The sequence below is a fragment of the Mucilaginibacter myungsuensis genome, from assembly GCF_015222005.1.
GTDB classification, from domain to species: domain Bacteria; phylum Bacteroidota; class Bacteroidia; order Sphingobacteriales; family Sphingobacteriaceae; genus Mucilaginibacter; species Mucilaginibacter myungsuensis.
Genome location: NZ_JADFFL010000002.1, coordinates 115203 through 172873 on the forward strand (window position 1 = coordinate 115203; position 57671 = coordinate 172873).

The window sequence follows — 57671 nt, forward strand, 5'->3', positions numbered from 1 at the left end:
ATAGTTGTTGCAGGTGTGCAACGCTTTGTAATGGGGCAGATAGGGATGGGTATCCTTTATTTACTGACCGGCGGCTTTTGCCTGATTGGTACTATAGTTGACCTGGTGAACCACAAAGACCTGGCCTTTGACTACAATAAAAAAATGGCTTACGAGAGCTTCCAGATCATTAAAGGCGGCGGCGCTTTTTATTAAGCCCGGCCTGACATCATATAAAAAAGCGACCCCAATGGGGTCGCCTTTTTTATTTCCACATACTCCTATTCGGGTTAATTTTTACCCCAATAATTTTATTAACTGTGGGGAAAATTACCCAACCAAAGATGCGTCTGGGGCTATTTTAAGCGGAAAATGGCCATGGCATAGTGCTTGCCTAAGCATTATCGTAACTGTTGGTAAATGTTATCATTCCGGTTGCCGATAAAACTAACACGACACTAAACACTAATAAAACTATTGAAAATGAAAAAATTTATACTCGCTGCAATTGTTTCATTAACAGCTGTCACCGTATCGGCTCAAGAATTCCCAATGGGCGAAAAACAAGCACACCCGCAAACGATCAGCTTTAGCACCGGTACTCAAGGGATAGGATTAGAATATAAATACAGCGTAACTAACGCATGGGGTCTGCGCGTTGGCGGTAACGTTTTGCCAATAAACGCAAAAAACATCATGCAGTTAAGTGGTTTTCACGCCAATTCATCAATGTCGGGCAAATTTGCCAATGCACACCTGATGGCAGATATCACCCCGATCAAAAGCATCAGTTTTTTACGTGTTGTTGCAGGCGGAGGTTATTTTATCCAGGGCGATAGTCACATCACCGTTAACCCTACCGATACCTACAAATACGGCGATATCGTATTGACAGGCGACCAGGTGGGTAACCTAAAATTGAACATGGACTGGAAAGGTTTTGCCCCCTACATGGGCTTTGGTTTGGCGCATGCTTTCCCTAAAAATAAGTTCAACATCAACTTGGATCTGGGTACTTACTACTTATCGCGCCCCGAAGCTAATATCGATGCGACCGGAATGCTTTCGGGCAATGCAACCCAATCTGGTCAGTTCCAAAAAAATGTATCAAGCTACCGCTGGTACCCACAAGTTGCCTTAAACTTCAACTTTAAATTGTAATTGCACCGACTACAAAAATACGACACTAAAACTATACTGATCCCCTAATAGACAAACGATATTGACATGAAAAAGCTATCCCTGATAAAAGTACTATTTGCTGCCCTGATCACCGTAAGCTTTGCTGCCTGCAAAAATGCCGGCGAGGATATTAAAGTAGTGGTTGACATGAACATTATGAAATACTCGGCCTTGTTGCATATTGCCGATGCTACCGGCGTTGCTCCACAAAACATCACCTTAGCTATGGGTGGCGCAGCAGGCGAGGACATTTATGAGATATCGGGCAAAAAAGTATTTACCGTTAAGGATGGCATCATCACTTTAGGCCTTAACCCAAAAGTTACTCCAACAACAGATCATGAGGTAACTTATAATGTGATCATAGCATCTGCCGGCTACAAAAGCATGACGGTTGCCATGTCTTTCAAAAAAGGCGAGTTGCAACAAATGGTTAACGTTACTTTAGAAAAAATAACTCCGGCCAATGCCAGCACTCCTACCACAACCCCGGTAGTGCCTGTAGAGACCGCTCCTGTTACCACAACTCCTACCGTGACCACCCCGGTAACTACTACCCCTGTTACAATAGCTCCGGTTACCACCGCACCGGTAACTGTTACTCCGGTGGTAACTGCACCGGTAACCGTTACTCCTATCGTGACTGCACCGGTGACAACTACTCCGGTCGTAACTACCCCGATAACCACTACGCCTGTGGTGACCACTCCGGTAACTACCGCACCTGTGGTGACTGCACCAGCAACTACCACACCAGTTGTAACTACTCCGGTAGCCACCACACCGGTTGTGACTATTCCGGTTACTACCACACCGGTTGTGACTACTCCTGTTGTGACCAAACCGGTAACCACCACACCGGTTGTAACTACTCCGGTTACTACTACACCTGTTGTGACTACCCCTGTTGTGACCACTCCGGTAGTAACTGCACCTGTTGAGCCTACCCCTGTAAGAGTGGCACTTGACTTTACTGGTTATTGCACCAACAAACCAAATTTAAAAGTACGCCCAAGCTTATATGTTTTCTATCGTAAAAAAGGCGCGGCTGCATTCCAATTTTTAGGCTTTATGAAAGATGGTCACCTGGATGCTAACCTGGCCTTAGATGTTACTTACGATTTCCAGATCACCTACGCTGGCCAGTCTTATACCATCAGCGGCAGGATGGCCGATACTTCTTACTCCGATTCATTTAACATGGGTACTGCCCTTTGCAGCACCTTTTAACAAGGCATAAGTACCTGCCCATACACAATACGTTTGCGAAAGGCGGCCCCCGAAAGGCCGCCTTTTTGTTCGTGCAAAATACGATGAAGCCGTTAGCTGATCAGTTTAGCAATTATTTCATCGGTAGTACCAACCTCGCCAATGCGGGGGAATATGTGCATAATACTATTATTGTGGGCTTCGGCCACATTGTCGGTCATGGCATCCAGCGCGAAGCTTACGTTGTAGCCATATTCCATGGCTTGGCGGGCAGTGCCTTCAATACCTATACTGGTAGATACGCCGCCTAATACGATACCGGTAACGCCGCGTTCCTGCAATTGCTCGCGTAGGGTAGTCTCAAAAAAAGCCCCCCAGGTATGTTTGGTGATAATAATATCGCCGGGTTCGGTCTTGATCTCATGGGTGATATCTAAAAAATCGTCCTTGTACGCGCCTACAGGCATGCGCTGATCCTTACGCGACCGTGTCCACGCCGCCCCGGCGGCATTAACATTGGTGACCACAATAGGTAAGTTAGCGTTCCTGAAAGCTTCGGTCAGTTTAGCGGCATTTTCTAATATTCCTGCCACGGGGTGCGCTTTCGGGGTATTAACAATGCCGCGTTGCAGGTCTATCAAAATAAGGGCGGTGTTTTTATCGAGCGAGGTGATCATGACTGAACTAAGGGTTTGAGCGTGTTTAACTTATAACCAACGTGCGGGCTAATTGTTGATGCCTGCAACTATTATGGCTAAACCGTAGTAAATGTCCCTCAAAATTAAGACAGGATATTGCCCTCTTTATAGTTTATTAACGGCTGCAAAATGGCCTCAAGAATTTTTCTGACTGAAAATCAACGCCATAAAAATTATTTGAAAGTTTTTTTTGAAGAATTAATAAAAGTGCCTATGTTTGCAGTCCCAAAACGAACGGAGCACTTCTCCAAAAGTTTGAAAGAAAAGGGAGCTTAGCTCAGCTGGTTCAGAGCATCTGCCTTACAAGCAGAGGGTCACTGGTTCGAACCCAGTAGCTCCCACATCGAAAGCCTCACAGAAATGTGAGGCTTTTTTGTTTAAAACCTCATATCAATATCGCCACCACGGCATGCGATCTATCGGCGTAACGCCACGATGATCATCTATCCTTTAATTTAATTCTAATTAATTATTTTTGACCCTGTAATGTATTTAGCATAAGATCCAAATCCTGCGCGGGCTATAGTGATGAGACGATATTTACCGGCAATAAGCCTACTTATTTTATGCTGCTCGCTCTGCATTGCCGGTTTTGCACAAACTATAACAGGCGGCCCAATATTGGGTGATATCCGCGCTTGCGTAGGTACCGCTTCCGTTGCACCGCATATCCAACAATTTACCATATCAGGCACCGACCTAACAGGAGATATGGCTGCATCAGCCCCCGATAATTTCGAGATATCGTTAGATCCGGCGGGCAACTACAGCAAAGGGTTCATCATCCCCCGCACAGGCAATACTGCCAATGCTATCATATATGTCAGGTCGGCAGCGACAGCACCGGCGCGTTACATTTTTGGGAATGTCACGATCATATCACCCGGGGCGCTTAACCGGAACGCCTTAGTTACTGGCCTCATTAGCCCCATCCCTACCGTTAACAAACCACCAGACCAAAGCCTTGCCCACGGCGCTATGACCCAGCCTGTATTTTTTACCGGCACCGGGCAGGACTATCAGTGGACCAACAACAACCCATCTATCGGTTTGCCGGCAAATGGCAGAGGGAATATCCCGGCGTTTCGTGCTGTAAATAATACCGGCGTGGTGCAAACAGCAACCATTACCGTTACCCCCGTCCCACCATCGATAGCCTATGTGGCTAATGGCGGCGGCAATACCGTGTCGGTAGTGAATACCGTTACGGGAGATGTGTTACAGGACATCGTTGTGGGTCAAAACCCATTACGCACCATTGTTAGTCCGGATGGCAGCAGGGTTTACGTCGTCAATTTTAGGGGGAACAGCATTTCTACGATAGATGCGCTCACTAACAAGGTTCTAAGGACAGATGCTGTTCCTCAAAGCCCTGTAGATATTGAAATATCACCCGACGGAAAATTTATATATGTGGCCAGCAGCGGATCTAACCGGATGACCGTTTTTAACACCGAAACATTTACGCCTATCCCTAATTTTTCCATCGCGGCTAACCCTTTTGTAATTATTAAAAGTCCGGACGGGAGCCGCATCTATTCCGCATCTGACGCGCCTCTTGGTGGTGTTACCGTTGTTAATACAGCAAACAACAGCACACAGACCATCCCACTGCCGCAAGCGCCGGGAGATATCGCCATAACACCCAACGGGGCTTTCCTGTATATATCAGATAAAGCAGCCAACCGGGTGAATGTTATCCGTACGGCAAGCAACACCGTGCTCCCCGCCATCGCGGTTGGCGGGTTCCCAACTTCCGTGGCCATGCATCCCGACGGCAGCAAATTATATGTTGCCAATACCACGTCCAACAGTGTCTCGGTAATTAGCACGGCTACCAATACAGTAATGAATACGATCCCGGTAAATGCAGCCGTCGGCATAACCATCAGCCCTGATGGTTCAACGCTTTACGCGGTTGGCCGCCCGCAGGATATTTCGGTGATCAGTACCGCATCAAACACCGTCGCAACCACCATCCCGCTTATGGGCAATCTGGACCTGCCGGTGCTTAGCCCCGATGGCAGCCGCCTTTTTGTGACGGATCGCACTACGCAATCGGCTTATATTATCAATACGCTCACTAACAGGATAGACGATGTTAAACCCGTTGGCTCCAACCCTTTTTTATATAGTAACTCGGTAAGCTCGGGCACGGGTTGCAGCGGTGCGCCGATCACCTTTACCATTATGGTGCAGCCGGTGCCCCCGCCCATTATCACCTTTACGGGCACCCCGGCCATGCAGATCACTACTTACGGGGCAGCGTCGGCCGGTACCAGCATTCAGGTTTCAGGGCAGCGGCTAAGCTCGGGGATTTTAGTGACACCACCGGCCGGGTATGAGGTAAGCCCCGACAACACCACTTTCGGCCCAAGTTTAACGGTTGGCTCATCGGGCACATTGGCCGCTACTACGCTTTACATCCGTTTAGCGGCTACCAATAATGCCTCGGCAAACTATGGCGGCAATTTGGTATTAAGCTCCGGCCCTACTACCGTCAGCATTGCTTTGCCTACTGGGCGGGTAGATCCCGCGCCGTATGAACTTACGGTCGATGATATCTCCAAAACATATGGCGAAACCATCACCAACTTTACCGGGAACAGTAGGCACACCCTCACCGGCGGCAGCCTGAAGAATGGGAATACCATCACTTCGGTCACCGTTACCTACGGCACAGGAAGCGCGCGCACCGCGGATGTGAATATTTACAGCGGCAGCGCCGATATTAAATTGGCCGATATTGTTGGCGGCAACGGTTATCTGGCCTCTAATTACGTGCCTGTCATAAGGCCGGGCAAGATCACGGTAACACCTGCCGAACTGATCATTAAGGCAGACGATATCCCCAAAAACTACGGCAGCAGATTGACCGTACACACCAACGTTAAAAACTTCAAAGCAACAGGCTTACAAAATGGCGAGACCATTGACGGGATTACCATCACATATACTGGCCCGGGCAAAGAAGCTAACGCCCCTGTGGGCCAATATAAAGACGGGGCAGTGCCGTCGTCGCCAACCGGCGGTACTTACAAACCGAGCAACTACGCCTTAAAAACACCGCTCATCCCGGGAGATATCATTGTTAACCCGGCCCCGCTTACCATAACGGCCGATAACAAGATCCGCGAATTTGGAGACCAGAACCCTGTATTCACTTACAGCTTCAATGGCTTTGTGAACGCAGAGGACGAAGCCGTATTGGCAAAGCAACCAACACTTACCACCACCGCCGGACCAAATTCGCCGGGGGGCACCTACCCTATTAAACCCGACGGCGCTATCGGCACCAATTATGCCATCACTTACCGCGATGGCGTGCTGACCGTAAAACCCGCGCTGACCCCACCGGGAGCGGTATTGAAAATAGCTAACACCTTTACCCCCAACGACGACGGCATTAACGATACCTGGAACTTGCCGGTGCTGGCATCTTACCCCAAATGTTCGGTAAAGATATTCGACAGGCGGGGGACGCTTCTTTTTGATTCTATCGGCTACCCTACGCCGTGGGATGGCACCTATCGCGGGGCCAACCTGCCAACGGGCGTTTATTATTACATCATCGACCCGAAACTGGATGCCAAAGTGCTTTCGGGAACGATCACCATCATCCGTTAATAAACCAGCTTATATCCCTGCCCGCGTATATTGATGATCTGCACCGACGGGTCTGCCGAAAGGTATTTGCGCAGCTTGGTGATGAAGACGTCCAGGCTGCGGGCATTAAAAAAACTGTCGCTACCCCAAAGCTTGTTCAGGATATCATCGCGCCCGGTTATTTGCTGCTGATTGCGGTAAAGCAGTTCCAGTATCTCGCTCTCGCGCGAGGTGAGCAGTTTAAGATTGGCGCCGCGTTGCAGGGCATTTTTATGCGGGGTGAAAGTGAACTCCCCAAAACGGAAGCTCTCTTTTTCCTTAGAGGGCTTCACGTCCAAGGTGCCTGTGCGACTTAACTGCACTTTTATCCGTACGATCAGTTCTTCTACGCTGAACGGTTTTTTGAGATAGTCGTTAGCGCCCAGCTCGAAACCGGCCACCACATCCTTAGCCTGCGAGCGGGCGGTGAGGAAAATGATAGGCGTTTGTTTATCCTTAATGCGTATCTGGCGAGCCACTTCAAAGCCGTCCATCAGGGGCATCATTACATCAAGCACCAAAATATCAGGCTTTTTGTCCTGATATTTTTCCAGTGCAGCTTTTCCGTTGGGGCAGAGGGTAACTTTGTACCCCCGCTCCTCCAGGCTTTCCCTGACGATGTGCGACAGGGAAAGTTCGTCTTCGGCCAATAGAACGGTCGCGTTATCCATTGTTTAAAGGTAAGGTTATATAAAATTCGGTGCCCGCATTTATTTCACTTTTGACGGTGACAGTGCCGCCATGCGCCTCAATGATCGAGCGGACGTAGTTCAATCCAAGGCCATTGCCTTTGGTATTGTATAAGTTGCCATCGGTAACGCGGTAGAATTTATCGAAGATAAATTTCAGGTCCTTAGCGGCTATACCGATGCCATTATCTTTGATCTTGATGGTGGCCATGTGCTTATCCCGATAGGCGGTAATGCTGATATCGACGCTGTCTTTAGAATACTTCGCGGCATTATCTATCAAATTGCCCAGTACATTCTTGATATGCAGCGGATCGGCAATTATCTTCCGTACATCCGGCGCGATATTGACCGAGAAACGCACCGGCTTCACGCCTTTCAGTTGCTCCATCTGGGTCACTTGCGTTACTACGTCTTCCAGATCTACACTTTCTTTATCCAGCTTCAGGTCTTTCCGTTCGTACGATGATATATTGAGCACCTTGGTCACCATGTCGTTCAGGCGGTTCAGTTCGGCGCGGGAGATATCGAGGTAGCGCTCGGTCTTTTCCTTATCGTTAATAGCGTTGAATTTTTGCAGGCCCTCTATCGCTGCGGATACTGTTGCAATAGGTGTTTTGAACTCGTGCGTGAGGTTATTGATAAAGTCGTCCTTCATTTCGGCCAGTTGTTTTTGTTGCAGGATGAGTTTGATGAGGTAGACGATAGAGAAGATGAGACAAAACATTAGAAAGCCGTTCAGCATTAAAAAAAACAAGAGCTTTGAAGCAATTAGTCCTTGCATATTTGGACTCGACACAGCCACTAATTTCAATTTGCCACTAACGGGATCCACTGCATGTGCAGGGTATTCAACAAATCGTGTACCGTAGGGCTCTACTGAAACAGCTGGTTTCTCCTGATCCGAAGCAAATACTATCCGTACGTTCTCAGCCATAGTAGCCTCACCCATTCCGATCAATTCACGCTTTACATATTGCGTTAATTTAGCCGTTTCAGCTTTGTAGTAGCTTGGTAGATCTCGCAGGGCTTTCGCTTTAGCAATAGAATCTTTAATGTGATATGATCTATGGTCTTTTGACCGTTCGTCATATTGCCGTGCAAAGATCGCCAAAAACGAGCGCCCCAAGGCCATTTCTAATTTACTGACCCGTTTCGCTTTTTCTGTTTCAGCTGTCTTGATGATCCAATCGGCTTGCAATGCGAAAAGCCCGATAACCGCCACCACAATGGTGATAGAGGTGTATAATAATTTTTTTTTCATATTGTAATAATTTATGTCACGAATGTAGTGCGATGGCCCGGGGCGAAGCCGTTCTGTTAACATTCGTTAACACAGTTTAAGTGTTGTTAAAGATGGGCTTAGTTCCGTATGGCAAATTACCCTTTATCAAAGCACCTGCAAATAGCACTGACACTGCTTTCCCCTAAATTAGGTAAAGATCACAGTCCCTGCCTTAGCACTTCCGTTAATAAGGGGTAGTTCGCTCGCAAGGGTCGAACGCATATCGTTTACCCTTTATCAAAGCACCTGCAAATTGCACTGACACTGCTTTCCCCTAAATTAGGGGAAGACCACGGACTCTGCTTTAGCACTTCCGTTGATAAGGGGTAGATCATACCGATAAATAAATTAGTACAAAAGTTTTACTATGCGTGCATAATAACTATTTTTGAAATTAGATAAACCCTGCAACCATGCATTTTGAATTTACCGAAGAGCAACTGATGATACGCCAGGCCGCGCGCGATTTTGCGCAGAATGAGCTTAAACCCGGCGTGATAGAACGTGATGAGCACCAAAAATTCCCGGCCGAGCAGATCAAAAAACTGGGCGAACTGGGCTTTTTAGGTCTGATGGTATCGCCCGAATACGGCGGCAGCGGTATGGACGCGATCAGTTATGTACTGGCGATGGAAGAGCTGTCCAAGATAGACTCATCGGCATCGGTAGTGGTATCGGTAAATAACTCGCTGGTGTGCTACGGTCTGGAAAAATTTGGCACCGAGGAGCAAAAGCAAAAATATCTGGTCCCTTTAGCAAGCGGACAAGTACATGGCGCATTCTGTCTGTCAGAACCCGAGGCGGGTAGTGATGCCACCTCGCAACGTACCACAGCTATCGACATGGGCGACCACTATCTGCTTAACGGAACCAAAAATTGGATCACCAATGGCGGCACCGCGTCAACCTATCTGGTGATCGCACAAACCGATGTTGCCAAGGGGCACAAAGGCATTAACGCGCTCATTGTAGAAAAAGGTATGCCTGGTTTCACCGTCGGCCCAAAAGAAAATAAGATGGGGATCCGCGGATCTGATACACATTCGCTGATGTTCACAGATGTGAAAGTGCCCAAAGAGAACCGCATTGGTGAGGACGGCTTCGGATTTAAATTCGCTATGCAAACGTTGGAAGGTGGGCGCATTGGTATCGCCGCACAGGCTTTGGGTATCGCATCAGGGGCGTTCGAGCTGGCTACCGCCTATGCTAAAGAACGCAAAACTTTCGGCAAGCCAATTGCCGACCATCAAGCTATTCAATTTAAACTGGCCGATATGGCTACCGAGATAGAGGCCGCACGACTGCTTTGTCTGAAGGCGGCCTGGTTAAAAGACAATCACAAACCTTACGGCCCGGCCAGCGCTATGGCCAAACTCTTCGCATCTGAAGTGGCCATGAAAACCACCGTTGAGGCCGTGCAGATCCACGGTGGTTATGGCTTTGTAAAGGAATACCATGTAGAGCGCCTGATGCGTGATGCCAAGATCACGCAGATCTATGAGGGCACGTCCGAAATTCAGAAGATCGTCATATCCCGCGATGTGTTGAAATAGTTACACCATTTAGATGCCCTGCTTAATTAAGAATACTAATTTAGTAGGGTATTTTATTTTTATGCGTAACAGACTATTCTTATTGCTGATCGGTATCATTACCATCAGCGCTTGCCATACCACACCCACCGAATTGCAGACCGGCATTTGGCGCGGTGTACTGACCATGAAGACCGGCGACGAACTGCCCTTTAACTTTGAGGTTAAAGGCAAAGGCCCCAAACAACAGCTCACCATATTTAACGGAGCAGAAGAATTCCCGGTAGATGATGTGCGTTTGGTGGATGATTCAGTATTTATCAAAATGCCTTTGTTCGATTCAGAGTTCAAATTGAAGCAAGCCGACGGTAAACTCGTAGGCAAGTGGGTAAAACACCTTGCCCAAAAAGACAGCGAACTCGACTTTGTGGCCACTCCCGGGCAAGATTGGCGCTTTTTTGAAAAGCCAGAAACCGCTAAAGCTAATGTGGGTGGCCGCTGGTCGGCCGTGTTTACCAGCGATGGCGTGCGCGATACTACCGTTGGCGAGTTTAAGCAAGACGGCAACAAGGTTACCGGCACCTTCCTCACCACCACCGGCGATTACCGCTTTTTAGAGGGGACAATTAACGGCGATAAGCTTTATCTCTCTTGCTTTGAAGGCGGCCACGCTTTTTTGTTCAGTGCCGATGTTAAAGATAGTGTTACCCTCGTGAACGGAAAATTCGGTACCGATACCTGGGAAGCCGTTAAAAAATCTGATGCCAAACTGCCCGATGCCTACTCCCTCACCGCTTTAAAACCCGGCTTTAAAAAACTCGACTTTACCTTTAAAGACATCGACGGCAAACCCGTATCCCTTACCGACGACCGCTTTAAAGGCAAAGTGGTGATCGTACAATTTATGGGATCATGGTGCCCCAACTGCATGGACGAGACGGCTTACCTGGTCAACTATTACAAAAAGTATCAACCTAAGGGCGTGGAGATAGTCGGCCTGGCTTATGAGCGTACTACAGACTTTGAGCGGTCTAAAAAAACACTTACACAACTAAAAGACCGTTTTGATATCCCTTACCCGCTGCTGATCACCGGCTTTACTAACGATAAAAAAGAGACAGCTAAAAGTTTACCTATGCTGGCCAATTTTTTGGCCTTCCCTACCACCATCATTATCGACAAAAAAGGCGATGTCCGCAAGATCCACACCGGCTTTAGCGGTCCGGGTACAGGCGAACATTATGTGGAATTTGTGAACGAGTTTGAGAAATTGACGGATGATCTGCTGGCGGAAAAGTGAACCGGCGGTTTCTTTATTAGTGATCTGTTTCAAGTTCCCTACTTGGGGACTACCGTGTACCCACATTTTTAAAATTGGTTTATCTGCCCCTGGAGGGGGCTACCTGTTTATAGCAATGATCGTGAAAAATGAAATTCTTCCGGCGGAAGCACCCTTAAGCTAAGCATATCCACGAAGGGCAGCTTCTCTGAGGCATTATCATATCGGCTTGTTTTAATTATAAACAGGTAGTACCTCCGGCACATAGAAAGATGTGGGTCTGCGGTAGTCCCCAAGGAGGGAATTAAAAGCAACTCTACCATCAGCAACCATGACATAAAAAAACGCCCCGAGGAAACCCCAGGGCGTTCGATATTTTAACAAGGCCAATCAAGATCGACCGGTCACCGAATTAGTCGATAACCGAAACTTTCAGCATGTTGGTCTTACCTTTTTCGTAAATTGGTACTGATGCTGTATTGATCACCAGGTCGCCTTCAATTACGTGGCCTTCGGCTTTCAGCATGGCGTTGATGTCGGCGATAGATTTATCGGTGCTTTCAAAACCATCGTAGTAGAACGCTTTAACACCCCACAGTAAGCTTAACGAGTTAAGTAATTGCGTGTTGGCAGTAAAGATAAAAGTACCCGCTTTAGGGCGGTAACTTGATATCTCGAACGCGGTGTAACCCGATGTGGTCATAGATACGATACCTGTTGCGTTTACTTGTTTAGCTAAGTGAACAGCTGTTTCGCAAACGGCGTTGCTGGTCTTGGCAGCCTCAGGTACTTTATCATAAGATTCTTTAGGAGAGTTGAAAGGATAACCCAACTCTTCTACGTTACGTACGATCTTAGCCATGGTCTCGATAACGATCAGCGGGAATTCACCAACCGACGTCTCGCCGCTTAGCATCACCGCGTCGGCGCCATCTAATACGGAGTTAGCAACGTCATTCACCTCGGCACGTGTAGGGCGCGGGGTAGTGATCATCGACTCTAACATCTGCGTAGCAACGATAACCGGTTTAGAAGCTGCGCGACATTTGCGTGCGATCATTTTTTGCAGCAATGGTACTTCCTCTAAAGGCATTTCCACACCAAGGTCACCACGGGCCACCATCACACCGTCGGTAGCCTCTATAATAGCGTCGATGTTATCGATCGCCTCTGGTTTTTCAATCTTAGCGATGACGCGAGAGGCTTTACCGGCCCGGGCGATCACACGTTTCAGGTCAACAATGTCTTCAGCATTACGAACAAATGAAAGACCGATCCACTCTACGTCATTCTCTAAAGCCTGATCCAGATTGATCAGATCCTCTGGTGTTAAACTTGGGATAGATACTTTAGTGTTTGGCAGGTTAACACCTTTACGTGAAGTTAAGATACCACCGTGAACAACTTCGCAAACAACAAGGTCAACGCGGTTGGTCTCAATAACTTTCATTTGCAGTTTACCGTCGTCTAACAAGATGATCTCGTTAGGTTTTACGTCCTGCGGGAAAGTGTCATAAGTAATGTAGATCTGGTTCTCGTCGCCAATGCACTCTTTGGTGGTCATGTTGATGCGAGCACCGTTAGCAAGGTGGATACCACCGTCTTTTACCAATCCGATACGGATCTTTGGTCCTTGCAGGTCGGCCAGGATGCTGACATTGGTCTTGTACTCCTGGTTGATCTCGCGGATCAGGTCGATGGTTTTCTGGTGAACCTCGGGTTTACCGTGCGAAAAGTTCAAGCGGCAAACATTCACACCGGCTTGTATCATAGCTACCAATACGTCCTTTTGTGCCGAAGCAGGGCCCATAGTGGCAACTATTTTAGTTTTGTTGTTAGATAGTTTCATATTTTGAGGTTAATGAAAGAAGGCTCTTGTCCCAAGCATTGATGGTGTATTTATAACACCTTCGTAAAAATCTGCGCTAAAATAGGAGATTTTCTCTGGATTTCACTTTTTTTGGATCGATCTTTATTGCAGCCACCACTTCGGGTATCTTATTAAGGCCATTCACGATATTAACAAGGTCCTGATCATCTATATAATTTTTGATCAGCATAAAATAATCGGCCTCGCGCATTTCGGGGATTAGCAGGCCATCGGGGCTGCGGTTAGCTATAATATAGAACATCGTTTCGCTGGCTTCCCAAAAATCTTCGAACATAGCGAACTGCACAGGCTCGGGCGAATTGGGGTAGATATTTACCTCATGATCATCAACACGCTTAAAATTAAAGTGTAAAAACTTATTGATAAGATAACACATGCGGTAATCCTTTTGCGCTGATGTGATGGCAATTAGCACAAAATCAAGGTCGAATTCTAATTTTAAAACCTTTTTGTTCAAAACAATATTATTAAGTTCGTAAACTTACAAACAGAAACATCAGGGCTAAAATTTTGTTATCAATGATGGCAAAGATTTTAGGTTTGATATTTGATTTAATTTATTTTTCTTTGCACAGAATTTATTAATCATTAAAAACAAAAGACTATGTCTGATATCGCTTCAAGAGTAAAAGCTATTATCGTAGAAAAATTAGGTGTTGACGAATCTGAAGTTACACCTGAGGCAAGTTTCACGAATGACCTGGGTGCTGACTCTTTAGACACCGTAGAGCTGATCATGGAATTTGAAAAAGAATTTAACGTGGCTATCCCTGACGATCAGGCAGAAACTATCGGTACTGTTGGTCAAGCTGTAGCTTACCTTGAAAAAAACGTTAAATAATCTTTTCCATCTAAGAGATCTTGAATGGAGTTTAAAAGAGTTGTAGTAACCGGGCTTGGTGCGCTTACTCCGATCGGTAACACGGTTTCAGAATACTGGAACGGTCTGATCAGCGGAGTAAGCGGCGCAGCCATGATCAAGAGTTTTGATACTACCAAGTTCAAAACCCAATTCGCTTGCGAAGTAAAGAATTTTGATGCCGATGGCTTTTTAGGCCGTAAGGATGCCCGTAAACTGGACCCATTTGTTCAGTATGCGCTCTTTTCGACCGAAGAGGCTGTGAACGATGCCGGCTTAGATTTTTCTAAGTTGGATACCAGCCGCATAGGTGTGATCTGGGGTTCGGGCATAGGCGGTCTGAAGACTTTCCTTGACGAGGTTACCGCTTTCGCTAAAGGCGATGGTACACCACGTTTTAATCCATTCTTTATCCCTAAGATGATAGCTGATATCGCTCCCGGGCATATCTCTATAAAATACGGCTTACGCGGGCCAAACTTTACCACAGTTTCTGCTTGTGCATCATCTAACAACTCGTTAATTGATGCCTTTAATTACATCCGTTTAGGAAAAGCCAATATGTTTATCAGCGGCGGCTCCGAAGCGATCATTAATGAAGCAGGTATCGGTGGTTTTAATGCCATGCACGCCCTGTCTACCCGTAATGATGACCCTGCAACGGCCTCGCGCCCGTTCGACCTTGACCGCGACGGTTTTGTTGCCGGCGAAGGTGCAGGTACTATCATACTGGAAGAACTGGAGCATGCTAAAGCACGCGGAGCAAAGATCTATGCTGAAATGATGGGTGGCGGCATGAGTGCCGACGCTTACCACATGACAGCACCGCATCCTGAAGGCATGGGCGCAGCCCTTGTAATGAAGGCCGCGTTAGAAGATGCAGGCATGACACCGGCTGACATCGACTACGTGAACGTTCATGGTACATCGACCCCGATCGGTGACCCGCAGGAAGTTAAAGCGATTACAGAAGCTTACGGCGAGGATATCTATCGCATCAATATCAGCTCTACCAAATCAATGACCGGTCACCTGTTGGGTGCTGCCGGCGCTGTTGAGGCTATCGCTGCTATTATGTCCGTTAAGCACAATATCATTCCACCGACCATCAACCACTTTACTGATGATCCGGCTTTTGACCCTAAGATCAACTTCACCTTTAACAAGTCGCAAGAGCGTATTGTTAGGGCTGCGCAAAGCAACGGATTTGGTTTTGGCGGACACAATGCTTCCGTGATATTCAAAAAGTTCGAAGAATAATAGCCTGTAGAATGCCAATAACCGGGTTTTATAAGCTGTATTTTTCTAAGAACAAGACTTACGTTAAGCAATTAAAGAATTTGCTCGGCTTCGTGCCGGGCAATTTGTCGTTATACCGTAATGCATTTCGGCACAAATCAGCAGCCACCAACGTACGTAAAGGCGTAAAGAACAGTAACGAGCGTTTAGAATTTTTAGGCGATGCCGTGTTAGGCAGCGTGGTGGCCGAAGTTTTGTTTAAACTTTACCCTTACGAGGACGAGGGCTTTTTGACCGAGCTACGTTCTAAGATCGTTAACCGAGCTAACCTTAACCAGTTGGCCCGGAAAATGGGTTTTGAGCAATTGGTAGAATACGATGCCCGCATGGTAGGCAGCACCCGCCAGGGTTCGCTGTTAGGCGATGCTTTTGAAGCGTTGATCGGCGCCGTTTATCTGGACAAGGGTTACGAGTTCACTAAGAGTTTCCTAATCAACCACATCATTAAATCCCACATCGATATCCACACTCTGGAGCAGACCGAGACCAACTTCAAGAGCAAGTTGATCGAATGGTGCCAGCGCCACGGCAAGGATATCAGCTTTGATCTGGTAGAGAACAAAGAGGGCGAAAGCAACAAGCTATTCAGCATCCACGCTATTATTGATGGCGAAGTGATGGGCTTGGGTAAGGAGTTCTCTAAAAAGAATGCGGAGAAACTTGCGGCAGAGAAAGCATGCGAGGTGTTGGGGATCTGAGGTTAGTTAATTAGTGATCAGTTAATTAGAGATTAGGTGGAATTAGCTACCTTTCTTTCGCAAGAACTCGATATAGCCATTTATCATTTTCATACATTCCTCGCACTCCGCTCTCAATTCGATCAATACATCTTTCGTTATGTAGTCCTCGTCGAAAGCTATTATTAAATGATCGATAGTTTCAGCAGCTGAACCCCTTGCGTTAATAAAAAATTTTGCGGCATCAGCGTAGTGATAGCGACCGTGGCCTTCGGCAATATTATTACCGATAGATCTGGAGGAACGAACGATCTGGTCTGTCAATCTATATTTCTCTTCAGAAGGAAAAGACGTTTTGTTAATTGAGATATAGTTTTTCTAAATGCTCTGGATCTTTTCCAAACGTTTAGGTCATAAAGGCACTCATGCCATTAAGATAAGAAAAAACAGACGAATATCGACCAATCCCACCTAATCTCTAATTAACTAATCTCTCTACCTAAGGAATGATCGTATCCTTACTCACCAGTTTCGGCAGATCCCTTATCGGCCCCTTCTTATAATCCTCTAACGACTTTTTGATATGCTTCATCACGTCGTACTCGTTCATCTTCATCAGATCGGCGTGGTGCGGTTTGTAAGCATCGTAAAAGATCTGCACTTCTTCATCCGGCAGGCCGGTTATTTTTTTGATCAGACCTTTGTTATATCTGCGGCTGTCCTGGGCGGCTTCCTCTTCGCGCTTAGCGTATTCTGCAAAGCGGCGGGCATTCTTAGGTTCGCGACCGAATAATGAATACAATCCATTCAACGGCGAACTGATCACCGAACCGACCGAAGGCTTACCACCGTAGTAGACGCCCTTTTTGTTATAGTCGCTCATGATGCTGTTCATCTCCTGTTGCTTGGTCTGCCCTTTAACGGTCACAGTTTTCAACATGGTAGCCTCATTTAAAAACACTACCATATCGGCAATACCGGTAACGGGGATACGGTTGGTGGTGTAGTCGTACTTACTGAAGGCAAGGGTATCGCCAATGGCGGCCTTGATCATAAAAGTACCCTGATCATCGGTGATCTTGATCTCTTTGGTCCGCAGGTTCACTACCTGTACCTCGGCTACCCGTACAGATGTACCACGTGTACACACAAAGCCGGCAATACTGCGGTCGCCTTTGATCTGGGCCGAAGTACCAAGACAGGCCAAAACCAATATCAAAAAAAGTTGTATTCTTTTAAAACCCATTATATAAGTGGGGGTAAATTTAACAATAGTTAACGGACTAAAATGCTAAAAAGTGTTAAAGTATAGACTTTGAGCCCTTTCTGCCATTTAGTCGGGATAAATTTAATTTCCTATCTTTGCGCATGATAAAATCCATGACAGGGTATGGTACGGCAAGCACCAACGCCGGCACTACAAAATATACTGTAGAGATCAAATCCCTGAACAGTAAATTCCTGGAGCTTTCGCTCCGCATCCCAAAAAACTTTTCTGATAAGGAGTTTCAGCTACGCACCGAGTGCAATAAGCAGATCGAGCGCGGTAAAGTGAACCTCTCTATTATGGTTGAAAAGACCGACGCTACCGTTAAGGCAGCCGGTATAAATACGGTATTGCTTAAACAATACTTTGAGCAACTTAAAGCTGTAAGCTTAGAATTGAACGAACCATCAGGCAATTTATTACAGTTAGCCTTGGGCCTGCCGGATGTGGTGAGGTTTGACGAGGATAGCGTGTCTGAAGAAGAATGGAAGACCGTGGAGAAGACCTTTCAGGAGGCACTGAAGAATTTCCAACAGTTCCGTGCCGACGAAGGCGCTGTGTTAGAGAACGACGCCCGTTACCGCATCGGTCTGATCCAACAGAACCTAAAACTGATCGAGGTTGAGGAGCCAAAACGTGTACCGGTCATTCGCGAACGTTTAGATACTTTCCTGTCAGATGCTGTTGGCCGCGACTTAGTAGACAAGAACCGCTTTGAACAAGAACTGATCTATTTTATTGATAAGCTGGACATCACCGAAGAAAAGACCCGCCTGACCACCCATTGCGAGTACTTTTTACAAACGCTGAAAAGTGCGGATGCCAATGGTAAAAAGCTGGGCTTCATTTCGCAAGAGATAGGCAGAGAGATCAACACCATCGGATCCAAAGCTAACGACGCCAACATCCAAAAACTGGTTGTAGGCATGAAAGAAGAACTGGAAAAGATAAAGGAGCAACTTTTAAATGTGTTGTAATGTTGGAAGGTTGTAAGGTTTGAATGTTAGCCTTACAACTTTTCAATCTTCAAACTTTGAAACACAATGACAGAAGAACCAGAAGGTAAACTCATCATATTCTCGGCACCATCGGGGGCGGGAAAAACCACCATTGTAAGGCACTTGCTTACCAAGTTCCCTAATTTGGAGTTCTCGATATCGGCCACCACCCGCGAGGCGCGTGGCGAGGAGGTGAACGGCAAAGATTATTACTTCATCAGTAAAGAAGAATTTTTGCACCGCATTGCCAAAAAGCAATTTGTGGAATTTGAAGAAGTTTACTCGGGCACTTTCTATGGCACTTTGCGAGAGGAGATCGAGCGCATATGGTCGACCGGTAAAACGGTGATCTTTGACATTGACGTAGAAGGCGGCCTTCACCTAAAACGCAAGTATGATGGGCAAGCTATGGCGATCTTTGTCCAGCCGCCATCATTAGACGTGCTGAAACAACGTTTATCCGGTCGCGGTACAGATAGCCCTCAAAAGCTGTTAGAACGCTTTGATAAAGCCGAAAAAGAGCTGAACTACGCGCCAAAGTTTGATATTATCCTAAAAAATCACGATCTTGAGACAGCTTGCAACGAAGCGGAGGCTTTAGTGCGAAGTTTTTTAACCCCCTAACCCCTGAAGGGGAAATGATGGTTAAACGCTCCCCTTTAGGGGCGGGGGGCTTAACTATAAATTATGAAGATCGGTCTATTTTTCGGTTCATTCAACCCAATTCACATCGGTCACCTCATCATCGCCAATTACATGGCTAACCATACCACGCTGGATAAAGTGTGGCTGGTGGTGTCCCCGCAAAATCCTTTTAAGAAATATGGCGACCTGGTGAACACCTACGATCGCCTGGAGATGGCCAAACTGGCTACCGAAAACGCTGATAATATCAGCGTAAGCGATGTAGAACTAAAACTGCCGCAACCATCGTACACCATCGATACGCTTGCTCACCTCAAGGAGCAATACCCACAACACGAATTCGCCATTATTATGGGGTCGGACAATTTGGCCAGCCTGCACAAATGGAAGAATTACAAGCTGATCCTGCGCGACTACCAAATTTACGTTTACCCCCGACCGGGTTACGAAAACGCCGAATTAGCCTCGCACCCGTCCGTCACCATCACTATGACACCTCAGATGGAGTTATCGGCCACCTTTATCCGTAAGTCTATCACCGAAGGTAAAAACATCCAATATTTTGTTCCAGACCCCGTTCTGAAGTTTATAGACAGCAAGAGTTTGTATAAGCATTAAAGCATTATGACCATCTCCAGAGCATTCGTAATAGCGATTATCGAATGCCCTATGTGATCAATGTTGACGAACTGGTCAATAAGGTTATTTTGCATGCTAAGATAGCATTGGCCAGCAGCAGATAGCCAATGGCGACTTTCTGACCGAACAAGAGTTAGATAAAGAAGTATACTTTTGGAGTTAACCCTTACCTCAAACCATAAAATATCCTAAATCCCTGGTTAACTTTCTTGTTAGCATCAATAGCTACGCCGTAATCAAAGCGTAAGAATAGCCTTTTGATGCCAAAATAAGCCTCGTAGTAATTGGTGGTATTATGGGCGGCCAGGTAGTTCACGCCGATCATCTCTTCTAACTTTAGCTTACGCAGCCCGGGCACCTTGTTAAAGAAGTATCCGGTAAAATTATGCTCTACGTGTCCTTCAAAAAAGCGGCCATCGGTACTGTGATCGTAGAAACCTAAATAGCGGAAACTACCAATAGTTGGATCGAACACGCTACCCTGGTTACCCTGAAAGTGGTTAAAATCCATAAAGTACACCTGTTTGGCATTGAAGAAGTGGCCTGCCGAAAATTTGTAAGCGGTGTAACCTAATAGCCCTACTGATACCTTATCGTCATATAGTTCGGCTGAACCAAAGTCGTAGTCAGCGCCTTTCATACCTTTGCGGTAATTCACTTTAAGGCGTGGCCATTCAGGGGCTTCGTAAACGCGTCCGGTCGGCCTGGTAACATACTCCTGGTTAAAGGTGAATAACACCGACGCTTTAAAAGTCAACGCATCGTGTGACGGAAAGAGCGGGCTTTCGGCCAATGGGGTGAGCGGGTTATTTGACGTATACTCTTTATCCTTATTATCAAAAATATGATTGCCCGATGTGTTATACAGTTGATCGCGCCTTGCGTATGATAATTCCGTATTCAACAATACACCATTCTTAACCTCGCGCTGAAAACCCAACTTAGCATAACGGGAACGGTAGTATTTAACAAAGTTATTCTCGCTGATAAGCGAGCTGATGGTGTTGAACGTTAAGGAACGGGTACCTACATCGCTCAGATCCAATATATCGCCACCAAACGCAGCAAAGAAGGCACCCTGGTTTGGCACATCGTAATTATACGCAAAGTTTACGTTAGCATTGAACATCTTATTACCAAAGCCATAGCGCAAAGCCGGGGTAATAGCATATGACGAACCATCCTTAAGCGTTTTACTGAATTTCACTCTTGGCATCACTCCCCAACCCTCTACCGTGTTATAATAAATGCTGGTGTAGAATGGATAAACATATACCACCTTACCGCTTTTGCGGTTACTGTACTGGTATCCAGTGACCGTAAAATTGAACGGACTAAGCTGATTATCGGCTCGTTCTAAAGAGTCGAGGTAAGGCAACGACTGCCTTATCTTCATGGTGCTGTCTTTCTTAATATAGTCGCGGTTCTCCTGAGTTGTTAGCGGTACGGGGCGGGTGAGTGCCCAATAGGCATCGTCTTTTTTATTAGCGGCCGTATCTATCCGCATGATCTCGCCGTTGAAATGGCCCTCAGGGAAATTGGGTTGTAAATTATAGTTGTTGTACACAGCGGCATAGTAGCCATCAAATTTAAAGCCCAAAACATCGCCTTTAAAAGCATATTGGGTTGATGCCGGCATCCAAATACTATCGCTTACAGGTACATATTGCTGGCTGATCTCTAACGTATCTACCAGGTTTATCATCGCATCCTTGGTGATCAGCAGGTCGGTGCCGTAAATTCGCCAATCGCCTTCCATGATGTAAATTACCCCACGGAACACGGGATCGTGCTTACGTTTAGGTAGCAACTGTATCTTATGGATAGTCTTGCCGCTCTCGCTGGTAGATCCTAACAGCTTGTAATTATAAAAGGACATGGCGTTAGATGCCACCGGCGATACAAATCCCCGCGCGCTCAGTCCGGTCACCTCAAAAAGGTTCTTGTAAAAATTAACCTCCAGATCTGATGCTTTATTAAAGCTGAAAGCCGTATTCTGCCCCGCTACTTTAGAAGCGATCATCCGCTCCTTTACCTTGCCATCTTTATAATTGTATTCGGATAACGACTCTGACTGATATAGGATACCTTTGCCTGAACTATCCAGATCCAGCACTTTAGCTACATCCCTGCCTAAAAGTTTTTTAGGCGACTCTACCAATTTCTGTACCCCTTTGATATAAACGGCGGCGCTATATTCTTTCACCTGTTTTTCATACACTTCGCGCTTATCTATCGCCTGTTGCATAATGTCCTTGGCCACATCGCCACGGCGCGACTTTACATTTACTGTCTTTAACAGAAAACTATCGGCCACCATTTTAATATCGCGGCGTTCTTCGGCTTGGTTAACCGTCACTTTTTCGGTACGCTCTTTATAGCCAACAAAACGGTAAACCACATTATAGGTGCCCGGTTTTAAGTTAAAGGCGTAAAAGCCGGCCTCGTTAGCTGAAGTGCCGTAGGTAGTATTTTTAATATATACTGATGCGAACCCAATGGGATGGTCTTGCGGATCGGTAATACGGCCGCTCAGGCGATAGGTTTGCCCAAATGCCTTGATGCTCAATAGCGTTATAAATATTAGGAGTAGTTGTTTTTTCATGACCGTATCCAAATCACATAATGATAGTTAGGCCCGAAATGTTTTAATACAATATATATCAATGAAAATTTTTGCCCTCATCCCCTTCCATAAGTCATTCTTGTGTTAACAAGCGCTTTACATTTGCAACAAACTCATATTCTGCTATATTTGAATTAATTAAAAGTTGAAACAATGAAAAAGTATTTCTTTATAGCTCTGATAACTGCCTTTGCTATTTGCGCAAAAGCACAGACGGCTACAACTGTAGCCCCGGCCGCAACGGTAAATCCGGCTGTGACGGCCGCTAAAGCGCGACTTGCCGAGGCAAAAACTAATCCTTTATATCACCCGGAGGCCGATGCCAAAGCCGAGATAGCCGCTGCCATTAAAAAGGCCGCTGCCGAAAATAAGAACGTGTTATTGCAATGGGGTGGCAACTGGTGTATCTGGTGCCTGCGTTTCCATGATCTGGTAAAAAGCGATGCGGACCTGACCAAATACATGAACGATAACTTTGTGGTACTGCATGTAAACTATAGCCCCGAGAATAAGAACGAGGATATTTTGGCCAGCCAGGGATACCCGCAACGTTTCGGTTTCCCGGTGTTTGTGATCTTGGATAGCAAAGGCAACCGTCTGCACACCCAAGACTCGGCCTTTTTAGAGGAAGGCGATGGCCACAGCAAAAAGAAAGTGATGGAGTTTTTCAGGGCTTGGACAACGACGGCTATCGACCCTAAAACTTACGCCCCTAAACCAAAACCGGCTACAGCTAATTAAACCATTGCCAAGGGCAATAGGTCAGATATAAATAATTGTTGAACCTAAAATTGTAAAGCCATGAGGATAGCGAGATTGTGCTGGGACTATTGCTTTGTAAGCAACCGCAAACTGCAAAGCAAAGTTTGTAAAGCACAGGTATTTTAACGTTCCGGGTGATCGGTACGTGGCCTGACGGTTACCGAGGTATAGGCATTAGCATCATGATAGGTGGTAATGCCTGCCTCGTATTTAGCATCCTGATAAATGGCAATGGTGCGTTTAGGTTCGTTAATGGTACGCTTAAGGGCAAAGCCGGTACGTTTCATATCACCTATCAAACCGTTTGTGTAGCTCTTTTTGTTGTATGTAAAAGTGATGCCGGCCGGTATCTTCCGTGCGGTATCTCCGGCGAAGATGGCCACATTCTCTATCCCATCCCCCAACTTTTTCTGAAACCTGATGGTAGCTGCGTTGTTCAGCTGGCCACTACCCGATATATTGAAGCCCCTGGCCTGCAGGTGCGCGGTCACGGTATTAAAAGGCGCACCAAGCTCCTTAACCAATTGGCCCACAGTGATGCTTTGCGCCAGGGCACCAAAGCCGCCGAAGGCAATTATGCACGTTGTCAGCAGGTACTTAAACATTTATACTCCCAAATATCCGATAAAGTTAATATATGATCAGGGGGTTGTCAACTTGCGCTTATCAACCCAGGTAACCTGCATGGAGGTGTGCTTGGTAATATCATTATAAGCGCAAATGATCACTTCATATTTGGGGCTGATATAGTCCCAGGTGGTTTTTTCCTCGTCACTATACTTACGCCATAGTTTTAACGAGAGCGGTTTCATCTGCTCCAAAAAGTTTTCGGTGAACGACCACTTATTGTACATATAGTTTATGCCGGGCGCTATGTTCTTAGCACTGTCTTTAAGCGATTTCCCTATCGACTCGTGCACGCTGCCCGCCTGTTTTGAATACATCACTGTCCGGATACCTCCAAAGTCCCCCGTGCTTGCCTTTTTAAACTGCTTAGGTCTTAAAAAAGCTTCGGTCTGATCGAATGGTTTTTCTAACTGGCTGATCAATTCTGTAAGCGTCAAGCTTTGGGCCTGCACGCCAATTGTCAGCAACAAGGCCGAGGCTAATGCGATAACATGTTTGGTCATGGATATGTAGGTTATATTTTGATAAATATAGGGCTAAAAATAACAAACGCAAATGCCGTTTATTGGCAGCCTTTCGTTATTATTGTCTACAAGGCTTTCTGCTGCGGCTACCAAACTAAAAAGAAATTTACGCGTGTTCCTGCTACTGTCCGTTATCTTCTTTTTTATCATTCTGCGGTTCGTGGTAAGCCTGTTCAATTTTTTATCGGACCCTAAGCTGCGCCGTGTAGGCAAGCAGCATTATGATAAAATATCGATACTGATCCCCGCCCGTAACGAGGCCGATAATATCCTCACCCTGCTCAACTCTATTTTAGACCAGGACCATCCTGAGTACGAGGTGATCATTTTGGACGATAATTCTACCGACGATACTTACCGCATTTGCCAACGATTTGCCAATGCGCATCCCCGCTTCTCGGTCATCAAAGGCGAACCATTGCCCGACGGCTGGCTCGGCAAAAACTTTGCCTGCCATCAGCTGGCCCAACAAGCTACGGGAGAATATCTGCTGTTTATTGATGCCGACACCCGCATTGCCCCCGGATTGCTCAATAGCGCCCTGCACCGTATGCAGCTGCGCAAACTAAATCTGCTGAGTGTTTTTGCCGATGCCGAAATGCGTACCCTGGCCGAGCTGACTGTTACCCCGCTGACACATTACCTATTGCTGAACCTGCTGCCCTTGCAACTGATCTACCTCGTTAAAAACAAGATCATTGCCGAAGCCAGTGGACAATTCATGCTTTTCGATGCCGCTCATTATCGCACCAATCAATGGCATACCGCCGTGAAACATAAAGTAGTGGAGGATGTGGACATTATGCGTCTTGTTAAACAACGTAAACTGAACGGCGAGGCTTTGTTAGCCAATGGCCTTTTTAGTAGCCGCAATTTTAAAACTTATGGCGATGCGGTGAATGGCTTGAGCCGGGGTGTCCTATCAGCGTTTAACTATAATGTACTGTCGCTGTTGTTCTACCTTATCATCCTGTTAGGCGGTCCGTTAATGGTGGTAGCCACGTTGGATCTTAGTCTGATCATGTTCATGTGCGGGTTGATCATCTTGGGGCGCATCATGATATCTCTGTCTGCCCGGCAAAGTGCCTGGAGGAACATGTTGCTGCACCCTATACAAATGCTCAACCTGATGCTGATCGCCTTTTTAGCTATTCAGCGCTATTTGACCAAGACTACGGTGTGGAAAGGGAGACGGGTGTAATCTTGACTTGGGATTTCCGGACTTTATTTCCTTTCACTGGCTTCAGTTTATAACTGAAGCTTTAGAGATGGTTGGAAGTCTGTGACTTCCTTAACAAGTCCCAGACTTGTTTTTATTCGTTAAGCTTCAGTCACAGACTGAAGCCAGCGAGGGGTAACCCCAACGGGGTTTATTGTTCAGTCCCTACTACTCTTTACTAAACACCACCTTCTGGGTAATAGTAGTCACCTTCCCGCTAACGTCACCCAACCAGGCGGGGCCGCTCTTAATAAGCTCGATCGCTTTTTTGTCGACGGTTTCATTAATGCCTTTAACGACCTTAAGGTCGCCGAGCCGGCCTTTGGCATCTACGGTGAATGATACGCGCACCGTGCCGCTTGTTGTGCCGGTGGCTTTTGCTTTCAGGTATTTGTCGTAAGCATCCCAGCCCATTTTAGGGTGAGCGGTTTTAATAACTTCGGTATTCATTTTATCAAAACCGCCAACTTTAGCCTGGGCCGCCTTTTCGCTAACCGTTTTTTCGCGATCGCTTAAGCCGGCATGGCTGCTTACCGGCGCGTTGAATTTACCTAAAGAGTTATCCTTAGCTTCTTTCTTTACCGCGGCCTCTAAGTTAGGGCTCACCGGCGCGCCGAGTTCTTTCATCAGGATGCTGCTTGGTTTAGGGGGGGTGGTCAGGTTCACGTCTTTTACTTTGCCATCAAGCGCCTGTGGCTGCGCGGCTTTATTGGCAGCAATGCTACTCTCGGTCACCTTGGGTACGCCGGGCAGACTGATCTCGGTTACTTTAGTAGTGTCCTTTTGATCTTTCGAAACGTAACCCCTAACAACCATATTCGCATCAGCACGACCGATGTTTCCAACGCTGTTGTTCTTATTACTAACTAAACTTGCCGCCAAAATACTATCTGTCGACTTCTTGCCGGCTACGTTGCCATTCTTGTCGACAACATATCCGTTTATGTTTTTCAATATCGAGTCCAGCTTTCCTTTAGGATATCTTTTATCTGCCGGCACTTGTCTTACATCGGTAATGTAAACCTGTGTATCGGCCTTCCCAACAGCGCCATATGCTTTAGCTTGCGCCATACGCGCCTTAGCCACTACAGCCGCTATCATCTGCTCTTGCTGAACCTCTGCTGCAAAAGCTTCTGCAACGGCCGGGCTTTGCTGCGCCTCTTTATTAGGTGCTACCTTATTAGCTAATACCGGTGTGTGTGTTACCTGCTTTTCGGCAGCAATTGCAGCCTCTTTAGCTAAGGTTTTAGATGTGGTGTCTATCGGCGCAGCCGTACGGTCTTCAGTTGCTGGTGGGGTGATCAGATCCGCCACTTGTTGCTTTTCTACTTCGGCACCTTTTGGCCAAAGGATGTAGCCTATGCTGAAGAACAGCAACACTGCAGCCGCCGCGGCATAATATCTCCACGGGGTAATGCTACGCACCTTGGCCGGGGCTATGCGCTGCGCCAAACGGGCATCAAGCTCATCGAAATTAAAAGCATCAGGACCACCGGCCGACTCAAAGCCTTCCAGTGCGTCCATCAAGAAAGGATCATCCTGTGCCTCACGCTCCAGTTTGTGCATGGCGCGGGCATCAAGCTCCCCTTCAAGGTACTTTTTAATTTGCGATATGTCTTTCTTACTATCGTCCACCGTTCTTTTCCAGGCAAATTTTTAAGTTACGTTTGCCGTTCTGTATATAGCTTTTCACTTCGTTAAGGGAGTAGCCTGTCTCGTCGGCTATTTCCTTGTAACACTTATCGTTATAGTAGAACATGTCCACACTTTGCTTTTGCGCGGCGGGCAGTTTATCCATACAACGCTCAAGCGCCGTTAACGTTTCTTCTTTGTCTTCGGTATCAGGATGCATAATGATGTTATTTTCCATAACGTCATCCAAATTAATTACATCCATTTTTTTGCCCGACCGTAACTGCATCAAACAATGGTTCCTTGCCAGCACATACAACCACGGGCGAAACTGCTTGATATCGTGCTTGCCCGCCTTGGTCACCAGTTCCTCAAATATCTGCATTACAGCGTCTTTACACAACTCCTCGTCCTTTAAATATTTAAGGCACACACCATAAACCAGGCCCATGTAGGGTTTGTAAAGTTTCCCCAACACGGCCAGATCGCCGCTTTGGCGGTACTGATCAAGCAGGGCAAGGTCGCCCGCTTCGTCGTGCCGTTTTGTGGATGGGAATACGCTCATTTAACAGGGCTCAAAATAAAAGTTTAAAATGGTTTATGGAAATGGCGTTTTGGCTGCATCATGAGGGTATAGAATCTGAAAAATAAATTTTTCACCGCCGTATGGAAACCGGATCCCCACGGCATCCTAACCACATAAAACCAATAAGCGTTATGAAAAAGATCTTATTACTACTGATGACCATACTTGCCTCAGTTGCAAGTTTCGGCCAATCGACCGGCAATAAAAAACCCGCCGAACAATATACCCTGACCGGAACAGTGACCGATGCCATCGCAAAATTTCCGCTGCCCGGAGCTACTGTCTCATTGCATGGCAGAGCCATTACCGCTACCAACATGGATGGTAAATACAGTATTATGGTTAAACCCGGCGATACATTGTCCTTTATGTCATTAGGCTACGCACAGCGGTTTTATAAGCTTAAACCCGGCCAAAAGATATTAGATGTTACTTTGATGGAGGGCAACAACGCCGCCTTGAAAGATGTGGTGATCCGCGGCTATGTCCGCCGCACCCGCGAACAAACTACGGGCGCATCTACCATTATCACCGCCCCCGAGGTGAGCAACAACAAGGTTGCCAACGTTGAGCAGTTGTTGCAAGGAAAAGTAGCCGGGCTTAACATACAGAACGCTAATAGCGCGAAGGCGGCGCCAGTAAACTACGGCAATGCGGACAGAAATACTTTAACGCCGTTGCCTGATAGGCGGGAAACTAATGAGGCTTACGGCAAGGTTACCGACAATAAATTTTTACAACCCACCGATCAGCCGCTATCTACCTTCTCGGTAGATGTGGACAAGGCATCGTACACCAATATTCGCCGCTATATTAACGCGGGGCAACTCCCTCCTAAAGATGCCGTGCGCATTGAGGAGATGATCAATTATTTTAAATATCAACTACCTGAACCGAAAGGCAACGAGCCGGTGGCCATAGCCACCGCGCTTGCAGCCGCCCCCTGGGCGCCAACGCACCGACTGCTACGCATTGGTCTGAAAGCGCGCGAGATCCCGACCGACAAATTACCCGCAAGTAACCTGGTATTCCTGATCGATGTATCGGGATCGATGGAGGACAGTAATAAACTGCCGCTGGTAAAAGAATCGATGAAGATGCTGGTAGAGCAACTGCGCGAGCAGGACCGCGTAGCCATTGTGGTGTACGCCGGCAGCGCCGGACTGGTTCTGCCATCAACCCCGGGCGATCAAAAGCAGACCATTATTGATGCCCTTGATAAACTGAGCGCGGGCGGATCCACAGCCGGTGGCGCGGGTATTAAACTTGCCTACAAAGTAGCCCGCGATAATTTTAAGAAAGGCGGCAACAACCGCGTAGTAATGGCAACCGACGGCGACTTTAACGTTGGCGCCAGCAGCGACAAAAGCATGGAAGAGCTGATCACCATAGAGCGCGCCAGCGGCGTGGCCCTATCGGTTTTAGGTTACGGCATGGGTAATTACAAGGACAAAAAGATGGAGATACTGGCCGATAAAGGCGACGGTAACTATGCCTACATCGACAATATGGACGAGGCCCGCCGTGCCTTGGTGAGCGAGTTCGGCGGCACTATGTTTACGGTAGCCAAGGATGTGAAATTGCAGATCGAGTTCAACCCGGCCAAGGTGCAGGCATACCGGTTGATCGGTTACGAGAACCGCCTGCTGGCCAAGGAGGATTTTAATAATGATAAAAAAGATGCCGGCGATATGGGATCAGGCCATACGGTGACGGCTTTGTACGAGATCATCCCGGCGGGTATTAAAGACGACTATGCGGGCAGTGTAGATCCGTTGAAATATCAAAAGGTAGAAGAAAAAGCCCCGGCTAAGTCAACGTCTGACGAAATGCTGACCATCAAATTCCGCTACAAGCAACCGGAGAGTTTGAGCAGCAAACTGCAACAGGTAACCGTTAACGATGACCCTAAAGACTTTGATAAACAATCGGCCGATTTCCGTTTCGCCGCCGCCGTGGCCGAGGTTGGTATGCTGCTCCGCGACTCGGAGTTTAAAGGACAGGCCACCTATGATCAGGCCATAAAGATAGCCGAAAAAGCTAAGGCTAACGACGAGGAAGGCTACCGCTCGGAGTTTATCCGTATGGTAAAAACAGCCCGCTCATTAAGCAAAAGCGAACTGGCACAGAAATAAGTTTTTTGAGGTGTTTTGATGTAGAGTGGGCCCGGTACGCGAAAACTGCCGGGCTTTTTGTAGTATTTACTCTCACTTCCGCGTCGTTCGTGTTCACGGTGAACACGAGGCACCCGAGAGGCTTAACTTACTGACCATCAGTACCAATTTTTTTTGTCGTGAACAAGTCGCCATGAACAACTTTTATAAACTCCTACAAAACAACACCTTAGCTCGCCAAAACGAAAAATTTGCCGTGAACGATCATGAACAAGGTCGTCTGCATGAATATTTTGTCGCCCGATATCGCTATTCACGGTTGATCTTGAAGGTGAAATGACAAGCTCAGGACTCCCCGCTTGAGCGGGGAAGCACTGAACGAACCTGAAGCAGCACCTCTCATAGGGGTGTGTCCTTTCACCGCCCTCAATTTGCAAACGGAGGACACACCCCTGCCCCCGCTCGAGCGGGGAAGCGAGACTTTAAGGTATTTCCGGCAACCTTGTTATCCGACCCTTGCCGCAGAAACACACCCCTATCAATGCTCCTGCAAATTGCGTTGTTTGTGGTTACCCTCTCGAGAGGGGAGACCACAGACCGTAGTTTTACCACGGACAAAAACAGGGGTGTGTTGTGAGGCCAACGCCTACCTCCTCCTCTGTCAACTCCAAACTCTCAAACTCGTGAAAGCCGTGATCCAACTCCTCATCCCAGGGGTGGGTATGCAGATCCGGCACCTGCCACTCCCCGGCGTAGAACCATTGGCCATCGATCAGTTTGGAGCGGATGCGGGCCTCCAACTCTTGCAGACTTAAATGATCCGGATCAGCAAACATTACCGAGCCGAAAGTTTTATAATTGCCGGCATCGCGGTAGAGGTAGTTGAATTTGATGTTGGGCATGGCGTTAGGTTAGAAGAATGTTGAAGCTTTCGCTTTCCGACCAACGAACGGACGTATTAAAGAATAAGTACTCCGCAAATGGCTCAGGCCAAAAGAAGTCTGGGTTAAGTCCGTCGCTTGTCTGCTTGAAAATGGCGTGATGCTCTATCCCATTAAACGTACCGGTCCAAACCTCGCTCTCACAAAAGCCGCTCCCTAAAGCCAAGAGGAAGCGCTTCCACTTATAGTTATAAATGAAGTGTTCATAGTCACGTCCAAGACCGAGTGGATCCTCCTCTTTTAATAGCCTGCACAATTCTACTGAGGTTAACTCGTAACGAGGTTGGATCATACTTATCGCGGCTTCAAATAGCTCCGGAAACTTAGAGTCGACCATCATTAGGTTAAGACGCAGTTTGGAAGAGATCTCTGCCCCTACAGTCGAAAATAATACGGCGGAGCTTTTACCTGATACTATCCGCTCTTTTACCCCTTCAATGTACCGCGCATCATTTTCTGAAAGGTGGAGCACGCCAAAACGTTTGATGTTTTGGGCATCGATGTAGATGTAATTCAGCTTGTAGTTGCGCATAATGCAAAGCTACCTTGGGCGGGAAGTTTTGTCAATCGGATATAAGTGAACTTTTATTAAATGACACTTATAGTCCGTTGACTTATAGTCGACATTAAGCCAACTTGCTCACATGAGTATCAAGGTCAAAGTTGGCCAACGAATAAGGGAACTACGTAACGAGTTAGGTATTTCTCAAGAGGCTTTGGCTAACAAGGCCGAAATTGATAGAACCTACGTAACTGATGTCGAAAACGGCCGACGAAATATCTCTATTGAGAACCTGGAAAAGCTTATAGACGCTTTACAGGTACAGTTAAAGGATTTTTTTGACGCTCCTAATTTTATAAAATAATGGGAGCCTATTATTCAAATTCCTTGGCAGGTTTTCTTAAAGACGATACGCTCAAGATATCGGGCACACTCACGCATGGAGCCGGTCTTTCTGGCTTCTATCAGCAAAAGCATACTCAGACCCTTTCCTGGGGAGACGCTATCAATACGTTAAAAACAGCATTTGATCAGATCATTGCCGAAGTCGATGGTGCAGAGCAATGGGGCATAATGCTTGAGTATCCAATCGCAAGGCGGCAGAAAAGGGTCGATGCGGTGATACTCGCTGGCGATTTAGTTATCGTATTAGAATTCAAAGTCGGCAAAGCTGACTATACAAATGCTGACAAAGAACAAGTGCTCGACTACTGTTTGGATCTTAGAGATTTCCATTTCGAATCAAAAGACAAGATCCTTGTTCCCGTTCTGTTAGCCACAGAAGGTAAAAACATCAGCAACGAATTTTCAAGAACAGAAGACCAAGTTCAGAATATCATATTTAGCAACGCAGCCGACCTTGCTTTTAATTTATTCAAGATCTTTGCGGTGTACCAAACAGGTAATGCGCAGATCGATACGAAAAGATGGGACGATAGCGACTACTCGCCAACACCAACTATTGTAGAGGCAGCAAGGTCGCTATATGCAGGCAAAGAAGTAGTAGAGATATCTCGCTCACATGCTCGTGGCAAAAACCTCACCAAGACCTCTAACGCTGTCGTGACAGCGATCAAGCAAGCAAAAGCCGACGGTCAAAAGATAATTTGCTTTATTACTGGAGTGCCTGGTGCTGGTAAAACTTTAGCAGGTTTGAATATCGCACATGACGCAAGTGTTCAACAGGACGGCCGCTCTTTAGCAACATTTATTTCTGGTAATGCTCCTCTGATCAAGGTGCTCAAAAAAGCGCTGTCAAATGATGCCCATAAGCGTAGGTTTGATAAAACGGCCAAACAGAAAGAGTCCGATAGGATAATTTCATTTGTAGAAAATGCGCACGGATTTTTGGAGTTATACTTTGCCAACAAAGCCAAGGTGCCAAATAACAAAATTGTGATCTTTGACGAAGCGCAAAGGGCTTGGGATGCAAAACACTCTGAACAAAAATTCAAGCGTCCTCATTCAGAAGCTGAAATGATGTTCGAGATCATGGATCGCCATAAAGATTGGGCTGTTATCGTCGCATTGATAGGCGGAGGGCAAGAGATCAATAAGGGCGAGGCCGGCTTACCTGAATGGGGTAAGGTCATCCAAGAAAAATACAGTGATTGGAAAGTTTATATATCTCCGCAATTAAAAGTTGGCCATCATAGTACTGGCGATCTGACCTTGTTTACCGAAGAGCCAGAAAACCTATCTATCGTTGAGGACAGCAATTTACACCTGGATGTCTCGATAAGATCTTATAAAGCTGAGAAGCTATCTCAATGGGTGAGCTTTGTATTAAATAATGAGGCCGAACAGGCAAAGTCATTGTTTAAAGAACACCTATCAAAATATCAAATTCGGCTAACAAGAGACTTGGATCAAGCAAAAGATTGGCTGAGGTCTAAATGTAAAGGCACTCGGCGCATGGGCTTGGTCGCTACTTCCGGAGCGAGACGATTATTGCCCTACGGCTTTGACATCCGTCAGCCATTAGAAGAAGCAGAATGGTTTTTGAATGACCGCAACGACGTTCGGTCGTCCTACTTCTTAGAACTTGCCGCCACTGAATATCGGATACAAGGTTTGGAATTAGATTGGGTAGGTGTTTGTTGGGATCTCGACCTAAGAAGAAAAGCAGGCCGTTGGAGTTTCAATTCTTTTAGTGGGACAAAATGGCAAGATGTTAAGAGTGCCGAGAAGCAGCAATTCTACATCAATAAATATAGAGTGTTACTCACTCGAGCCAGAGAAGGTATGGTCATATTTATTCCACCGGGAGACATAAATGATCAAACTCGTCCACCCGCAGTTTACGATGCTGTTGCGAACTATCTTATTTCTTGCGGAGTGCAGCCACTTTAAGCTACCCTCTCCCCTTTGTTCCAAAAAAAATGCCCGACTCATCGCCGGGCATTTCTATAAATATCATGTAATTCTTATCGCTCCAGTTTAGGGATCCTTGTTGGGGTGTCCTTGCCTGATACGATGGTGCGCGATGCCAGGGCAATGGCGCGGATGGTGGAGATGATGTTCTTCACGTTCAGGGTACTGTAATCGTCGCTGGCGTGATGGTAGTGCGGGTCCACGTCTATCATGTCGGTAGATATGGTGTGCGCCGGTACGCCCAGGGCGGCAAGGGTAGCGTTATCGCTGCGGTAGAATAGGTTCTCTTTAATGTACGGATCGGGGTGGAACTTAAAGGCCGTGCCTTCCAGGTTCTTTTGCAAGATTGGGCCAAAGTCAGATCGCTCGTAGCCGGTAATAAAGGCCGTGTTAGGGCCAAATTTCGAGTCCTTACCGATCATCTCGATATTGAACATCGCCGCCACCTTATCCGGGTTAACGGTGGTGGTGAAATGGCGCGCGCCGTAACCGCCTATCTCTTCGGCACAAAAGGCCACAAAGATCAGCGTACGCTCGTTGTTCTTCACCTTGTTAAAGTATTTGGCTAAAGATATCATGGCCGTAGTGCCCGATGCATCGTCGTCGGCACCGTTAAAGATGCTGTCTTGCGATCCGGCTGCCGGTTTTTGGATACCCAGGTGATCATAATGACCCGAGAATACCACAAACTCGTCGGCTTTGCTTTTGCCCGGGATCATACCTGCAACGTTAAACAAAGGAGCAGCTTCGGTCTTCACCTCGGCAGTAAGGCTTATACTTTTAATATCACCATAGCTGCCTACCACAGTAACGATCTGGTCGGGACTTGGCTTGGCAGATACACTTCCGCCTGCCGCGCGAGCCTTCGCAGCCGGAAACATCTGCACCGCGGCAGAATCAAGCAGTATCAAAAGCTTACGCGGAGCTGCCGCGCCATTAGCGCCGCCGCGACCGCCCATACGGATGCCACGGGCGGTGGTCTGTTTCACGATCTCGACACCGGTCATATCAGCCCAGCTGAAAGACGCGCCCGAAGAAGCATAAAATTTATCGGCAGGGACAGTCACCCCGTTAATGGTCAGCTTAGCGCCCACTACCCTGGTCTTCACCATCGGCGGGATGTTCTGGCGGAAGCCGGTCTCGCCTTTCAACGGCTGCAAGCCTGCGGCTTTAAATTCACCCTCAATAAAGGTCGCGGCTTTGTCTATCCCTTTGGTAAAGGTAGCGCGGCCTTCCATCTCGTCGGACGCTAAGGTTTTGATGATGCGGTCAACGTCTTTCTCGTCTATCAGTTTATTTACGTCCTGCGCGTAGCCGCTGCCAAATGTCAGGGCCAGCGCGCCCGCTAAAATGTATCTCTTCATGTTCGTTTGTTATTTTACTTTGCTTGATAACCATGCCGTGCGGAAGGCCGACTGGTCTTTGGTTAATTCTTTACCTGCTTTCTCGTAAGTGATCACCTCGTAAGCCGGGCTTTCTTCCAGCGTCAGGGTGGTCTCGTGTTCACCTGCGCGGTTCTTGTACGTAATGCTGATCTTATCGCCCGGTTTTTTACCGCTGATGATCTCTTGCAAGCTGCCGGCGTCGGCCAGTTCTTTGCCGTCGGCTTTCAGCATGGTATCGCCTGCATCTAACCCGGCTTTATACAATGGCGAGTTTTGCGCGGTGCTGCCCGTAAGCGGTATGCCCGATGTGGTGGCCACGGTACGTGCGGCACCAGAGCGACCGCGTTGTGCCAGCCCGCCAATGTTGCCTGCCCAGGCTTTGCCGGGCGCGGCTTTGCGCAAGATCATGCCGGCCTTATCCAGCAGCGGGGCATAGTCTATCTTTTTAATGCCGTTAACGTAGTTATCAAAAAAGTCGGCAGCGTAAGTCGGGGTGGTCACTTTGGCTAATACGGCCTGCAGATCGGCAGTGGTGTAAGGCTTCATGTTCTTGCCAAGGGTCTTCCAAACGGCGGTCATGTAATCATCCAGCGTAATGCCGCGATCGGCACGCAGTTTCAGATCCAGACCTAAGGCGATAGCGCCGCCATAGGTATAATAGCTGGTGAATACGTTGGCGTTATTGTTCGGGTCGATAGATACACCCGCGTCGGCAAATACCGAGTAGCGGCTCATTTGCGTAGGCGTGTATTTCAGGGCCGCAGGCGATGTCAGCACGGTATTGATCAAACCATTAGCGGTGAACACATAATCCTCGGGCTTACCAAAACCCGCGCGGGTAAGCGTTAAGCCGCCGTAGTATTGGGTGAAGCCCTCGGCAAACCAAAGGTCGCTGCTCATATCCGCGTGCGAATAATCAAATGGCTCTAACGACTTCGGCCTGATCCGCTTTACATTCCAGGCATGGAAAAACTCGTGCGCGTAAGTGCTCAACAAGCGTGTTTCGTTACCTTCTATCTTTTCGGCGGGATGGACGATGCAGGTAGAGTTGCGGTGCTCCATACCATCGCCCGATACGGTTGGGTGTACATCATCTAAAAAGATGTAATCGCCATAATCATAAGCCGGCAACTCGCCAAAAATAGCTTGCTCTTCCAGCACGATCTTTTTAATGTGTTCGGCAAATTTATCTATCGTAGCCTGGGTATCATCCGAGTGGATGGCCAGGCGGATGCTCTGCTCCTTGCCGTCGGCATTCTTCACTTTCCAGCTGGCGATGTTGAAGTTAGATAGCTCGGTCGGGCTATCCATCATGTACTGAAAGTTGGGGGCAAAGTAAGCTCCCGGTGCGCCTTCGGGTTTGAGTTGGGTGGCAAATTTCCAGCCGTATTTTTCGTAGTCGGTAAATTTCAGGTGGATAGGGCGCGCGTCCATCCCAACGGCCCACATCATGGTAGGCGGCATATTCAGGTGGGCATGGCTTGGGTCTATGCTGGCGTAGGTGCCGTCGGTCCAGTTGGCAAAAAGTGTGTAGGTCACCTTAACCACCGGGCCGTGCTTGGCCACTACCCAAACGTCGCCTTCTAATTGTTCAATGGCTAAGGGCTTGCCCGCGCCGTCCCAGGCTTTCACGTTATACACATTCTTACCGAACTCGTGCGTGGCATACCTGCCGGCAGATGAACGGCTCATGCGCACTTTCAGCGGGGCCGCGGTGAGGGCGTTAGCCGTCAGGCTGATCTCGGCCTCGTGATGGGCCGCGTTGGCGAACGACAGGGTGTATTTAATATCGGCCTGCGCCAGGGCCGACATAGCCGCGCCCAGGGCGACGGCAGTAGTAAGTAAAAGTTTTTTCATATAAACCGAATGCTGCTTTAAAACAGCGGTTAAATTACTATTAAATTGCCGGAAAATTAAATGGGCCGCCCCGTGGCCGCCAAGTGTAACAGCTATTTTGTACAATGGACCAACCCGCTTTCGCTAAAACACGCATTGCGCCAACGCCAAGTGGTTACCTGCATTTAGGTAACGTGCTGTCGTTCGCCATCACGGCCGGCATTGCCCAGCGGACGGGCGCCAGGATCCTGCTCCGTATTGACGACCTTGACCGTGCCCGGGTATATCACGCTTATGTGCAGGACGTGTTCGATACCCTTGAGTTTTTGCAAATACCCTATCACCAAGGGCCTGGAGATTTTAAAGAGTTCGAGACCCAATGGTCGCAACTGCAGCGGATGGGTATGTACAATGCCACCCTAAAAAAACTGGCGGATGACGGTGCCGTTTTCGCTTGCGATTGCTCGCGCGCCCAGATCAAAAGCATCACCGGGGGTGAAAGTTACCCGGGCACTTGTCTGCATAAAAATTTACCGTTAGATGCCCCCAACGTAAGCTGGCGTTTAAAGACCGACGCTGCACCCGTAATTATCAAAGATCTTTTTGGCGATGCCGTTGCTACCTCGTTACCAGCCACTATGCAGCACTTTGTGGTCCGTAAAAAGGATGGCTATCCGGCTTATCAATTGACCTCGGTTTTGGATGATATACATTACCGGGTCGACCTCATCGTCCGCGGATCTGACCTTTGGGACTCTACGCTGGCGCAATTGTATTTAGCGCCACTGATCGGGGCGGATGCTATTTTGCAGACTACCTTTTATCACCACACCCTGCTGATGGCGACCAACGGCGAAAAGCTATCCAAATCAGCCGGATCAACATCCATAAAATATTTAAGGGAAACTGGGAAATCGGCGACAGATATTTTTACGATGATCGCCCAACTGATCGGCTCGAATGAACCAATAAACAATTGGGACGACCTGTCAAGGCTAATATTACCGCCATTAAGCCCACCGACTAAATAGTCTACGCCTATATCCCGAACCTTTCGCGCAGCATATCGCCATTGCTGCGGCTGGATGTAAGGCGGGCATCGCTGTGGTTCATCAAAAATATCAATGCGCCATTAAAGCCCTTGCGGATCTCTTTGATATGATCGGCATTAATGATCGTCCCCCGGTGGATGCGGATAAATTGCTCGGGGAGTTTGTCTTCTAAAGATGATATGGTAAAGTCCGTTAGGTGTTTTTTTCCATCGGCCGTGTGCAGGAAAACGTATTTCTCCTCGGCATCAATAAACAGGATATCATTCAGTTTGATGAGCAGGATACGGTCGCCTATTTTAACGGTAAGGGTCTTGATATCCTTCTTCACCATCAGCTGTTTCATCAGCGCCTCTAAAGGCAAAGGCGGGGCCGTTTGTAGCTGACCGAGTTTTTTGATGGTCTTCTCCAACCGTTCGGCCTCGACAGGTTTAAGCAAATAATCGATAGAATCTTCCTCGAAAGCTTTGATCGCATACTGATCATAAGCCGTGGTGAAAACAACTTTTGGCTGTTTATCCAGTTTGGCCAGCATCTCAAAACCGTTCAACAGCGGCATTTCGATATCCAGGAAGATCAGATCGGGGTTCAAAGTTTGTATCTGCTCCAAACCATCTTGCCCGTTAGCTGCCTCGCCAATGATGTCCAGTTCATCAAATGGTTTCAGCAAGCGTTTCAGGCGCTGGCGGGCCAGTTGTTCATCGTCTATAATGAGGGTCTTCCAAACTTTGCTCATGATGCTTTTACAGGTATGGTGATCTTAATGTGTTTTTGCGGCAGGTTACTGATGTGCAGGCGATAGTCCTCGCCGTACAGCAGAGCCAATTTATCGTAAGTACTTTGCAGACCGTAACCCATGTTAATATCATCCGGGAACGGCTGACCATTATCGGCAATGGTGATGAAAATCTCGGTCCCGTCGGTATCGATCAGTATCTCTAAACGGCCGTCGCTGGCTTTGTTATTCAGGCCATGTTTAAGACTGTTCTCTACCAGTGGCTGGATCAAGAAGCGGGGTATCGGCAGAGCCATGGCATCCGGCGCAATGGTCGATAGAAAATTGATGCGTTCTCCGAAGCGGACCTTCTCAATATCGAGGTAAGTATTTACGATCTCCATTTCCTCCCTCACCGATGCCATATTTTCCTGCTGCGAGTTAATGCTGTAGCGGAACAGTTTGGATAGTTTCAGCGTCATGTCCTCGGCTTTGTCGGCATCCTCGTGGATCAAACTGGCGATGGAGTTAAGCGAATTATACAAAAAATGTGGGTTGATCTTGGATTGCAGGGTCTGCAACTCGGCTTGGGTCTTCAGTTGCATCAGCTTGGCCAGGTCCAGCTCTTTCTCTTTCAGGCGGGCCTCCATGCGGGCCTTTTGTACGTGGTAAAAATAAATGAAAGTCCCCACAATGAGCACCAGCATGCCGCTGAACTGGTACTCACGGTAATGCCTCAAAAAGTTGAACGGATCGCCAAAGATCAGCGATACGATGGCATATGATATCTCTATACCGATCAGCATCCCCAGCGCGTTGCAAACGTAATAAACGGTTATCAGCAGCCAGGGCCTGCTATTGTCCTTGAACAAAAAATACTCGAAAATGAACAAGCTGTTGGTGATGCTCAGCGTGATCACGACCGAGAACATGATATTGATCAACGCCGTAGGCAAGGACATTACTTTTCCCGTAAACGCGAATTTCAACGCCACGATCACAATACCCACCAGCACCCCTATCGCCCCATAGCGAATATTGGTTTGCAGGTAAGATCGTTTGCCGGTACGGAAAATGCTTTTATCCATAGGGTTCAAAAATGCGTTGGCGGGGTTTAATATCGTAATAAAAACGGATGAATGGTTGCGGGGAGTGGATGGATGGTGGAGACTATGTCCGAAGGATCGGTTATTGGTCTGTATGGCTTCGTTCTTAGAGAGCACAGCCGTCAACTTAAGCTTTTCTACGGCCAAGGCGGTACATCATATCTTCCTGAAAAGTTTGCACTTTTACCTGCGAATATCAACAGTGATCATTACACCATTATGGCCTATACAGCACCTATCAAACCCTTGCATCCCCCGTCGTAAATCCCTAAACTTGCGGGAATATGAAACAAGCTTATCAGATCGGCTTAGGAGTGTTGTTAATGGCGATGTTTGCGGCATGTTCGCCTAAGGTTGTGCCGAAGGTGTCAGAAGCGGCATCATCGGTGGTGCCACCAGTGGCCCTTGCAGTTACCAACAAGGTTTATAGCGGCCAAAAGGATTCGTTACTGAGCCTGGCCGCGGCCGAGGACGCTCCGATGATCATCGACAGTGCCGGCAACCAGCTACCTGCCGAGTGGGTAGCTACTGTGAACTTTGGTATCCGCAAACCGAACTATGTGGTGCTGCACTATACCGCTCAGGATAGTCTTGGGCAAACCATCCGCACGTTCACACTTAAACACACCCAGGTGAGCGCCCATTACGTGATCGGTAAGACCGGTCGCATCGTTCGTATGGCTAATGATTACCTGCGCGCCAACCACGCCGGCGTTGGCAAATGGGGTAGCATTACGGATATGAATAGCTGTTCCATCGGTATCGAGATAGACAATAATGGTAAAGAACCCTATGCCGAGCCTCAGATCAAGGCGCTCATCTATCTGCTAAAACAATTAAAGACCAATTACAGCATACCGCAGGCCAACTTCATCGGTCACCAGGATTGGGCGCCTAAGCGCAAGCCAGATCCGGGTCCGCTATTCCCGTGGCAACTGATGGCCGCCAACGGCATCGGCTTTTGGCCTGATGAACTGCTGGTCCCGGCCCCGTTCAACTACGACTACCTGACGGCACTACGCCTTATCGGTTACGATATCAGTTCGCCCAAGGACGCCGTAGTAGCCTTTAAGCGCCACTTTATACAAACCGACGTTACTCCAGTGATGACCCAGCTGGATCTGAATGTGTTGTATAATTTGAGTAAGAAGTATTAGAGCCCCCTAAAGGGGAGTTCCTGAGCGCATAGGTAATGCTCCGGTGCATGGTTTTGACCCCTTTTTAAAGCAACAGCAAATTGCACTGGCATTGCTTTCCCCTAAATTAGGGGATGGGCACTGACGCTGCGTTAGCAGTTACGGTAATAAGGGGTAGCTACTCCACCAGCCCACTGCCCACTCAAAACACTGATCAAGGCTACGCCTTGAACGCATTCCACCCTTGCGCCGTCAATTTATGCACATTGCCCGACTTGCTCACCAGATTACAACCGGCAGATGCTTCGGTCATGTAGCCAATGATGCTGATATCAGGGTGATGTTTGATCTTGTCGTGGTCGGCTTGTTTAACAGTGAAAAGCAGTTCGTAATCCTCGCCACCGCTTAGGGCGCATATGGTCGGGTCCAGTCCAAATTCGCGGGCGGTCTCGTAGGTCATCGGGTCGATCGGGATCTTCTCTTCGTAAAGCTGCACACCTTTGTCGCTTTGCTTGCAGATGTGCAATACTTCGGATGCCAGGCCGTCAGATACGTCTATCATCGATGTAGGGGTCACACCCCATGCTTTCAAAAGCTCTACCACATCTTTACGGGCATCGGGTTTAAGCTGGCGTTCTACAATGTAATCCTTGCCTTCCAAATCGGGTTGGATCTTTGGATTTTCCAGGTACACCAGTTTCTCGCGCTCTAATAACTGCAGGCCAACGTAAGCGCCGCCCAGATCGCCCGATACGCAAAGCAGGTCACCCTCTTGCGCACCGTTACGGTAAACGATGTCTTTTTCATCAGCCTCGCCTAAAACCGTTACGCTGATCACCAGGCCTTGTTTTGATGCCGACGTATCGCCACCGATCAGGTCGACATTGTATTTTTCGCAAGCGATATGGATGCCTTGGTAAAGCTCTTCGATAGCCTCTAACGGGAATTTGCTCGATACACCTATCGATACTGTCACCTGGGTAGGCGTGCCGTTCATGGCGTAAACATCGCTCAGGTTAACCTGGATGGCTTTATAGCCTAAATGTTTAAAGGGCGTATAAGCCAGATCGAAGTGGATGCCTTCCAGCAGCATATCGGTAGATACCAGTACCTTTTTGTTGGCAAAGTCCAGCACGGCGGCATCATCGCCAATGCCTTTCAGGGATCCGGCTTGTTTTAGTTCTATATTTTTGGTCAGGTGGTCTATCAGGCCAAACTCGCCTAAATGGCTTAATCCTGTGGTCTCGCTGTTGTCGAACATATCCATGGCGCAAAGGTACAAAAACTACCGCTTATGGCAGTGAACCAAAACCTTAGCCTACCCATCGCCGTAAAAAGAGATACTATTGTTTAATAAAAATTCTACGTTGTTTAAAAAATTAACAGCAGGTTAATATCAAAAACACATCTTTGCCCCGATAAACAAACAGACATGAAGAAAACATTACTCATCACCTTTGCCGCGATGGCATTTTTAGTCACCGGCTGTAAAAAGAATACAGACGAAATGATAACACCGGTCACTCCGCCGGTAGTCAATCCTCCTGCGGTCCCTAAGGACTATGCCCTTAACGAAAACTTCGAGAGCGGTGTTAAGCAAGGCTACGATGCCGGTAATTTGGTTTTGGCCACCGGATCCTGGAACATCGACGGCGGTTTGTTAGGATCGGATCCTAACGATACAAAAAACGGCAGCAAGTCGATACGCTTGCAAGGCACCCCAGCCAATCCTTTACGTGTTGGTACATTGACCATGAATTTCGACATCAAGCACCTGACCTCGTTTTCGGTTAAAGCGGCATTGACAAATTTCTCTGATAAAGCACGCGGCGCGAATGCGACCTTGAAAGGTTATTTTGAGGTCCAAATATCTACCGACGCCGGAAAAACCTTTAAAAAGATCGGCCAGACTGTGAATTGCGACACCGTACTTAAAGCAACTAAATATACGATCACAGATAGCGTTGTACGTTTCCGCATCATAAACACATCCGATATGAACGGATCAAACAAGGTCCGCATCAATATTGATGACATTGAATTTGCAGGTAAAGGTGACCCAGGTATCACCGTTGGTACGCCTGAAGCACCGACCGATCCGGACCCGGGTACAGGAGCGCCCGCTGCTACGCCGCGTCCTGCAGTTACTACAGGCACCGATGTGCCGCCAACTACAGGTGATAACAGCAACTTGCTGATGGGTAATCCATCTAACGCCCAAGCGTCAATCGCCACAAGTGATAACTACCTGATCGATATGGGTTACTATACCGAATCGTACAATGCAACAAAAGGTACACCAAACTGGGTAAGCTGGCATTTGGATAATTCCAATACCACTAATGCGACCGGCCGTCTGGATAACTTTGCTGCCTGGAGTGGTTTACCTTCGACGTTTTTTGCGGTGCAGAGCAATAGCTATTCAGGTTCAGGCTTTGACAGGGGACACAACTGCCCGTCGGCCGACAGGACAAGTTCTACCGCGGCTAACGGTGCTACTTTCCTGATGACCAATATGATCCCGCAGGCACCAAATAACAATCAGCAAATTTGGAATGAGTTTGAGCAATACCTTCGTCTGCAAACACTACAAGGTAACGAGGTTTACATCATTATGGGCAGTTACGGGATAGGCGGCGTAGGGTCTTTAAGTACTACTACTGTCACCACCATCGCAAGTGGAAAGATCACCGTACCGGCTAATGTATGGAAAGTAGCAGTGATCATCCCGGCAGGAAATGGCGATATCATCCGCACCGGCGCCGGCACTCGCGTAATTGCTATCAACACACCAAATCTTAATTCTGTTACCGGCAAAGATTGGGCAAAATATATTGTTACCGTTCGCTCTATCGAGCAGGCTACCGGTTACAACCTGTTATCATCATTGCCGCAGAGCGTTCAGGATGCGATCGAGACCGGCAAAGATTCGGGCATTTAATTGATCTCCGATCATCATATTTATCGAAAGGCTCCTTAATGGGGCCTTTCGTGTTTTCAGGTCGCTATGCAAAAATATCGGTAGGCGATAGCTCTAAAACCCCCATCTTTGCCCCATCACGATCCGATAATAAGATGAGAAAGCCCCTGCTGATAACCTTTACGCTACTTACCCTGTTTACTGCAAGCTGTACTTTAGATACCAGGCAACCTATACAGACCGCCGTAGCCCCCGCAGGATTCTCCCTTGCCGAGGATATGGAAAAAGGCGTTAAAGCCGGTTACGCCACAGGCAATGTCACGCTAACTGACGGAAGCTGGACCTTTGTTGATGCCCTCATCGGCACACAAGATGCCGACGCTAAGAATGGAACAAGGTCGGCAAGGCTGCGCAACGGCTACATCAGCATGAATTTCGATATCGCTAATGTGAGCAGTATCAAGATCAGCCACGCTAAATATGGCAACGATGCCGACGCTAAATGGCAACTGATGATATCGACCGATGGCGGCGCTACTTATACCCAATTGGGCGATACCATTAATGAGACATCGACCGATCTAACGACCGATATCTTTGCGGTGACCGATACCGGTAACATCCGTTTTAAGTTACAGAAGAAGGGTAACGCACGCATCAATATTGATGATATTGTGATCAGCGGAAAAGGGACATTGGCTATCACAGCAGATGCACCTCGAGTGCCGGTAAACACAGGTGGCGGCATAGCCGCCGAGCCGCGACCGATAGATAAGTCGGGCGATGATGTGCAGCCCGTTAGCGGCGATAACAGCAATATGCTGATGGGCAATCCCTCGGGCGCTAAGACCTCATTAATATCAAAAGATAACTACCTAATAGACATGGGCTATTACGTCGAGTCGTACAATGCTACCCGCGGTACACCAAATTGGGTAAGCTGGCACCTGGATAATAGCAATACTACCGGCACCGCCGACAGAATGAATGATTTTGCCGCCTGGAGCGATCTGCCCAAAAGTTTCTTCGCTGTGCAGAGCAACAGTTACATGGGCTCGGGTTTTGACAGGGGGCATAACTGCCCGTCGGCCGATAGGACCAGTTCGACAGCGGCCAACAGCGCGACGTTCCTGATGACGAACATGATCCCGCAAGCGCCTAAAAACAATCAGGATACCTGGAGCGAATTTGAACAACATCTGCGCCGATTGGCCCGGCAAGGTAACGAGGTCTACATTATTATGGGCTGCTACGGCGAAGGAGGCATCGGTTCAGCAAGTTCAGCTACGGTCAAAACCCTTGCTAAAGGCAAGATCACCGTGCCATCTAACATTTGGAAAGTGGCCGTGATACTCCCTGCTGGTAACGGCGATATCATCCGCACAGGCAGCAACGCGCGGGTGATCGCTATCAATACGCCTAACGTAAATACGGTGGTTAAAGATTGGCGCAAATACATAGTGACCGTAAGATCGATAGAGCAGGCTACCGGGTATGATCTGCTATCGGCCTTGCCTCAGCGCGTGCAGGATGAGTTGGAGGTTGGTAAGGATAGGGGGATATAAAAAGTTCATTTAATTATTCTACAAGCAAATTGATCCGTAACTAAGAGCGTCGTAAGCAAATATTCATATTGTTGCAAATTGTTGATTGTCAAATGATTATGAAAATAGAATTTTGAAAATGTTAACCTTTGTAAACTTTCACCCCGTCGTTTGTGTCCCTACAAATGACCGACCGCGAGGGCAGCTATAGTCGCCTGTGCCCCACGGGCGACGGAGCGGATCATATCAGATGGCAAATTGCTAACTGCCAACCGCTACCTGCCCGCTCTCCACTACCTCCATCGAGTCGTCATCTTCCGTTCCATACAGCGTATGTACCTCGTGTGCATCAAAACCTATCTCGTTAAGGTAACGGGTAAAGCTGGCGGTGTAACCGTGGGTGAGATAGACCTTTTCGCAACCGGTGGCATCTATGGCGCTGATGAGGCCGTCCCAGTCGGCATGATCGGACATAATAAACCCACGGTCGGCGGCGCGGCGGCGTTTGGCCCCGCGGATGGCCATCCATCCCGAGCAATAGCCAAAACTATACGGCCCGAACTTGCGCATCCAGGGCGTACCAACGGACGATGGCGGGGCTATGATGATGCCTTTACGTACATCTTCTTTAGGTGTTTCTTGCGTTATGCGTGTTGTAGGGTTAAGGATGATACCATTACGACGGAGTGCGTCGTTGGTATTCTCGATCACACCATGGGTGTAAACCTGCCCGATAGAAAGATCCAGATTTTGCAGGATTCGTTGGGCTTTGCCCAACGAATAACCGACAATAACCGTAGCGACGTTATTCTCTACATTCTGCCGCCACCAGCTGTTCACCTCGTTAAATATATCTAACTGTGGTTTCCATTTGTAAACCGGCATGCCAAACGTACACTCGGATATAAAATGGTGGCAATTGACCGGTTCGAAGGGTGCGCAAACGCCGTCGTCATCAACTTTATAGTCGCCGGAAACGACCCATATCTCACCTTTGTACACCACCCGTATTTGCGCCGACCCTATCACATGCCCGGCAGGGAACAAGGTGATCTCGACACCGTTCTTGGTCACCGTTTCGCCGTATTCAATGGTTTGCAGGTTGATATCGCCCAATCGGTACAACATTACCTCACGCGACAGGTGGTGTGCCAGGTAACGCTTATGCCCCACGTAGGCATGGTCGGCATGGGCATGGGTGATCACCGCATCATCCACAGGTTTCCATGGGTCGATGTAGAATTTGCCTTTGGCACAATAGATACCGCGGTCGGTGAATTCGAGTAAAGCCATGTTTTGTTGACCAGTGATCGGTTAACCGGTGACCGGTTGATCAGTGATCAGTTTTAAGATAACCATCGGCCCGCCAATTAGTTTAAACCAAAAACGTCCCGCTAAAAGCGGGACGTTCGTATTACTTCTTGTCTTGTCTCTTGAATCTATATTCTTGACTCTAACCCTACTGCATGATCTGCTGTTTCACCGTAGCGGCATAGTTAGGGTCAAGGGCAATATAGTCGGTCAGGATCTGGCCTGCTTCTATCTTTAAGAAATCAAGGTCGCTTGGTTTTTTGCCGGCTTTTTTATCAACCTCTTTAGCAATATCGCCTTTCTTTAAAGCCGGGAAGCCTGAGGCTACACGTTTTAAGTTCACGCGCTCAAAAGCGGTCTTTTCGTCCTCGTCGCGTTGTTTTTTAAGGGTCGCTTCGTTCAGGCTTACCGTAGTTTCGGCATCACGCTTTTTGTATTCCTGAATATCGGCCAACATGTATTTGTAATTGTCGTTCTTAGCCATGCGGTCGTTGTGTAACTTGGCAAGCTTAGGCAACACGGTGGCTACACTGCCCACAGGGGTGTAGTTACTCTTGGCGATCATATCGAATGGCAATGCCGAAGGCTCGGTATCCTCGCCGTATTTATCCATCGGGATAATAGACGGGAACTTGATATCAGGCATTACACCTTTATGTTGTGTAGAACTGCCGCTCACACGGTAGAATTTAGCCACAGTAAGGTTCAACTGACCGAACATGTTCTGGCTGCCCGGCGCATTGGCAACTATTTTAGTATCGTTCTTTTTTAAAGCTGCCAACTGGTTCTTGATCTCTTGCGGGATCTGTTTGTCCAGGTCGATAGCATTTTGCACCGTACCTTTACCATAGGTTTGTGAACCAACAATGATACCGCGACCGTAGTCCTGTATCGCACCCGAGAATATCTCTGAAGCCGACGCACTAAAGCGATCTACCATAACGGCTAAAGGACCGTTCCAGGCGATGTTAGGGTCTTCATCCTCTTCCACGTCAGTTTTACGGGTATCGCGTACTTGTACAACCGGGCCGGTCTTAATGAATAAGCCGGTCAGCTCTACAGCCTCGATCAGCGAGCCGCCACCATTTTGACGAAGGTCCATTACCACACCGTCTACACCTTCTTTTTTAAGGGTATCTAAGATCAGCCTAACGTCGCGGGTTGTGCTCTTATAGTTAGGATTACCGGCACGGTAATCAGCAAAGTCCAGATAGAATGCAGGTACCGATATGATACCGATCTTTACCTGCTTGCCATTGTTATTATAAGTACGGATCTCTTTTTGAGCCGATTGATCTTTCAGGATGATCTTCTCCCGCACTAAAGCCAGCTCGCGTGGTTTGTCTGTAGTCCCTTTACCTTTTGGCAGAATCATTAACCGCACCATGGTACCCTTGCTACCGCGGATCAGCGCGATAGCGTTCTCTATCCTCCAGCCGATCACTTCAGAGAATTTGCCATCTTTACCTTGCGCTACCGCAACAATACGGTCACCTATCTCTAACTGCTTGCTTTTATCGGCAGGGCCGCCGGCAACAACGCTCTTAATGGTCACGTACTCGTTCTCTGATTGTAGCGTGGCACCAATACCCTCTAACGAGCGCGACATATCAATATTAAAATTGGCCGCGTTTGATGGGTTAAAGTAATTGGTATGCGGATCTATGGTCTCGGTAAAAGCATCCATATAGATCTGGAACACGTCCTGATTGTTCAACTTGTTAGAGTTGCTCAGCAGGTCTTTATAACGTTTTTTCAAACTTTCGCGATTGGCGGCCATATCTGCTTTAGCCAATTTTAGGTTCAGCAGATCGTATTTAACACGCTTGTTCCATAGCTCGTCCATATCGGTAACTGTGGCTACCCATGGCATTTTAGAACGGTCGTAAGTGAAATTCTCGGTCTTGTTAAAGTCAAATACTTTATCAACCTGAGCCAAAGAGTAGTTCACACGTTCGTTGTAGCGTTTTTGATAAACGTTGAAGATGTAGAACACATCGTTCAGGTTGCCTTCGCGCATATCATCGTCTAACACGGTACGGAATTTCTCGAATTCCTTCACGTCCGATGCCAGCAGGTAATTGTGGTTTTCGTCCAAGCGTTTCAAGTATTTATCAAATACCAGCGCCGATATCGAATCATTCAGCGGTACCTTTTTATAGTTCAGGTTGGTGATGAACTGGGTAACGGCACGTACGGCAACGCTTTGCTGCTCATCAGGCTCAATATCATTTGATCCTTTTACTTTAACAATTGGTTTTTTCTCCGGCAGTTTTTCTGATGCTGCGGTGCAGGCAAAGGCCGAGCCAAGGAGAAGCGCTATATATAATCTCTTGAACATATCTTTAGTTGATTTTAGATCGGTTTTGATATTAAACATCAATAGTTGTGCCTTATTGTATTTTGCTAATGTAATAAAAAAGAGACTCGCTGTACCGGAGTCTCTTTTATGAATAACAATATTACAAATTATGTTTTACGGAAAGTGCGAGGGCAAAATTTATTTACCGTTGGATCACAATGCTTATGTACATTTTATAGGATGTGTTGTACAGGATGTGCTATCACTCCTGGAAAGCCATATCAAAGGTCACCCCTGCGGCGTAGCGGGTGTTGCGCGTGGCGGCATAGCGGGTGTGTTGGATATAATTCAACTTTTTCTCTATCTCTATCAGATCGATCAGCCATCCTTTGGACGATGCCATATTGCGGGCATCTAAAAGATCCTGATTGGCCAGCGCAAAGTCGCCTATCTCATACTTAAGCATCGCCAGCTTTATCAGGTTAGCCAGTATCAGTTTATGGTCGCTTTGGCGGCGAGCCAAATTAGTGCTTTGCAAAAAATACCACTTAGCCTCGGAATAACGGCTTTGCCTCACATAAAGATCTGCCAGCAGACCAAATTGATAACTGGCCTGACCGTAAATGCGGTAGCGCATACTGTGCTGGGCGGCCTTCATGGTGTATGATTGGGCAACTTCTAATTCGCGGTCGCTCATAGGTAAGGGTTGGAGCGCCAGATGCGGGGTGCGGAGCTTTAGTTTTAACAGACTGGTGGTCTTGTAAGCCGGACCGAGCAGGTCCATCGGTTCAAATTGACGTAGCGGCGGCTTTTTAAATTTTAGCTTCCACCATTGGGCCGAGGCCGTAAAGCTAATAACAGTGCAACAAATTAAAAGTAGGAATTTCCTCACGCTTTAACTTTAAGTATTGGAGCTTAATTGAATAACCGGCAAGCAAATATAGCTCTAAATAAACCACTTGTACTTGTTTGCAATAAAATATGCGAATGGAGCAAGGCGACGAACAGGAAATTAACGCTCACAGCACCGATTTATTTCCTCGGTGTCGATAAATAATAATGCCAAAGGATCATGGTTGCGACTGAGCGGTTAGGCCGCCATTGTTCGGCCAATGCGATGAGTTCTTCGCGGGTAATAGCCGCGGGCAAACCTTTCAATCGTTTAAAAGCATTCACCGCAGCAAGATCGCCAGCAGGGAAGATATCCGCCCGTTGCAGTACGAACATCAGGTAAACATCCACCGTCCAATTACCGATCCCTTTTAATGAAACGAGCTTGGCGCGGACATCGTCGTCAGCCATGGTCTCAAATGCTTTCAGGTCGATATTAACATTGATAATAGCCTCGGCCAGATACCTTACATAAGCCGTTTTTTGGCGACTGAAATAGCAGGCTTTTAGTTCCTCGTCGCTTAATTCTAATACGCCTTTGGGTGTAATTTTGGTCAACCGTTCCCGCAATTTATTTAAGACTGATAGCGCAGAAGCCAATGACACCTGCTGCTCTAAAATGATATGCACCAGCGACTCAAAGGTATTAGGCCGGCTCCACATGGGCGGGTAGCCATACCGTCGGATCACGCTTGCCAGGTGAAGGTCACGTTCAGCCAGTTGATGGCAAATAGTGTGGAATGTGGATATGGTGACCTGGTTGAGCATACGTTTGTTAATTTCAAATTTACTAAATATTTTAGGATAGCTCGTTTCAAATCCCCAACTTTACTTTTATGAATAATTTGCCTCCATTGGCCGAGCGGATGCGGCCGGCCACGCTTGATGATTATGCCGGGCAACAGCACCTGGTAGGGAAGGGTGCGGTGTTGCGCAAAGCTATCGAGTCGGGCACGCTTCCGTCTATGATATTTTGGGGGCCGCCGGGTGTGGGTAAAACTACGCTGGCTTATATTATTTCACAGTCGTTGTACAGGCCGTTCTTTTCGTTAAGCGCCATCAACTCGGGCGTGAAGGATGTGCGCGAGGTGATCGAGAAAGCATCTATCCTAAAACAACAGGGCGAGGTGTTGCCGATCTTGTTTATCGACGAGATACACCGCTTCTCTAAATCGCAACAGGATTCCTTACTGGGCGCCGTCGAGCGCGGCATTGTCACGCTGATCGGCGCGACTACTGAAAATCCATCCTTCGAAGTTATCTCGGCTTTGCTATCCCGGTGCCAGGTCTACATCCTGAAACATCTGGAAGAAAGCGATCTGATGGGCCTGCTCGACAAAGCATCTAAAGAAGACCCCATCCTAAAGGAGAAGAAGATAGAGATCGTAGAGAACGAAGCCATCCTTCGCCTCTCCGGTGGGGATGCCCGCAAGTTGCTCAACGTTTTTGAGCTGCTGGTCAATTCCACCGATAAAAAGCAGATCAAGCTGACCAACAAATACGTGCTTGACCATGTGCAGCAGAACATGGCCCTGTACGATAAGACCGGAGAGCAACACTACGATATTATTTCGGCCTTCATCAAATCAATGCGGGGCAGCGACCCTAATGGTGCAGTTTATTGGCTGGCGCGAATGATCGTAGGGGGCGAGGACCCGGTATTTATATCGCGCCGTATGCTAATATTAGCTTCCGAGGATATCGGTAATGCTAACCCTAACGCCTTGTTACTGGCACAGGCCTGTTTTGACTCGGTACGGGCGATCGGCATGCCCGAGTCACAATTGATCATGTCACAAACGGCTATATATTTGGCTACATCGCCTAAAAGTAACGCGGCTACTACGGCCATCAGCGCGGCCATTGCTTTAGTGAAAGCTACAGGCGATCTGCCTGTCCCGCTACATTTGCGCAACGCACCTACCAAGCTGATGAAGAACATTGGGTACGGAAAGGATTACAAATACGCCCACAGTTACGAGGGTAACTTTACCGACCAGGATTTCCTTCCAGATGCCGTCAGCGGTACGCAGATCTTTCAACCGGGAAATAATGCTAAGGAGAACGAGATACGTGAAAAAATGCGGAAGCTTTGGGGGAACAGGTATAAATACTAAATGTTAATCTATCTCTACGGTCTTGCCCTTGCGCGGGTCTTCGGGCAGGATCTCCATATTGGGATAGTCTACATATTCGGCATACCATTGTATAGCGTCTATTACGTCGAGCGCATCGTCGGGCGTTACATTGATGGTTTCGAAAGCGTAAAGTTTGCCGTAAGCAGATCCATAAAGTTGAATTTCGTTAGGATCGGGTTCAAAGCGGTTTTCGTCAACGCATATAACGCTGACTTTAAGACCTGTGTCGCGGGAGTGTATCACGTCTCGGCAAGGATCCCTGGGGTCGGTAGCTAATAAATATATATTGTGATCCATCTTACAACCATAACATCGGTCATTAAAATTTGATTTAATTTTTTTTTGGAATGACCGTGGTAAAGTCTTTTTAACGGCAGCCACGTGGTAAAGGTTATGCTGTATCAGTTAACCTCGCCAATATTAATAATTAATTCCTCACCACACGAGTTAAAAAATACCCAATTTGAGTAACGGATTTCCCGGCGATATTCTCTACATCACTCAAAAACACTGTTTTTACCCATAATAGCCCCTTTTATGCCCTTGGCATAGCAATTGAATTAAATTAAATGCCCTTCCAAAGGGCTGTTTTTCATAGGTAGATGTAGAGGCCGAAGTACTGCGAGAGTGTTTCGGTCTTTTTTGTGTCTTGATTTCACAGATTTGACGATGATTTCACAGATTTTCTTTTCTTGAACTTCACAGATCTAAGCAGAACATCTCCGATCATCTTTAAATCGTAACAAGACTATTCGGCGATGAGATCCTTAAAGATCTGTGGAATCCTCCGCCAATCGGTGGAATCAAGAAAAATAAGATCTGTGGAATCCTCCTACCATCTGTGAGATCAAGAAAATGGACTCGTCACATTTTTTGCACCCTTCGTCACATTTTATTTATCAAGCCCTTTGCATGCTGTAACCTTGTGGCATGGAAAAGAAACCTTCATTTATTTCTTATCGCCGAGTAGAATTCGCTATTGCTACCTTTATTACCATATACATTCTATTTCTGGCCTTAACCGACGCACCCCGGGAAAGAATGTGGGCTGCCTGCTTGATAACAGTATCGACCTATTGCAGTTTTTTGATCTTGAATTATTGGGTATGGCCACAATACGTGCAAAAAAAGCGCTATTGGGAAGCCGTGGGGCTAACAGTGATCTTAGCGTTTTTAGCCAGCCTGACCTACATGGTCTATTTCAGTTATAAATACAACTGGATACGTAAAATCGAAGATGACCCCAACCGTTTCTTTCTGCAACAGGGATGCAGCATGGCCTTGGCTTTCCTTATGTTTTACATTGTCTATGTGATCGTTCGCGAAATAGTTGCTTATCAGCATCGATCGGCATTGAACACATCCGATCTGAGTTCACGCATTACCCGCGAAATTATGTTGGTGTTTGGCCTTTGGTTCGGTGGCATGATGCTCTTGTTGGTCTTTCAACATACCGGCCTCTTCAGGGTGATATTAGGGTTCTACTTTTTCTTTCTGCCCTACGCGTTCATCGTCTATTTCGTGAATTTGTATTGGCTTATCCCGGCTTATAAGCAAGGGCGTATTCAAAGCAGTTTGCTGTACTTCTTCGCTGTTTTAGCAGTTTGTGTGTCGTTCGGTATCATCGAGGTAGCGTTTCTACTGCAAACCTACCGACTACCTTTTATGGGATACGTATTGTTTTATTGGGTGATACCTACTCCGCTGATCATTGGGTTAACATGGCGGGTTTACTTAAATAACGAGGCAACCTATCAACAACTCCAAAAACTTAAGACCGCTCTCGGCACCAGCGATGCTAACCTGCAATACCTGCGGGCGCAGATCAACCCGCACTTCCTATTCAACGCGCTAAATACGCTTTACGGCACAGCCCTGTTAGAAAAAGCCGAGAAGACTGGCGAGGGCATCCAAAAGCTGGGCGATATGATGCGCTTTATGCTGCATGAAAATAATATGGACAAGATAGCCCTGAGCCGCGAGCTGGATTATATCCACAACTATATCGATCTGCAAAATATGCGTCTGGCCTTATCGCCGGAGATGAATATTGATATACAGATAGAGGATATAATCGGTTACTACGAGATAGCCCCGATGTTATTGATACCGTTTATAGAGAACGCATATAAACATGGCATCAGTCACCAAAATAAGTCGTGGATAAACGTTAACCTTTACAAGCGCGATAACATCCTGCACCTGGATGTACACAACAGCATGCACCCATATAACGAGAATGATCCCGAACGCGACCGATCGGGTACCGGCCTCAACAACGTTAAACAACGCTTGCAACTGAGCTATCCCGACAAGCACGAACTGGTGGTGCGCGAGAACGGTAAGGAATTTTTCATCCACCTATCTATCGAATTGACGATCATCAAAACTTTGTAACATCATTATGAAAAATATTTATTTAACCCTGATACTGGCAATCGGAGCGCTCGGTACATCAGCTCAGCAATTGGTGCTTAAAGGGCACGTAAAAGTACTACCGATAAACGACTCGATCGAGGTAAATACCTCTTACGACGGATATCATTGGAAGAAAGGGTCAATATATTTAAAGGCAAATGCTGCAGGTAATTTCAGTAAGATATTACCCTATAAACAAGCCAGGTTTGTCCAGCTGATCTATGGAAAAAGCACACAGTATATGCTGTTAACACCAGGCAGAGATGTGCAAGTATCGATCGCTGTTGATGCCGGATCAGCCCAATTTAACTTTACGGGCAAGGGCAAGCCGGAGAACGATCTGCTAAAAAAACTAAAATTAGAGGAGGAAGCGAACCTGCCATTTGTTAAAGAACTAAAATCGAAATATTCGTATGCAAACTGGTCCATAGATTCGGTGATCAGCATAAAGCTTCCGCTGATCAAAAGGAGTTTAGATAGTATCGGGTTATTGGTTAAAAAAGCCGGCCTGCCTATCGCTATTCAAGGCGCTATCAATACTCAACTTAAATACCAATATGCCAGCGGGCTGGCCAATAGTTTAGCCAATAAGCTAAACACAAGAACCAACAGGGCCGACTTTAACCTCAAATATATTGATGCTGTATTGACAAATTTTACCGTCCCGCAAAAACAAGAATTGGAGATAAGCGCAGCGGCAAATTATTACCTGGATGCTTACATGAAACTAAAATTGTGGAAAGGGATGTATCAATACCGCACCGATAAGGATACCATCCACGCGGCAGCTATATTTAAGAAAGACATGGGCGTTGTCTATGCCGATTTGGCGAACGACCCCGATCGCACTAACGAGGTTTATTTGTTCGGGACCCGGCTTAAAACCATTGTGCCGGCTTATGCCTGGGAAAAGCATCTCACCAATTTGTTATACCGTTTTTGTATGCAGGGACAATTGCAGACCGCAACCAAAATGATGCGGTTCATTAAGAACAATTGCGAGGACAAGCAATATATATTAGTAAGCGAAAAAATGTTCGCTCCCTTAAAACAACAGCGCGACCAATATGCCAATAATCTGAACATCAAGATACGCGCCGATTACCGCACCACTTCAACAGTGAAAGATATGGTGGCACCGTATAAAGGCAAAGTAGTTTTTGTTGATATGTGGGGGACCTGGTGCCCTTACTGTATATCGGATATGGAGTTTGAGCCGGCGCTAAAAGAACGCTTGAAAGATAAAGAGGTAGTGTTTTTATACATTGCCCGGGATGAAGATGAGGACGATGAAAAATGGCGCGACTTTATTTTTATCAACAACCTTACCGGCGAACACATCCGCAGAAATTCTGATCAGATATCGTCGGTATGGAACGAGTTCGGGATACCGGATAACGAACAGGCTTACCCGCGTTATTTGATATTTGACAAAGACGGTAAACTTGTCGAAAAGAATGCAAAACGGCCAACTGACAAAGCTGGCCTGGCCGTACAAATAGAAAAATACCTTTAAATATTCGCCTATTATCATAACCACAAATCGCGTAAAGAGAAAACCACAAGTACACAAAGGCATAGTTCGCTAATACATCGTGCAAAGCTTTGTGCCCTTTGTGTCTATAATGGATCTACCAGTCTTTGTGCGCTTTGTGGTTAAATTCGTCAAACACCAACCAAAAATGAAAAAAATAACCATAACCGTCCTCTTAGCCATAGCCACCCTAAGCAGCATGGCCCAATTTAAGATCAGTGGCCATATAGATCATATATCCAGGCCCGACAGCATTATCCTGAACCTCCCTTATGTTTACGGATACTACCGCGAGAATAACCAGACCATTCCCGTTGATGCTAAAGGGAATTTCAGCTTTACCGTTCCGCTCAGAGAGCAAAAATTCGCGACTATCGATTGGCAAAATAAAGAGATATCGATATTGATGACCCCGGGGAAGTCGCTGCTGCTTACGCTGGATACCGGTCGCCAATTTAAAAAGTTTGCCGGGACCGCCGGTATTGAGAACGATCTGTTACATCAAGCCAAACTGCACGACATTGCCTTTTTTATGCAAGGCGACCGCACTAATAACAAATACGGTTTGCTCAACGCAGCCGAAATGGAAGCGCAAGTGGTAAAACCCTGGCTAAAAATGCGGGACGATATGATCACTAAGATCAACGCGTCGGCCTTACCTACCCAAACTAAAACGCTTATCGCATCAGAAGTGAAGTATTTCCATTATGCTATTCTGAGCGATTTTGGCCGGGTGATGATACCCGTCGATATGAAAAAGGTGGATGACTTTATTTTATCCGTTTTTGACGGCACTACACCCCAAGCCGATGTATTCCCCGCAGGACCGATGTATTACTACTTTCACAAGGCTTATTTGAATTACACCGAGACCAAAGCGGTGGCCAAGTACGGCCAAAAAGATCCGCGGGCGTTTTTGGAAATTTATAAAATGCCGCTGGATAGTGCCAAGGTGTTAGTGAACGCCAAAGGAAAGCCTTACATCAATTGGATATTGGTAAAAAACAACGCCGACCCTAAAGTGGCCGAGCAATACCTTGCCCAGGCTATCTTTACCCAGATCCACGATAAGAATATCAATTTTGCCGAAACGCTGATGAGCGAGTTGGAAAAGACCTTCCCGCAAAGCGTGCATAAACAGTTCCTGCAAAACAAGATCACCGGGTTGAACGCGTTGTATCTGGCTAATAAGAATAACGAGAGCATACAGGTTTTTAAAGGTTATGAAAAGGTAAAGTCGATATATAACATCGTGAGTACCCTAAAAGGTAAAGTGGTTTACCTGGACATTTGGGGAACATGGTGCGGCCCTTGTAAAGAGGAGATCGCTTATCTGCCTAAGCTTAAAAAGCATTTTGAAGGTAAGGATGTAGTGTACCTTTACCTGGATATGGACGACGACGAAAAGGACGAAGCCTGGAAACAATTTATCCGCGTTAACGGGATGACCGGCATCCACATCCGCAAGAACGGCAAAGATGTACAAGCCTTTTGGGCCGAGTTACAAGCCGACGAAAACAAGCGTGGTTATTACCCAACTTACTTTATCTTCAACAAAGATGGTAAATTAGTCCAGCCAAATGCCGAGCGCCCAAGCGCCGAAGATGCGCTGTACAAACAATTAGAAAAATACCTGTAAATGATCAAAGCCATAGCTGTAGACGATGAACCGTTAGCGTTAGAGGTGATCCGCTCGCATGCCGGGCG

At 47.2% G+C, this 57671-nt stretch carries 49 protein-coding genes, 1 tRNA gene and 1 pseudogene (2 of these 51 cut by a window edge); 27 read left to right on the plus strand and 24 right to left on the minus strand.

Annotation, left to right across the window (positions count from 1 at the left end; all coding sequences use genetic code 11):
* From IRJ16_RS04345 to IRJ16_RS04355, 3 genes are all read left to right on the plus strand, one after another.
* Positions 1-195 carry the 3' portion of a TM2 domain-containing protein gene (locus tag IRJ16_RS04345; RefSeq protein ID WP_194110313.1) on the plus strand. It extends 177 nt beyond the left edge of the window, so only the last 195 of its 372 coding nucleotides appear in the window; the start codon falls outside the window, past its left edge; its stop codon occupies positions 193-195.
* A 267-nt stretch (positions 196-462) separates the two neighbouring features.
* Positions 463-1140, plus strand: coding sequence for a hypothetical protein (locus IRJ16_RS04350; protein WP_194110314.1), 678 nt, complete (start codon positions 463-465; stop codon positions 1138-1140).
* 66 nt (positions 1141-1206) lie between these two features.
* Positions 1207-2391, plus strand: a complete 1185-nt coding sequence (locus IRJ16_RS04355; protein WP_194110315.1) for a hypothetical protein — start codon at positions 1207-1209, stop codon at positions 2389-2391.
* Between the two features lie 92 nt (positions 2392-2483).
* On the opposite strand, the gene IRJ16_RS04360 is transcribed toward IRJ16_RS04355, so the two are convergent.
* A complete protein-coding gene (locus IRJ16_RS04360) occupies positions 2484-3047 on the minus strand; it encodes an isochorismatase family protein (RefSeq protein ID WP_194110316.1) in 564 nt (187 codons plus the stop codon).
* A gap of 287 nt (positions 3048-3334) precedes the next feature.
* Between IRJ16_RS04360 and IRJ16_RS04365 the strand changes: the two genes are divergently transcribed.
* Positions 3335-3409 (plus strand) — tRNA-Val (locus IRJ16_RS04365).
* 187 nt (positions 3410-3596) lie between these two features.
* On the plus strand, positions 3597-6695 hold the full coding sequence (locus tag IRJ16_RS04370) for an MBG domain-containing protein (protein ID WP_194110317.1): 3099 nt from the start codon (positions 3597-3599) through the stop codon (positions 6693-6695).
* On the opposite strand, the gene IRJ16_RS04375 is transcribed toward IRJ16_RS04370, so the two are convergent.
* Both IRJ16_RS04375 and IRJ16_RS04380 read right to left on the minus strand, forming a co-directional pair.
* Positions 6692-7384, minus strand: coding sequence for a response regulator transcription factor (locus IRJ16_RS04375; RefSeq protein WP_194110318.1), 693 nt, complete (start codon positions 7382-7384; stop codon positions 6692-6694). The genes IRJ16_RS04370 and IRJ16_RS04375 overlap by 4 nt on opposite strands.
* Positions 7377-8666: a sensor histidine kinase gene (locus IRJ16_RS04380; protein WP_194110319.1), complete on the minus strand. Its 1290-nt coding sequence runs from the start codon at positions 8664-8666 to the stop codon at positions 7377-7379. The genes IRJ16_RS04375 and IRJ16_RS04380 overlap by 8 nt, the downstream gene beginning before the upstream one ends.
* A 434-nt stretch (positions 8667-9100) precedes the next feature.
* Between IRJ16_RS04380 and IRJ16_RS04385 the strand changes: the two genes are divergently transcribed.
* Together IRJ16_RS04385 and IRJ16_RS04390 are read left to right on the plus strand one after the other, a co-directional pair.
* Positions 9101-10240, plus strand: a complete 1140-nt coding sequence (locus IRJ16_RS04385) for an acyl-CoA dehydrogenase (protein ID WP_194110320.1) — start codon at positions 9101-9103, stop codon at positions 10238-10240.
* 61 nt (positions 10241-10301) lie between these two features.
* Positions 10302-11519, plus strand: a complete 1218-nt coding sequence (locus tag IRJ16_RS04390; protein ID WP_228079848.1) for a peroxiredoxin family protein — start codon at positions 10302-10304, stop codon at positions 11517-11519.
* Between the two features lie 391 nt (positions 11520-11910).
* Here IRJ16_RS04390 and pyk read toward each other — a convergent pair whose 3' ends face one another.
* Together pyk and IRJ16_RS04400 are read right to left on the minus strand one after the other, a co-directional pair.
* Positions 11911-13347 carry a pyruvate kinase gene (gene pyk / locus IRJ16_RS04395; protein WP_194110322.1) on the minus strand — a complete coding sequence of 479 codons (1437 nt, stop codon included), beginning with the start codon at positions 13345-13347 and terminating at the stop codon, positions 11911-11913.
* Positions 13348-13423: 76 nt separating this feature from the next.
* On the minus strand, positions 13424-13846 hold the full coding sequence (locus tag IRJ16_RS04400; protein ID WP_194110323.1) for an IPExxxVDY family protein: 423 nt from the start codon (positions 13844-13846) through the stop codon (positions 13424-13426).
* A 147-nt stretch (positions 13847-13993) separates the two neighbouring features.
* Between IRJ16_RS04400 and IRJ16_RS04405 the strand changes: the two genes are divergently transcribed.
* From IRJ16_RS04405 to rnc, 3 genes are read left to right on the plus strand one after another with little or no spacing between them, the layout of a single operon-like run.
* Positions 13994-14230, plus strand: a complete 237-nt coding sequence (locus tag IRJ16_RS04405) for an acyl carrier protein (RefSeq protein WP_031266521.1) — start codon at positions 13994-13996, stop codon at positions 14228-14230.
* Positions 14231-14254: 24 nt separating this feature from the next.
* Complete coding sequence (fabF, locus tag IRJ16_RS04410; protein WP_194110324.1) at positions 14255-15508, plus strand: beta-ketoacyl-ACP synthase II; 1254 nt, start codon at positions 14255-14257, stop codon at positions 15506-15508.
* 11 nt (positions 15509-15519) lie between these two features.
* Positions 15520-16245, plus strand: a complete 726-nt coding sequence (gene rnc, locus IRJ16_RS04415) for a ribonuclease III (protein WP_194110325.1) — start codon at positions 15520-15522, stop codon at positions 16243-16245.
* Between the two features lie 42 nt (positions 16246-16287).
* Here rnc and IRJ16_RS04420 read toward each other — a convergent pair whose 3' ends face one another.
* The gene (locus tag IRJ16_RS04420; RefSeq protein ID WP_353959037.1) at positions 16288-16593 is read right to left on the minus strand and encodes a four helix bundle protein; all 306 of its coding nucleotides are present in this window, start codon (positions 16591-16593) and stop codon (positions 16288-16290) included.
* Positions 16594-16723: 130 nt separating this feature from the next.
* Complete coding sequence (locus IRJ16_RS04425; protein WP_194110326.1) at positions 16724-17470, minus strand: hypothetical protein; 747 nt, start codon at positions 17468-17470, stop codon at positions 16724-16726.
* A 122-nt stretch (positions 17471-17592) separates the two neighbouring features.
* On the opposite strand from IRJ16_RS04425, the gene IRJ16_RS04430 reads away from it, so the two are divergent.
* From IRJ16_RS04430 to nadD, 3 genes are all read left to right on the plus strand, one after another.
* On the plus strand, positions 17593-18468 hold the full coding sequence (locus IRJ16_RS04430) for a YicC/YloC family endoribonuclease (RefSeq protein WP_228079852.1): 876 nt from the start codon (positions 17593-17595) through the stop codon (positions 18466-18468).
* 66 nt (positions 18469-18534) lie between these two features.
* Positions 18535-19113: a guanylate kinase gene (gmk, locus tag IRJ16_RS04435; protein ID WP_194110327.1), complete on the plus strand. Its 579-nt coding sequence runs from the start codon at positions 18535-18537 to the stop codon at positions 19111-19113.
* Positions 19114-19176: 63 nt separating this feature from the next.
* On the plus strand, positions 19177-19752 hold the full coding sequence (nadD, locus tag IRJ16_RS04440) for a nicotinate (nicotinamide) nucleotide adenylyltransferase (protein ID WP_194110328.1): 576 nt from the start codon (positions 19177-19179) through the stop codon (positions 19750-19752).
* A 187-nt stretch (positions 19753-19939) separates the two neighbouring features.
* Here the strand turns inward: nadD and IRJ16_RS04445 are convergent, their stop codons facing one another.
* A complete protein-coding gene (locus IRJ16_RS04445; protein ID WP_194110329.1) occupies positions 19940-22378 on the minus strand; it encodes a DUF5686 and carboxypeptidase regulatory-like domain-containing protein in 2439 nt (812 codons plus the stop codon).
* A 174-nt stretch (positions 22379-22552) separates the two neighbouring features.
* Between IRJ16_RS04445 and IRJ16_RS04450 the strand changes: the two genes are divergently transcribed.
* A complete protein-coding gene (locus tag IRJ16_RS04450; RefSeq protein WP_194110330.1) occupies positions 22553-23140 on the plus strand; it encodes a thioredoxin family protein in 588 nt (195 codons plus the stop codon).
* 143 nt (positions 23141-23283) lie between these two features.
* Here the strand turns inward: IRJ16_RS04450 and IRJ16_RS04455 are convergent, their stop codons facing one another.
* Positions 23284-23766 carry a hypothetical protein gene (locus IRJ16_RS04455; RefSeq protein WP_194110331.1) on the minus strand — a complete coding sequence of 161 codons (483 nt, stop codon included), beginning with the start codon at positions 23764-23766 and terminating at the stop codon, positions 23284-23286.
* Between the two features lie 36 nt (positions 23767-23802).
* The gene (locus IRJ16_RS04460) at positions 23803-24291 is read right to left on the minus strand and encodes a hypothetical protein (RefSeq protein ID WP_194110332.1); all 489 of its coding nucleotides are present in this window, start codon (positions 24289-24291) and stop codon (positions 23803-23805) included.
* A 52-nt stretch (positions 24292-24343) separates the two neighbouring features.
* Between IRJ16_RS04460 and IRJ16_RS04465 the strand changes: the two genes are divergently transcribed.
* Complete coding sequence (locus tag IRJ16_RS04465; protein ID WP_194110333.1) at positions 24344-25513, plus strand: glycosyltransferase; 1170 nt, start codon at positions 24344-24346, stop codon at positions 25511-25513.
* Between the two features lie 186 nt (positions 25514-25699).
* On the opposite strand, the gene IRJ16_RS23105 is transcribed toward IRJ16_RS04465, so the two are convergent.
* Positions 25700-27166: an energy transducer TonB gene (locus tag IRJ16_RS23105; RefSeq protein WP_194110334.1), complete on the minus strand. Its 1467-nt coding sequence runs from the start codon at positions 27164-27166 to the stop codon at positions 25700-25702.
* Positions 27156-27728 (minus strand): RNA polymerase sigma factor, encoded by a 573-nt coding sequence (locus tag IRJ16_RS04475; protein WP_194110335.1) that lies wholly within the window; start codon positions 27726-27728, stop codon positions 27156-27158. Before IRJ16_RS04475 ends, IRJ16_RS23105 begins: the two co-directional genes overlap by 11 nt.
* A 152-nt stretch (positions 27729-27880) precedes the next feature.
* On the opposite strand from IRJ16_RS04475, the gene IRJ16_RS04480 reads away from it, so the two are divergent.
* Complete coding sequence (locus tag IRJ16_RS04480; protein WP_194110336.1) at positions 27881-29884, plus strand: YfbK domain-containing protein; 2004 nt, start codon at positions 27881-27883, stop codon at positions 29882-29884.
* Between the two features lie 584 nt (positions 29885-30468).
* Here the strand turns inward: IRJ16_RS04480 and IRJ16_RS04485 are convergent.
* Together IRJ16_RS04485 and IRJ16_RS04490 are read right to left on the minus strand one after the other, a co-directional pair.
* Complete coding sequence (locus IRJ16_RS04485) at positions 30469-30765, minus strand: hypothetical protein (RefSeq protein ID WP_194110337.1); 297 nt, start codon at positions 30763-30765, stop codon at positions 30469-30471.
* 4 nt (positions 30766-30769) lie between these two features.
* Positions 30770-31336 carry an HpaII family restriction endonuclease gene (locus tag IRJ16_RS04490; RefSeq protein ID WP_194110338.1) on the minus strand — a complete coding sequence of 189 codons (567 nt, stop codon included), beginning with the start codon at positions 31334-31336 and terminating at the stop codon, positions 30770-30772.
* A gap of 109 nt (positions 31337-31445) precedes the next feature.
* Here IRJ16_RS04490 and IRJ16_RS04495 point away from each other — a divergent pair.
* Positions 31446-31670 (plus strand): annotated as a pseudogene (locus IRJ16_RS04495) (helix-turn-helix domain-containing protein); the annotation flags it as partial.
* Positions 31670-33658, plus strand: coding sequence for a DUF2075 domain-containing protein (locus IRJ16_RS04500; protein WP_194110340.1), 1989 nt, complete (start codon positions 31670-31672; stop codon positions 33656-33658). The pseudogene IRJ16_RS04495 and the gene IRJ16_RS04500, both read left to right, overlap by 1 nt.
* 74 nt (positions 33659-33732) lie before the next feature.
* Here IRJ16_RS04500 and IRJ16_RS04505 read toward each other — a convergent pair whose 3' ends face one another.
* Both IRJ16_RS04505 and IRJ16_RS04510 read right to left on the minus strand, forming a co-directional pair.
* Positions 33733-35043, minus strand: a complete 1311-nt coding sequence (locus IRJ16_RS04505) for a M20/M25/M40 family metallo-hydrolase (protein WP_194110341.1) — start codon at positions 35041-35043, stop codon at positions 33733-33735.
* Between the two features lie 9 nt (positions 35044-35052).
* Entirely contained in the window at positions 35053-36921 is a 1869-nt protein-coding gene (locus IRJ16_RS04510; RefSeq protein ID WP_194110342.1) for a M61 family metallopeptidase, read from the minus strand.
* A gap of 104 nt (positions 36922-37025) precedes the next feature.
* Here IRJ16_RS04510 and IRJ16_RS04515 point away from each other — a divergent pair, with 104 nt between their 5' ends.
* On the plus strand, positions 37026-37931 hold the full coding sequence (locus IRJ16_RS04515) for a glutamate--tRNA ligase family protein (RefSeq protein WP_194110343.1): 906 nt from the start codon (positions 37026-37028) through the stop codon (positions 37929-37931).
* A 7-nt stretch (positions 37932-37938) separates the two neighbouring features.
* Here IRJ16_RS04515 and IRJ16_RS04520 read toward each other — a convergent pair whose 3' ends face one another.
* Positions 37939-38685: a LytR/AlgR family response regulator transcription factor gene (locus IRJ16_RS04520; protein ID WP_194110344.1), complete on the minus strand. Its 747-nt coding sequence runs from the start codon at positions 38683-38685 to the stop codon at positions 37939-37941.
* On the minus strand, positions 38682-39752 hold the full coding sequence (locus IRJ16_RS04525; protein ID WP_194110345.1) for a sensor histidine kinase: 1071 nt from the start codon (positions 39750-39752) through the stop codon (positions 38682-38684). The genes IRJ16_RS04520 and IRJ16_RS04525 overlap by 4 nt, the downstream gene beginning before the upstream one ends.
* A gap of 302 nt (positions 39753-40054) precedes the next feature.
* On the opposite strand from IRJ16_RS04525, the gene IRJ16_RS04530 reads away from it, so the two are divergent.
* On the plus strand, positions 40055-40927 hold the full coding sequence (locus tag IRJ16_RS04530) for an N-acetylmuramoyl-L-alanine amidase (RefSeq protein WP_228079854.1): 873 nt from the start codon (positions 40055-40057) through the stop codon (positions 40925-40927).
* A 199-nt stretch (positions 40928-41126) separates the two neighbouring features.
* Here the strand turns inward: IRJ16_RS04530 and thiL are convergent, their stop codons facing one another.
* Positions 41127-42167, minus strand: a complete 1041-nt coding sequence (gene thiL / locus IRJ16_RS04535; protein ID WP_194110901.1) for a thiamine-phosphate kinase — start codon at positions 42165-42167, stop codon at positions 41127-41129.
* 171 nt (positions 42168-42338) lie between these two features.
* On the opposite strand from thiL, the gene IRJ16_RS04540 reads away from it, so the two are divergent.
* Positions 42339-43847, plus strand: a complete 1509-nt coding sequence (locus IRJ16_RS04540) for a DNA/RNA non-specific endonuclease (RefSeq protein ID WP_194110346.1) — start codon at positions 42339-42341, stop codon at positions 43845-43847.
* Between the two features lie 134 nt (positions 43848-43981).
* Positions 43982-45391 (plus strand): DNA/RNA non-specific endonuclease, encoded by a 1410-nt coding sequence (locus IRJ16_RS04545; RefSeq protein ID WP_194110347.1) that lies wholly within the window; start codon positions 43982-43984, stop codon positions 45389-45391.
* 240 nt (positions 45392-45631) lie between these two features.
* Here the strand turns inward: IRJ16_RS04545 and IRJ16_RS04550 are convergent, their stop codons facing one another.
* From IRJ16_RS04550 to IRJ16_RS04565, 4 genes are all read right to left on the minus strand, one after another.
* A complete protein-coding gene (locus IRJ16_RS04550) occupies positions 45632-46663 on the minus strand; it encodes a ligase-associated DNA damage response exonuclease (protein WP_194110348.1) in 1032 nt (343 codons plus the stop codon).
* 166 nt (positions 46664-46829) lie between these two features.
* Positions 46830-49022, minus strand: a complete 2193-nt coding sequence (locus tag IRJ16_RS04555) for a carboxy terminal-processing peptidase (protein WP_228079856.1) — start codon at positions 49020-49022, stop codon at positions 46830-46832.
* A gap of 223 nt (positions 49023-49245) precedes the next feature.
* Complete coding sequence (locus IRJ16_RS04560; RefSeq protein WP_194110350.1) at positions 49246-49875, minus strand: hypothetical protein; 630 nt, start codon at positions 49873-49875, stop codon at positions 49246-49248.
* A gap of 140 nt (positions 49876-50015) precedes the next feature.
* On the minus strand, positions 50016-50642 hold the full coding sequence (locus IRJ16_RS04565; RefSeq protein ID WP_194110351.1) for a DNA-3-methyladenine glycosylase family protein: 627 nt from the start codon (positions 50640-50642) through the stop codon (positions 50016-50018).
* A gap of 68 nt (positions 50643-50710) precedes the next feature.
* Between IRJ16_RS04565 and IRJ16_RS04570 the strand changes: the two genes are divergently transcribed.
* Positions 50711-51991: a replication-associated recombination protein A gene (locus IRJ16_RS04570; protein ID WP_194110352.1), complete on the plus strand. Its 1281-nt coding sequence runs from the start codon at positions 50711-50713 to the stop codon at positions 51989-51991.
* A gap of 3 nt (positions 51992-51994) precedes the next feature.
* Here IRJ16_RS04570 and IRJ16_RS04575 read toward each other — a convergent pair whose 3' ends face one another.
* Entirely contained in the window at positions 51995-52309 is a 315-nt protein-coding gene (locus tag IRJ16_RS04575; protein WP_194110353.1) for a hypothetical protein, read from the minus strand.
* Between the two features lie 633 nt (positions 52310-52942).
* Here IRJ16_RS04575 and IRJ16_RS04580 point away from each other — a divergent pair.
* The 4 genes from IRJ16_RS04580 to IRJ16_RS04595 all read left to right on the plus strand — a co-directional run.
* The gene (locus IRJ16_RS04580; protein WP_228079858.1) at positions 52943-54409 is read left to right on the plus strand and encodes a sensor histidine kinase; all 1467 of its coding nucleotides are present in this window, start codon (positions 52943-52945) and stop codon (positions 54407-54409) included.
* 7 nt (positions 54410-54416) lie between these two features.
* Positions 54417-55946, plus strand: coding sequence for a TlpA family protein disulfide reductase (locus tag IRJ16_RS04585; RefSeq protein ID WP_194110354.1), 1530 nt, complete (start codon positions 54417-54419; stop codon positions 55944-55946).
* A gap of 166 nt (positions 55947-56112) precedes the next feature.
* A complete protein-coding gene (locus IRJ16_RS04590; protein ID WP_194110355.1) occupies positions 56113-57603 on the plus strand; it encodes a TlpA family protein disulfide reductase in 1491 nt (496 codons plus the stop codon).
* Positions 57604-57671, plus strand: partial view of a LytR/AlgR family response regulator transcription factor gene (locus IRJ16_RS04595; protein ID WP_194110356.1) — the beginning only. It continues 616 nt past the right edge of the window; only the first 68 of its 684 coding nucleotides appear in the window; the start codon lies at positions 57604-57606; its stop codon lies off the right edge, out of view.

Excerpts from the sequence above, each read along its gene's own strand:
- IRJ16_RS04350 (WP_194110314.1), top strand. The coding sequence starts at position 463 with ATGAAAAAATTTATACTCGCTGCAATTGTTTCATTAACAGCTGTCACC.
- IRJ16_RS04355 (WP_194110315.1), top strand. The coding sequence starts at position 1,207 with ATGAAAAAGCTATCCCTGATAAAAGTACTATTTGCTGCCCTGATCACC.
- IRJ16_RS04360 (WP_194110316.1), bottom strand. The coding sequence starts at position 3,047 with ATGATCACCTCGCTCGATAAAAACACCGCCCTTATTTTGATAGACCTG.
- IRJ16_RS04370 (WP_194110317.1), top strand. The coding sequence starts at position 3,597 with ATGAGACGATATTTACCGGCAATAAGCCTACTTATTTTATGCTGCTCG.
- IRJ16_RS04375 (WP_194110318.1), bottom strand. The coding sequence starts at position 7,384 with ATGGATAACGCGACCGTTCTATTGGCCGAAGACGAACTTTCCCTGTCG.
- IRJ16_RS04380 (WP_194110319.1), bottom strand. The coding sequence starts at position 8,666 with ATGAAAAAAAAATTATTATACACCTCTATCACCATTGTGGTGGCGGTT.
- IRJ16_RS04385 (WP_194110320.1), top strand. The coding sequence starts at position 9,101 with ATGCATTTTGAATTTACCGAAGAGCAACTGATGATACGCCAGGCCGCG.
- IRJ16_RS04390 (WP_228079848.1), top strand. The coding sequence starts at position 10,302 with ATGCGTAACAGACTATTCTTATTGCTGATCGGTATCATTACCATCAGC.
- pyk (WP_194110322.1), bottom strand. The coding sequence starts at position 13,347 with ATGAAACTATCTAACAACAAAACTAAAATAGTTGCCACTATGGGCCCT.
- IRJ16_RS04405 (WP_031266521.1), top strand. The coding sequence starts at position 13,994 with ATGTCTGATATCGCTTCAAGAGTAAAAGCTATTATCGTAGAAAAATTA.
- fabF (WP_194110324.1), top strand. The coding sequence starts at position 14,255 with ATGGAGTTTAAAAGAGTTGTAGTAACCGGGCTTGGTGCGCTTACTCCG.
- rnc (WP_194110325.1), top strand. The coding sequence starts at position 15,520 with ATGCCAATAACCGGGTTTTATAAGCTGTATTTTTCTAAGAACAAGACT.
- IRJ16_RS04425 (WP_194110326.1), bottom strand. The coding sequence starts at position 17,470 with ATGGGTTTTAAAAGAATACAACTTTTTTTGATATTGGTTTTGGCCTGT.
- IRJ16_RS04430 (WP_228079852.1), top strand. The coding sequence starts at position 17,593 with ATGATAAAATCCATGACAGGGTATGGTACGGCAAGCACCAACGCCGGC.
- gmk (WP_194110327.1), top strand. The coding sequence starts at position 18,535 with ATGACAGAAGAACCAGAAGGTAAACTCATCATATTCTCGGCACCATCG.
- nadD (WP_194110328.1), top strand. The coding sequence starts at position 19,177 with ATGAAGATCGGTCTATTTTTCGGTTCATTCAACCCAATTCACATCGGT.
- IRJ16_RS04445 (WP_194110329.1), bottom strand. The coding sequence starts at position 22,378 with ATGAAAAAACAACTACTCCTAATATTTATAACGCTATTGAGCATCAAG.
- IRJ16_RS04450 (WP_194110330.1), top strand. The coding sequence starts at position 22,553 with ATGAAAAAGTATTTCTTTATAGCTCTGATAACTGCCTTTGCTATTTGC.
- IRJ16_RS04455 (WP_194110331.1), bottom strand. The coding sequence starts at position 23,766 with ATGTTTAAGTACCTGCTGACAACGTGCATAATTGCCTTCGGCGGCTTT.
- IRJ16_RS04460 (WP_194110332.1), bottom strand. The coding sequence starts at position 24,291 with ATGACCAAACATGTTATCGCATTAGCCTCGGCCTTGTTGCTGACAATT.
- IRJ16_RS04465 (WP_194110333.1), top strand. The coding sequence starts at position 24,344 with ATGCCGTTTATTGGCAGCCTTTCGTTATTATTGTCTACAAGGCTTTCT.
- IRJ16_RS04475 (WP_194110335.1), bottom strand. The coding sequence starts at position 27,728 with ATGAGCGTATTCCCATCCACAAAACGGCACGACGAAGCGGGCGACCTT.
- IRJ16_RS04480 (WP_194110336.1), top strand. The coding sequence starts at position 27,881 with ATGAAAAAGATCTTATTACTACTGATGACCATACTTGCCTCAGTTGCA.
- IRJ16_RS04485 (WP_194110337.1), bottom strand. The coding sequence starts at position 30,765 with ATGCCCAACATCAAATTCAACTACCTCTACCGCGATGCCGGCAATTAT.
- IRJ16_RS04490 (WP_194110338.1), bottom strand. The coding sequence starts at position 31,336 with ATGCGCAACTACAAGCTGAATTACATCTACATCGATGCCCAAAACATC.
- IRJ16_RS04500 (WP_194110340.1), top strand. The coding sequence starts at position 31,670 with ATGGGAGCCTATTATTCAAATTCCTTGGCAGGTTTTCTTAAAGACGAT.
- IRJ16_RS04505 (WP_194110341.1), bottom strand. The coding sequence starts at position 35,043 with ATGAAGAGATACATTTTAGCGGGCGCGCTGGCCCTGACATTTGGCAGC.
- IRJ16_RS04510 (WP_194110342.1), bottom strand. The coding sequence starts at position 36,921 with ATGAAAAAACTTTTACTTACTACTGCCGTCGCCCTGGGCGCGGCTATG.
- IRJ16_RS04515 (WP_194110343.1), top strand. The coding sequence starts at position 37,026 with ATGGACCAACCCGCTTTCGCTAAAACACGCATTGCGCCAACGCCAAGT.
- IRJ16_RS04520 (WP_194110344.1), bottom strand. The coding sequence starts at position 38,685 with ATGAGCAAAGTTTGGAAGACCCTCATTATAGACGATGAACAACTGGCC.
- IRJ16_RS04525 (WP_194110345.1), bottom strand. The coding sequence starts at position 39,752 with ATGGATAAAAGCATTTTCCGTACCGGCAAACGATCTTACCTGCAAACC.
- IRJ16_RS04530 (WP_228079854.1), top strand. The coding sequence starts at position 40,055 with ATGAAACAAGCTTATCAGATCGGCTTAGGAGTGTTGTTAATGGCGATG.
- thiL (WP_194110901.1), bottom strand. The coding sequence starts at position 42,167 with ATGTTCGACAACAGCGAGACCACAGGATTAAGCCATTTAGGCGAGTTT.
- IRJ16_RS04540 (WP_194110346.1), top strand. The coding sequence starts at position 42,339 with ATGAAGAAAACATTACTCATCACCTTTGCCGCGATGGCATTTTTAGTC.
- IRJ16_RS04545 (WP_194110347.1), top strand. The coding sequence starts at position 43,982 with ATGAGAAAGCCCCTGCTGATAACCTTTACGCTACTTACCCTGTTTACT.
- IRJ16_RS04550 (WP_194110348.1), bottom strand. The coding sequence starts at position 46,663 with ATGGCTTTACTCGAATTCACCGACCGCGGTATCTATTGTGCCAAAGGC.
- IRJ16_RS04555 (WP_228079856.1), bottom strand. The coding sequence starts at position 49,022 with ATGTTCAAGAGATTATATATAGCGCTTCTCCTTGGCTCGGCCTTTGCC.
- IRJ16_RS04565 (WP_194110351.1), bottom strand. The coding sequence starts at position 50,642 with ATGCTCAACCAGGTCACCATATCCACATTCCACACTATTTGCCATCAA.
- IRJ16_RS04570 (WP_194110352.1), top strand. The coding sequence starts at position 50,711 with ATGAATAATTTGCCTCCATTGGCCGAGCGGATGCGGCCGGCCACGCTT.
- IRJ16_RS04575 (WP_194110353.1), bottom strand. The coding sequence starts at position 52,309 with ATGGATCACAATATATATTTATTAGCTACCGACCCCAGGGATCCTTGC.
- IRJ16_RS04580 (WP_228079858.1), top strand. The coding sequence starts at position 52,943 with ATGGAAAAGAAACCTTCATTTATTTCTTATCGCCGAGTAGAATTCGCT.
- IRJ16_RS04585 (WP_194110354.1), top strand. The coding sequence starts at position 54,417 with ATGAAAAATATTTATTTAACCCTGATACTGGCAATCGGAGCGCTCGGT.
- IRJ16_RS04590 (WP_194110355.1), top strand. The coding sequence starts at position 56,113 with ATGAAAAAAATAACCATAACCGTCCTCTTAGCCATAGCCACCCTAAGC.